54 protein-coding genes (2 of these 54 cut by a window edge) are annotated in these 56,647 nt (G+C 64.4%); 18 read left to right on the top strand and 36 right to left on the bottom strand.

Going from position 1 to position 56,647, the window contains the following annotated elements; translation table 11 throughout:
• The 4 genes from AC3A4M_RS01960 to ychF form a co-directional block, all read right to left on the bottom strand.
• Positions 1-1,499, bottom strand: the 5' portion of a protein-coding gene (locus AC3A4M_RS01960) for an ABC transporter family substrate-binding protein (RefSeq protein ID WP_498733580.1). It extends 313 nt beyond the left edge of the window; 1,499 of the gene's 1,812 nt are visible here — the first part of the coding sequence; it begins with the start codon at positions 1,497-1,499; the stop codon falls past the left edge of the window.
• A gap of 393 nt (positions 1,500-1,892) precedes the next feature.
• Positions 1,893-2,261: an iron chaperone gene (locus AC3A4M_RS01955; protein WP_498733578.1), complete on the bottom strand. Its 369-nt coding sequence runs from the start codon at positions 2,259-2,261 to the stop codon at positions 1,893-1,895.
• 167 nt (positions 2,262-2,428) lie between these two features.
• Positions 2,429-2,953 (bottom strand): hypothetical protein, encoded by a 525-nt coding sequence (locus AC3A4M_RS01950; RefSeq protein ID WP_498733576.1) that lies wholly within the window; start codon positions 2,951-2,953, stop codon positions 2,429-2,431.
• A gap of 338 nt (positions 2,954-3,291) precedes the next feature.
• Positions 3,292-4,377, bottom strand: a complete 1,086-nt coding sequence (ychF, locus tag AC3A4M_RS01945) for a redox-regulated ATPase YchF (RefSeq protein ID WP_498733574.1) — start codon at positions 4,375-4,377, stop codon at positions 3,292-3,294.
• A gap of 112 nt (positions 4,378-4,489) precedes the next feature.
• On the opposite strand from ychF, the gene AC3A4M_RS01940 reads away from it, so the two are divergent.
• Complete coding sequence (locus AC3A4M_RS01940) at positions 4,490-5,701, top strand: DNA recombination protein RmuC (protein ID WP_498733572.1); 1,212 nt, start codon at positions 4,490-4,492, stop codon at positions 5,699-5,701.
• A 32-nt stretch (positions 5,702-5,733) separates the two neighbouring features.
• Here AC3A4M_RS01940 and AC3A4M_RS01935 read toward each other — a convergent pair whose 3' ends face one another.
• Together AC3A4M_RS01935 and AC3A4M_RS01930 are read right to left on the bottom strand one after the other, a co-directional pair.
• Positions 5,734-6,819 carry a 4-hydroxy-3-methylbut-2-enyl diphosphate reductase gene (locus tag AC3A4M_RS01935; RefSeq protein WP_498733570.1) on the bottom strand — a complete coding sequence of 362 codons (1,086 nt, stop codon included), beginning with the start codon at positions 6,817-6,819 and terminating at the stop codon, positions 5,734-5,736.
• Positions 6,820-6,835: 16 nt separating this feature from the next.
• Positions 6,836-7,660: a hypothetical protein gene (locus tag AC3A4M_RS01930; RefSeq protein WP_498733568.1), complete on the bottom strand. Its 825-nt coding sequence runs from the start codon at positions 7,658-7,660 to the stop codon at positions 6,836-6,838.
• A gap of 148 nt (positions 7,661-7,808) precedes the next feature.
• Here AC3A4M_RS01930 and xseA point away from each other — a divergent pair, with 148 nt between their 5' ends.
• Together xseA and AC3A4M_RS01920 are read left to right on the top strand one after the other, a co-directional pair.
• A complete protein-coding gene (xseA, locus tag AC3A4M_RS01925; RefSeq protein ID WP_498733566.1) occupies positions 7,809-9,083 on the top strand; it encodes an exodeoxyribonuclease VII large subunit in 1,275 nt (424 codons plus the stop codon).
• 38 nt (positions 9,084-9,121) lie between these two features.
• Positions 9,122-9,388 carry an exodeoxyribonuclease VII small subunit gene (locus AC3A4M_RS01920; RefSeq protein ID WP_498733564.1) on the top strand — a complete coding sequence of 89 codons (267 nt, stop codon included), beginning with the start codon at positions 9,122-9,124 and terminating at the stop codon, positions 9,386-9,388.
• Positions 9,389-9,398: 10 nt separating this feature from the next.
• On the opposite strand, the gene AC3A4M_RS01915 is transcribed toward AC3A4M_RS01920, so the two are convergent.
• The 7 genes from AC3A4M_RS01915 to AC3A4M_RS01885 are packed head-to-tail and all read right to left on the bottom strand — an operon-like array spanning position 9,399 to position 15,551.
• The gene (locus tag AC3A4M_RS01915) at positions 9,399-10,250 is read right to left on the bottom strand and encodes a PPK2 family polyphosphate kinase (protein WP_498733562.1); all 852 of its coding nucleotides are present in this window, start codon (positions 10,248-10,250) and stop codon (positions 9,399-9,401) included.
• Positions 10,250-11,464 (bottom strand): pyridoxal phosphate-dependent aminotransferase, encoded by a 1,215-nt coding sequence (locus tag AC3A4M_RS01910; RefSeq protein ID WP_498733560.1) that lies wholly within the window; start codon positions 11,462-11,464, stop codon positions 10,250-10,252. The genes AC3A4M_RS01915 and AC3A4M_RS01910 overlap by 1 nt, the downstream gene beginning before the upstream one ends.
• Before the next feature lie 28 nt (positions 11,465-11,492).
• A complete protein-coding gene (locus AC3A4M_RS01905; protein ID WP_498734079.1) occupies positions 11,493-12,413 on the bottom strand; it encodes an ABC transporter substrate-binding protein in 921 nt (306 codons plus the stop codon).
• Positions 12,414-12,453: 40 nt separating this feature from the next.
• Complete coding sequence (locus AC3A4M_RS01900; RefSeq protein WP_498733558.1) at positions 12,454-13,173, bottom strand: ABC transporter permease; 720 nt, start codon at positions 13,171-13,173, stop codon at positions 12,454-12,456.
• A complete protein-coding gene (locus AC3A4M_RS01895; protein WP_498733556.1) occupies positions 13,160-13,915 on the bottom strand; it encodes an ABC transporter permease in 756 nt (251 codons plus the stop codon). Before AC3A4M_RS01895 ends, AC3A4M_RS01900 begins: the two co-directional genes overlap by 14 nt.
• Positions 13,915-14,982, bottom strand: coding sequence for an ABC transporter ATP-binding protein (locus AC3A4M_RS01890; RefSeq protein WP_498734078.1), 1,068 nt, complete (start codon positions 14,980-14,982; stop codon positions 13,915-13,917). Before AC3A4M_RS01890 ends, AC3A4M_RS01895 begins: the two co-directional genes overlap by 1 nt.
• 47 nt (positions 14,983-15,029) lie before the next feature.
• Positions 15,030-15,551, bottom strand: coding sequence for an NUDIX hydrolase (locus AC3A4M_RS01885; RefSeq protein ID WP_498733555.1), 522 nt, complete (start codon positions 15,549-15,551; stop codon positions 15,030-15,032).
• A gap of 204 nt (positions 15,552-15,755) precedes the next feature.
• Here AC3A4M_RS01885 and AC3A4M_RS01880 point away from each other — a divergent pair, with 204 nt between their 5' ends.
• From AC3A4M_RS01880 to AC3A4M_RS01865, 4 genes are read left to right on the top strand one after another with little or no spacing between them, the layout of a single operon-like run.
• Positions 15,756-17,471: a tetratricopeptide repeat protein gene (locus AC3A4M_RS01880; RefSeq protein ID WP_498733553.1), complete on the top strand. Its 1,716-nt coding sequence runs from the start codon at positions 15,756-15,758 to the stop codon at positions 17,469-17,471.
• A gap of 46 nt (positions 17,472-17,517) precedes the next feature.
• Positions 17,518-17,943 (top strand): hypothetical protein, encoded by a 426-nt coding sequence (locus AC3A4M_RS01875; RefSeq protein ID WP_498733551.1) that lies wholly within the window; start codon positions 17,518-17,520, stop codon positions 17,941-17,943.
• 26 nt (positions 17,944-17,969) lie between these two features.
• Positions 17,970-19,406 carry a sensor histidine kinase gene (locus AC3A4M_RS01870; RefSeq protein WP_498733549.1) on the top strand — a complete coding sequence of 479 codons (1,437 nt, stop codon included), beginning with the start codon at positions 17,970-17,972 and terminating at the stop codon, positions 19,404-19,406.
• The gene (locus tag AC3A4M_RS01865) at positions 19,403-20,071 is read left to right on the top strand and encodes a response regulator transcription factor (protein ID WP_498635623.1); all 669 of its coding nucleotides are present in this window, start codon (positions 19,403-19,405) and stop codon (positions 20,069-20,071) included. The genes AC3A4M_RS01870 and AC3A4M_RS01865 overlap by 4 nt, the downstream gene beginning before the upstream one ends.
• Here AC3A4M_RS01865 and AC3A4M_RS01860 read toward each other — a convergent pair.
• The 4 genes from AC3A4M_RS01860 to galU all read right to left on the bottom strand — a co-directional run bounded on the left by AC3A4M_RS01860 (position 20,047) and on the right by galU (position 24,019).
• Complete coding sequence (locus tag AC3A4M_RS01860) at positions 20,047-21,279, bottom strand: aminoglycoside phosphotransferase family protein (protein ID WP_498733547.1); 1,233 nt, start codon at positions 21,277-21,279, stop codon at positions 20,047-20,049. The genes AC3A4M_RS01865 and AC3A4M_RS01860 overlap by 25 nt on opposite strands.
• Positions 21,280-21,394: 115 nt before the next feature.
• Positions 21,395-22,204 (bottom strand): hypothetical protein, encoded by an 810-nt coding sequence (locus AC3A4M_RS01855; protein WP_498733545.1) that lies wholly within the window; start codon positions 22,202-22,204, stop codon positions 21,395-21,397.
• Positions 22,205-22,473: 269 nt separating this feature from the next.
• The gene (locus AC3A4M_RS01850) at positions 22,474-23,097 is read right to left on the bottom strand and encodes a GNAT family N-acetyltransferase (RefSeq protein WP_498734077.1); all 624 of its coding nucleotides are present in this window, start codon (positions 23,095-23,097) and stop codon (positions 22,474-22,476) included.
• Between the two features lie 19 nt (positions 23,098-23,116).
• Positions 23,117-24,019, bottom strand: a complete 903-nt coding sequence (gene galU, locus AC3A4M_RS01845; protein WP_498733543.1) for a UTP--glucose-1-phosphate uridylyltransferase GalU — start codon at positions 24,017-24,019, stop codon at positions 23,117-23,119.
• 104 nt (positions 24,020-24,123) lie between these two features.
• On the opposite strand from galU, the gene AC3A4M_RS01840 reads away from it, so the two are divergent.
• The 3 genes from AC3A4M_RS01840 to cpaB all read left to right on the top strand — a co-directional run bounded on the left by AC3A4M_RS01840 (position 24,124) and on the right by cpaB (position 25,922).
• On the top strand, positions 24,124-24,738 hold the full coding sequence (locus AC3A4M_RS01840) for a 5-formyltetrahydrofolate cyclo-ligase (RefSeq protein ID WP_498733541.1): 615 nt from the start codon (positions 24,124-24,126) through the stop codon (positions 24,736-24,738).
• Positions 24,739-24,818: 80 nt separating this feature from the next.
• Positions 24,819-25,100, top strand: coding sequence for an FmdB family zinc ribbon protein (locus AC3A4M_RS01835; protein ID WP_264670724.1), 282 nt, complete (start codon positions 24,819-24,821; stop codon positions 25,098-25,100).
• Between the two features lie 162 nt (positions 25,101-25,262).
• Positions 25,263-25,922 carry a Flp pilus assembly protein CpaB gene (gene cpaB, locus AC3A4M_RS01830; protein ID WP_498733539.1) on the top strand — a complete coding sequence of 220 codons (660 nt, stop codon included), beginning with the start codon at positions 25,263-25,265 and terminating at the stop codon, positions 25,920-25,922.
• Positions 25,923-25,925: 3 nt separating this feature from the next.
• Here the strand turns inward: cpaB and AC3A4M_RS01825 are convergent, their stop codons facing one another.
• The 11 genes from AC3A4M_RS01825 to groES form a co-directional block, all read right to left on the bottom strand.
• Positions 25,926-29,948, bottom strand: coding sequence for a DUF4011 domain-containing protein (locus tag AC3A4M_RS01825; protein WP_498733537.1), 4,023 nt, complete (start codon positions 29,946-29,948; stop codon positions 25,926-25,928).
• A 115-nt stretch (positions 29,949-30,063) separates the two neighbouring features.
• Positions 30,064-31,653: a glutamine-hydrolyzing GMP synthase gene (gene guaA, locus AC3A4M_RS01820; RefSeq protein WP_498731198.1), complete on the bottom strand. Its 1,590-nt coding sequence runs from the start codon at positions 31,651-31,653 to the stop codon at positions 30,064-30,066.
• 204 nt (positions 31,654-31,857) lie between these two features.
• On the bottom strand, positions 31,858-32,355 hold the full coding sequence (locus AC3A4M_RS01815) for a DUF3817 domain-containing protein (protein WP_074703308.1): 498 nt from the start codon (positions 32,353-32,355) through the stop codon (positions 31,858-31,860).
• 8 nt (positions 32,356-32,363) lie between these two features.
• A complete protein-coding gene (locus AC3A4M_RS01810) occupies positions 32,364-33,200 on the bottom strand; it encodes an SURF1 family protein (RefSeq protein WP_498733535.1) in 837 nt (278 codons plus the stop codon).
• An 80-nt stretch (positions 33,201-33,280) separates the two neighbouring features.
• Positions 33,281-33,751 carry a PTS sugar transporter subunit IIA gene (locus tag AC3A4M_RS01805; RefSeq protein WP_498733533.1) on the bottom strand — a complete coding sequence of 157 codons (471 nt, stop codon included), beginning with the start codon at positions 33,749-33,751 and terminating at the stop codon, positions 33,281-33,283.
• A gap of 38 nt (positions 33,752-33,789) precedes the next feature.
• Entirely contained in the window at positions 33,790-35,514 is a 1,725-nt protein-coding gene (locus AC3A4M_RS01800; protein WP_498733531.1) for a glycerol-3-phosphate dehydrogenase/oxidase, read from the bottom strand.
• 28 nt (positions 35,515-35,542) lie between these two features.
• Positions 35,543-36,682: a GuaB3 family IMP dehydrogenase-related protein gene (locus AC3A4M_RS01795; RefSeq protein WP_498733528.1), complete on the bottom strand. Its 1,140-nt coding sequence runs from the start codon at positions 36,680-36,682 to the stop codon at positions 35,543-35,545.
• Between the two features lie 106 nt (positions 36,683-36,788).
• The gene (locus tag AC3A4M_RS01790) at positions 36,789-37,979 is read right to left on the bottom strand and encodes a BtrH N-terminal domain-containing protein (RefSeq protein ID WP_498733526.1); all 1,191 of its coding nucleotides are present in this window, start codon (positions 37,977-37,979) and stop codon (positions 36,789-36,791) included.
• Between the two features lie 403 nt (positions 37,980-38,382).
• The gene (guaB, locus tag AC3A4M_RS01785; RefSeq protein ID WP_498733524.1) at positions 38,383-39,888 is read right to left on the bottom strand and encodes an IMP dehydrogenase; all 1,506 of its coding nucleotides are present in this window, start codon (positions 39,886-39,888) and stop codon (positions 38,383-38,385) included.
• A 282-nt stretch (positions 39,889-40,170) separates the two neighbouring features.
• Complete coding sequence (gene groL / locus AC3A4M_RS01780; RefSeq protein WP_498733522.1) at positions 40,171-41,781, bottom strand: chaperonin GroEL; 1,611 nt, start codon at positions 41,779-41,781, stop codon at positions 40,171-40,173.
• Between the two features lie 63 nt (positions 41,782-41,844).
• Positions 41,845-42,141 carry a co-chaperone GroES gene (gene groES / locus AC3A4M_RS01775; RefSeq protein WP_074701392.1) on the bottom strand — a complete coding sequence of 99 codons (297 nt, stop codon included), beginning with the start codon at positions 42,139-42,141 and terminating at the stop codon, positions 41,845-41,847.
• A 443-nt stretch (positions 42,142-42,584) separates the two neighbouring features.
• On the opposite strand from groES, the gene AC3A4M_RS01770 reads away from it, so the two are divergent.
• The 4 genes from AC3A4M_RS01770 to AC3A4M_RS01755 are packed head-to-tail and all read left to right on the top strand — an operon-like array spanning position 42,585 to position 46,376.
• Positions 42,585-43,538 carry a siderophore ABC transporter substrate-binding protein gene (locus tag AC3A4M_RS01770; protein WP_498733519.1) on the top strand — a complete coding sequence of 318 codons (954 nt, stop codon included), beginning with the start codon at positions 42,585-42,587 and terminating at the stop codon, positions 43,536-43,538.
• A gap of 51 nt (positions 43,539-43,589) precedes the next feature.
• Positions 43,590-44,621, top strand: coding sequence for an ABC transporter permease (locus AC3A4M_RS01765; protein WP_498733517.1), 1,032 nt, complete (start codon positions 43,590-43,592; stop codon positions 44,619-44,621).
• On the top strand, positions 44,614-45,621 hold the full coding sequence (locus AC3A4M_RS01760) for an iron chelate uptake ABC transporter family permease subunit (protein WP_498733515.1): 1,008 nt from the start codon (positions 44,614-44,616) through the stop codon (positions 45,619-45,621). Before AC3A4M_RS01765 ends, AC3A4M_RS01760 begins: the two co-directional genes overlap by 8 nt.
• Positions 45,618-46,376: an iron ABC transporter ATP-binding protein gene (locus AC3A4M_RS01755; protein ID WP_498733513.1), complete on the top strand. Its 759-nt coding sequence runs from the start codon at positions 45,618-45,620 to the stop codon at positions 46,374-46,376. Before AC3A4M_RS01760 ends, AC3A4M_RS01755 begins: the two co-directional genes overlap by 4 nt.
• Positions 46,377-46,414: 38 nt before the next feature.
• On the opposite strand, the gene AC3A4M_RS01750 is transcribed toward AC3A4M_RS01755, so the two are convergent.
• Positions 46,415-46,792 (bottom strand): VOC family protein, encoded by a 378-nt coding sequence (locus AC3A4M_RS01750; RefSeq protein ID WP_498733511.1) that lies wholly within the window; start codon positions 46,790-46,792, stop codon positions 46,415-46,417.
• 195 nt (positions 46,793-46,987) lie between these two features.
• On the opposite strand from AC3A4M_RS01750, the gene AC3A4M_RS01745 reads away from it, so the two are divergent.
• Both AC3A4M_RS01745 and AC3A4M_RS01740 read left to right on the top strand, forming a co-directional pair.
• Entirely contained in the window at positions 46,988-47,752 is a 765-nt protein-coding gene (locus AC3A4M_RS01745) for a Crp/Fnr family transcriptional regulator (RefSeq protein ID WP_498733509.1), read from the top strand.
• Positions 47,753-47,783: 31 nt separating this feature from the next.
• Positions 47,784-48,938, top strand: coding sequence for a sulfite oxidase (locus tag AC3A4M_RS01740; RefSeq protein WP_498733507.1), 1,155 nt, complete (start codon positions 47,784-47,786; stop codon positions 48,936-48,938).
• Between the two features lie 7 nt (positions 48,939-48,945).
• On the opposite strand, the gene AC3A4M_RS01735 is transcribed toward AC3A4M_RS01740, so the two are convergent.
• From AC3A4M_RS01735 to AC3A4M_RS01710, 6 genes are all read right to left on the bottom strand, one after another.
• Positions 48,946-49,545, bottom strand: a complete 600-nt coding sequence (locus tag AC3A4M_RS01735; protein ID WP_498733504.1) for a maleylpyruvate isomerase N-terminal domain-containing protein — start codon at positions 49,543-49,545, stop codon at positions 48,946-48,948.
• A gap of 52 nt (positions 49,546-49,597) precedes the next feature.
• Positions 49,598-50,449: a hypothetical protein gene (locus AC3A4M_RS01730; RefSeq protein ID WP_498733502.1), complete on the bottom strand. Its 852-nt coding sequence runs from the start codon at positions 50,447-50,449 to the stop codon at positions 49,598-49,600.
• Positions 50,449-50,928 carry a hypothetical protein gene (locus tag AC3A4M_RS01725; RefSeq protein ID WP_498733499.1) on the bottom strand — a complete coding sequence of 160 codons (480 nt, stop codon included), beginning with the start codon at positions 50,926-50,928 and terminating at the stop codon, positions 50,449-50,451. The genes AC3A4M_RS01730 and AC3A4M_RS01725 overlap by 1 nt, the downstream gene beginning before the upstream one ends.
• Positions 50,925-51,338: a hypothetical protein gene (locus AC3A4M_RS01720; protein WP_498733497.1), complete on the bottom strand. Its 414-nt coding sequence runs from the start codon at positions 51,336-51,338 to the stop codon at positions 50,925-50,927. The genes AC3A4M_RS01725 and AC3A4M_RS01720 overlap by 4 nt, the downstream gene beginning before the upstream one ends.
• Positions 51,339-51,415: 77 nt before the next feature.
• Positions 51,416-52,747 carry a hypothetical protein gene (locus AC3A4M_RS01715; protein ID WP_498733495.1) on the bottom strand — a complete coding sequence of 444 codons (1,332 nt, stop codon included), beginning with the start codon at positions 52,745-52,747 and terminating at the stop codon, positions 51,416-51,418.
• Between the two features lies 1 nt (position 52,748).
• A complete protein-coding gene (locus AC3A4M_RS01710; protein ID WP_498733493.1) occupies positions 52,749-53,096 on the bottom strand; it encodes a DUF6507 family protein in 348 nt (115 codons plus the stop codon).
• A 118-nt stretch (positions 53,097-53,214) separates the two neighbouring features.
• Here AC3A4M_RS01710 and AC3A4M_RS01705 point away from each other — a divergent pair, with 118 nt between their 5' ends.
• Positions 53,215-54,477: a THUMP-like domain-containing protein gene (locus tag AC3A4M_RS01705; protein ID WP_498733491.1), complete on the top strand. Its 1,263-nt coding sequence runs from the start codon at positions 53,215-53,217 to the stop codon at positions 54,475-54,477.
• 76 nt (positions 54,478-54,553) lie between these two features.
• Here the strand turns inward: AC3A4M_RS01705 and AC3A4M_RS01700 are convergent, their stop codons facing one another.
• A complete protein-coding gene (locus AC3A4M_RS01700; RefSeq protein WP_498733488.1) occupies positions 54,554-56,197 on the bottom strand; it encodes a glycoside hydrolase family 3 N-terminal domain-containing protein in 1,644 nt (547 codons plus the stop codon).
• Between the two features lie 110 nt (positions 56,198-56,307).
• Here AC3A4M_RS01700 and AC3A4M_RS01695 point away from each other — a divergent pair, with 110 nt between their 5' ends.
• Positions 56,308-56,647: the 5' end (the start) of a glutamate--cysteine ligase gene (locus AC3A4M_RS01695; protein WP_498733486.1), read on the top strand. 809 nt of this gene lie beyond the right edge of the window; 340 of the gene's 1,149 nt are visible here — the first part of the coding sequence; the start codon lies at positions 56,308-56,310; its stop codon lies off the right edge, out of view.

Here is a 56,647-nt window from a genome sequence, read left to right as displayed (position 1 = left end):
ATCCAGCCGTAGATGGACGCATCATAGGTGCCGGTTCCCAGGGCAGCACCCCAGTCAGAGGCGCCAAGACCGCCGTCGACAATTTCGAACCCTGCCTGCTCGGCGGATTCCTGAATCAGGGCAAAGGCATCCACACGGTTCGGGTTGTCCTTGTTGTACATGATCCGCACTTCGGGAGTCTCACCGTCGAGCAACTCCTTGGCGCGCTCGATATCAGCTTCCTGGTAGGCCTCCGAGCCGTTGGAGGCGGCAGACGCTTCATAGGCTTCCTGGGCAGGAACGAAGAACTGCGAGTCCAGCGGTGCAGCGTCATCCTTCAGCGGCTTCACGATGCGGTCCACGATGGTCTGCCGTGGAACAGCTTTCATGAAGGCTTCCCGGACGTTTTCGTCTGCGAAAACACCCGTGTAATTGAGGTCGATATGGTCGTAGGCCAGCTGGTCATCGACTTCCACCGTGACGCCTTCAATGGATTCGAGCAGCTCGACTGTGTCCGCGGAGGGCTGGGGTGCAATGATGTCCACCTCGCCGTTCTCCAGAGCCTGGACCTGGTCGGGGGCGGCGCCGATGAACCGGACCGTAATTTCGTTCACGTTCGGGGTGGGGCCCCAGTCATAGGACTCATTACGCACCAGGGTGATTGACTGGTCCGGCGTGATGCTGTCCACTACGAAAGGCCCGCTGGAGAGATACAGCGATTCTTCGCTGGGCAGGGACTTCGTGTCGAATCCAGTGTTATAAACATCAGCGACTGCCTGCAGCTCGGCATTCGGGTCGGCAGGGTTCTCCGCGTCACCGCGTTCCAGTCCCTGGATCAGGTCGATAAGGGCTTGCTCGTCAGCCAGACCGGCCTTTTCAGCAATGACATGCGCTGGCATGCCGATACCGCCGTCGTTCAGTCCACCGAAGACAATCTCCCAGTCGGCGTACGGCTTGGAGTAGTTCAATGTGATGGAGCGCCCGTCGTCGCCGATCTCGGGGATCTCGGTCAGAGCCAGGCCGCTCGTGTCGCCGGCATAGTCGAAGTAGGAAGTCCCTTCGGTGACTTCACCGGTTTCCGGGTCGACCGTCGCATCGTTGGCGTAGCCGGATTCGGAGACCCAGTTCAGCATGAGGTCGGCTGCATCGACGGCATTGCCGTCAGACCACTGGACGCCCTCGTTGACGGTGTATTTCACGACCAGTGGGTCATCGGAAAGCTTCTCGTACGTTCCGAATTCTTCGTTCCGGACGACGTTGAGTTCATTGTCGATGTGGTAGAAACCGCCGCGGGTCATGTAGGCGATCTTGCCGTTGATATCAACGTTGCCTGCGGCGGTGTCCGAGTTGAACGAACTGAACGCATTGGTCTCAGCGACACTAATGGTTCCACCGGTAGCCGCGGTATCGCCTGCACCTTCGGATGCGGTATTTCCGCCACCCGTCGACGCGCAGGCACTCAGTGCCATAGCCGCAACAGCAGCAACACCGATTGCTTTGGAAGTACGTCCGAAACGCATTCCGCCTCCTAGTTCCTCAGAGTGATGTGTGTGGCCGGTCCGCCGATCGGGATCCGGCAAAAGCACGGATTGGTTGCCCCTGAATGACTGCCGTAAAAGTGGCGTGCCTCACATGCATTAGAGCGTAAACCGTTACACCTACTCTTGGGTATAAAAAAGTTGCTTCACAACGGGTTGTTATCGAGATGCAATCAAACGACGGCGCAACACAACGACCTGAACGAGCCTCTTCACTCCGAGCAGAAGATCAGCTGATCCGTGTAAACTCGCGGAAGAAACGGGCTAAAAAGAGCCAGCGGCTCCGCTCTTGCCGAACCGGAACCGCTGGGTGGGACGATTTTTAGTTATTGGCTGCTAACCGGTTTGCACGCATTGCGGCAGCAAGCGGGCAAGCTACATCCACTTCACGCCCTCCTTCTCGTACTCCCGGATGCGATAGGCAATCATCCTGCTAAGCACGTCTGCGGGTACAGGTTCGCCGTACGGCAGCTGTATCGAGCCTTTGCCTGTCTTGTATCCAATGAGCTGGCCACTGAAAACAGCAAGGGTGGACGGCGTAAAGATGAAATTTGCGTGCTTTTGATGGCCGCTAAAGACGAACAGGATTGTTCCCAGGGAGTAGGCAGGGTGGCCCCATTTGAGTCCTTCGGTGGCGTTGGGAGCGCAGCTGCGGCTTATTTCCCGCAATTCCCGAAGCCGCAACTGGACGTCCTCAGGGAACGAATCAGTGTACTCGTTGACGCTCTCATGCTGTGTCGCCATAGGACTACCTTGCCATCATCGGCACAGACTCAGGTGGTAAAGCGGAACTCCTCTACATCCTCGCGGTGAGAAACCTCCGTTTGCCGACGCGATGAGGTCTAGATTCTCGGCGTGCGGTACGCCGTCATAATCACACCCAACGTGCGTGCGTTGCTGCCGCACCGCGATCAACCGATCATGTAGGCGAATCCACGCCCCTCCGAGGCCGCAGCATCGGCGAAGTCTCTAGCCCGATGCAGGAACTGGGTCGCGTAGGCCAGCTCGGACTCCAGCGACTGACTGGACGAGCAGAACCCGCCCAGGCCCGCTTCGATGTCGCGGTCGCCGATCGTCTCAAGATCCCGGGCAACGGGTTCGACCTCGTGAGGCGGGAGTGCGCGCACCCACGGCCGCCATGTGAAACCACCGTCGGTGTTGGCCACCTGCCCTTCGAACATTCGGTAGGCCGCTCTGGCTCCAGCACCCGAAGAGCGCCGAACAGTCAGCCGCTGCAGGTGCGGCCATGCCTTGTCGAGGTAGAGAAAGCCACGCTCAGGCAAGGATTGCCGGGAGTCTGTGACACCGTGAGTGAAACCCGGCTCAAGGCCCAACGCGTCCGCGAGCGGGTCGGAGCGGATCACCCTGTGTGTGTCAGCGAGTGCCTTCTCGGCCTGATCGCTGTCGAATGCGTATGCGTAGTATCTGATTCCCATATGACGATTCTGAGACAGCAGTACGCCGCGACGGCCAATATCCTGTCGTCTGTGGATAACGAGGCAGCGGACCGAGAGTCGTCCGATATGAAACGGGAACTGAACCGCGCTCCGCCACAGCAAAAACGTCTTGGCGACAAATATCGACGCCGTACAGGGAATACCCGGCCCAAACACGACCGGCCAACCTCAACGAGGCAGATATCGCAGATACGCGGTGCCTTGTCGAAGATTCTGTATTCAGGAGGCCCAGGTCGATCGATCCGCACTCCAGTGTGCGGTTTGCCCAGCCCGGCGAAGGCTCCTGCAGTTACGGCAAGAGCTACCGCCAGGCCGAGTTATACATTGAACCTAAATTCAACGACGTCGCCATCGGACATGACGTATTCCTTGCCTTCGATCCTGACCTTGCCGCGTGCCTTGGCCTCTGCCATCGAACCGGCATCTACGAGGTCAGCGAAGGAGACCACTTCAGCTTTGATGAAGCCGCGCTGGAAATCGGAGTGGATAACACCTGCTGCCTGCGGAGCGGTATCGCCCTGGTTGATCGTCCAGGCGCGTGCTTCCTTCGGCCCGGCCGTCAGGTAAGTCTGGAGGCCCAGCGTATGGAATCCGACCCTTGCCAGCTGGTCCAGGCCGGATTCGTCCTGGCCGTTCATCTCCAGCATCTCGCGGGCTTCTTCCGGCTCCAGCTCCACCAGGTCCGATTCCAGCTTCGCGTCAAGGAACACGCAGTCCGCCGGAGCCACCAGTTCGCGCAACTCCGCCTGGCGCTCGGCGCTGCCCAAAATCGTGTCATCGACATTGAAGACATAGATAAAGGGCTTGGCCGTCAACAGGCTCAGCTCCCGCAGGTTTTCGACGTCGAGCTTGTCGCTCTCGACAGAAGCGAAGATTGTGTCCCCGCGCTCAAGCACCTTCCGGGCTGCCTCCATGGCGGCCAGTTCGGCGGCGTCGCGCTTCTTGATCTTCACTTCTTTTTCAACCCGGGGCAGCGCCTTTTCCAGCGTCTGCAGATCCGCCAGGATCAGTTCGGTGTTGATGGTTTCCAGATCGGAGCGCGGGTCCACCTTGCCTTCAACATGGACCACATCGGGGTCGTCGAACACACGGATGACCTGAGCGATGGCCTGGGCTTCACGGATATTGGCTAGGAACTGGTTGCCCAGCCCTTCACCTTCGGAGGCGCCCCGGACGATCCCGGCGATATCGACAAAAGACACGGTCGCCGGCAGGATGCGCTGGGAGCCGAAGATCTCGGCGAGCTTATCCAACCGGGAATCCGGCAGGGGCACCACGCCGACATTCGGCTCGATGGTCGCGAACGGATAATTCGCCGCCAGAACCTGATTGCGGGTCAGTGCGTTGAAGAGAGTTGATTTGCCGACGTTGGGCAGTCCGACGATGCCAATAGTAAGAGCCACGGTATCCAAGGATACCGGTGAGGTACCCGGCTCAGCGATTCGGCTGGAACGGTGGCGCAATCGACGCCCAGGCTTCGCCTAAATTGTCATAGCCGGCTGGCATGGTTGACCTATGGATGCGTTTCAGATTGTGCTCACATTGCTCATGCTGGTTATTGGGGCAGCGGCCGGGGCCGCGGGAACTGCGGTGGCCTACCGCCGCAGGGTCGCAGTGCTGGCGGAAGAAATTGACGACGCCGGTGCCCGGCTTGGCAACGCAACGGCCCGTTTGGCGGCGGCCGAGGCGGAAAGCCGGTTGCTGGCCCAGCAGAACCGGCAGCTCACCGCCAGCAGCGAGCAGGACAACTCTGTCCTTCGTGCCCTGGTCCCAGTCGGGGAAAAACTGAAGACGGTCCAGCAGCAGGTTAATGTGCTCGAGCGGGACCGCGTCGAGCAATTCGGCCAGCTGGCCGAACAACTTCGCGCTGCACAACTCAACGATGAGCAGTTGCTGCGTTCCACGCAGACCCTGACTGCGGCATTGCAGTCCAACTCCGCCCGCGGGCAGTGGGGAGAGGTCCAGCTCCGCCGGGTGGTGGAGGCCGCCGGCATGTTGGCCCACGTGGACTTTAGCGAGCAGGTCCATCTGGTGGGGGCCGAGCGTACCCTTCGACCTGACATGCTGATCCATTTGCCCGGCTCCAAATGCCTCGTGGTGGATGCCAAGGTGCCACTGCGGGCATATTTGGAAGCCCAGGAACTTCCGTCTTTCGGCTCCGCGGAGGAACGCGAAAAGCGGGCGGGCCTGCTGACTACACATGCCAAGGCCGTCAAGGCACACGTTGACGCCCTCGCAAACAAGAAATACTGGGACGGAGTAGACGCCTCCCCCGAACTCGTCCTGTGCTTCCTGCCCGCCGAGTCCGTTCTTTCAGCTGCCTTGCACAGTGAACCCGGCCTGTTGGATTACGCCTTCTCCCGCAATGTTGCCCTGGTCTCCCCCGTCTCCCTGCTGGCCACACTGAAGTCGGTTGCCTTCACCTGGCGCCAGGAAGTCCTCACCGAGAACGCCCGGGAGATCTTCGAGCTTTCGCGTCAGCTCTACGATCGGCTGGGCACCCTTGGCGAGCATGTGTCGAAGCTCGGCTCATCGCTGAAAGGATCGGTGGAAAAGTACAACGCTTTCGTTGGAACCCTGGAGTCCAGGGTCCTGCCGACAGCGCGGAAGATCAGTGCGTTTGATCCGTCCTCGCTGAAGGAAGCACCCGCGCCCCAAGCCTTGGAGAGCACACCACGGCTGTTGGCCGCGCCGGAACTCATCGCCGACCAGGAGCGCAGCGCCTAGCCATAGACGCGCCGGTGCCCCGCCCGCCACGTCTAGTGTGCGGGCCGGGCGCCCCTGCCGCCGAGGCCGCGTGAAACGTCGCCCTTTTCCTTCAGAGTGGCGCGCAGTTCCTTGGGCAGCGAGAACAGGATGTCCTCTTCTGCAGTGACCACTTCCTCAACATCGGCATAACCGTAGTCAGCAAGCAGGCTCAGGACTTCGCGCACGAGGACCTCCGGCACGGAGGCTCCTGAGGTCACACCGACGGTGGAGATGCCTTCAAACCAAGACTCGTCGACCTGGTTCGCGAAGTCGACGCGGTAGGAAGCCTTGGCGCCGTATTCCAGAGCCACCTCCACCAGGCGCACGGAGTTGGAGGAATTCGCAGACCCCACCACGATGACCAGTTCCGCCTGCGGGGCGATCTTCTTGATCGCAGCCTGCCGGTTCGAGGTTGCATAGCAAATGTCGTCGCTGGGCGGATCCTGCAGAGTCGGGAAGCGCTCCTTGAGCAGGTTGACGGTCAGCATTGTCTCGTCCACGCTCAGCGTGGTCTGCGACAGCCAGATCACCTTGTTCGGATCACGGACCTGAACCTTGTCGACATCTTCAGGACCGTTCACGATCTGGATATGCTCAGGAGCCTCCCCAGCGGTTCCCTCGACCTCCTCGTGGCCCTCATGTCCGATGAGCAGAATGTCGAAATCGTCCTTCGCGAAACGAACGGCCTCGCGGTGCACTTTCGTCACCAAGGGGCATGTAGCGTCGATCGTCTGCAGCCCGCGCTCGTCGGCAGACTGCACGACGGCCGGCGAAACACCGTGGGCGGAGAAGATAACTAGTGCACCCTCGGGCACCTCGTCCGTCTCTTCGACGAAGATCGCGCCCTTTTCTTCCAATGTGCTGACCACGTGGAGGTTGTGCACAATCTGCTTACGCACGTAAACCGGTGGGCCGTAATGCTCGAGCGCCTTTTCGACGGCGATGACGGCGCGGTCCACTCCGGCGCAGTACCCGCGCGGGGCAGCAAGCAGGACCTTGCGGCGACCTTCGACCGGTGCGGCGGAGGCAATGTCTTCGGGGCTGCGGCGCCTGCGCGGAATAGTGGGCATCGGAACGGAGACAGCAGTGCTACTCATACCTCCATGCTAGCCGTTAGGCCCTTCGACCCGAGAGTTGGCGGGCTGTTACACCAATCACCGCGGCCGCCAATCCCGCCCCCGCGAGCACGACGGCCCAGGGCTGGAATGACGTTGCCGCGAGTTCGACGAACCGGGCGGTGAAGGCATCGGCAACAGGGCCGGCGGCATCGTGTTGCGCCGCCATATCCGGGGCCGCCTCCGCTGCCAGCCAGAACCCGACGCCGAGAATGACGGCGCCAATACCAAGCCAGGCGAGGGCAGTCGACGCCCTCCGCGCTACCAACAGGGTTAGCAACAGGCCGGCCAACGCTCCTGCCGCGATCCAGCGCCACTCGTTGGCAACACGCTGTACAAGGTCGACGGATTGCTGCTGATCTGCCTGGCCGATATCGACGATGAGCTCCTCTTGCACGGGAATCTCTGTGCCCAAGGTGTCCGCTACCCGCTGAATCGCCAAGGCCACTATTGGAGCGATATCAAGCCGGAGCGCCCCTTCATCCGGGCCTTCTGCCTCCAGCGTCAGAGTATGGGACTTCGCCAAAGCTTCATTCCACGCCTGCGGGAACTCTTCCAGTCCGGTGACGGCTCCGGCCGCCCTGGCGATAATCGGATCAACCAACTCCTGGAGCCCCGGCGGCAACTGGCTTTGATTGCGCACCTCTTCGGCAATCGCCGCCGCCAAGGCGCTGCGGAACTGGGCGTCCTGCCCCATAGGTGCCGCCAATTCGACGAAGCCTTGCTGGTTCGTCAGGTTCTGGCTGCTCCACGCCGCCGGCACCGCGACGGCTGTCATCACCAATGTGACCAGGCCCAGGACCAAGGCAAGGACGGAACGCATCCGCAGGCTCCTCTCCGCCGGCTTCCCGAGAGGCGCAGGATGCCTCTTGGGATAAGTAGAACAGAATCAATAATGTCTGCGATAGCTGATAAGAATGTAAGGATCGCTGTACAGTAGCTGCGCCAAGCATCGCCGAGAGGGACACTACGTGAACCAGAACCCGGGGCCACCCGCCGGTGGCCAGTTGGATGCCCCGGCCAAACCATCCACGCTGCCTGCCACCGCCCTGGAGACCTCGGCGGAGAATCCCTGGCCATTGCGGCTGCTTTCGCAAAAGCTCAAGAGCCACATTGACCGTGTCCCGCCCACCTGGATCGAAGGCCAGGTGATTGAGCTCAACAGGCGGAACAATGTAACGTACCTCACCCTGCGGGATACGGAAGCGGAAGCATCGTTCAGCCTCGTGGCCTGGGGCAGTGTCATGGCCCGGCTGGAGTTTCCCCTTGAGCCGGGATCGCGTGTCGTGGCGCAGTTGAAGCCGGACCTGTACGTGAAGACCGGCCGGCTCTCGATGCAGACCCGCGATATCCGCCCTGTGGGGCTGGGCGATCTGTTGGCGCGGCTCGAACGGCTTCGCCAGGCCCTCGCCGCCGAGGGACTCTTCGCGCTCGAACGAAAGAAACCGCTTCCCATGCTGCCGCACCGCATCGGGCTGATTACCGGCCGGGATTCGGATGCTATGAAGGACGTTATCCGCAACGCTTCCCTGCGCTGGCCCGCCGTGGCCTTCGAAGTCCGGGAAGTCGCCGTCCAGGGTGTTAATGCGGTAAGCCAGATCCAACGCGCACTGCTGGAACTGGACGCCCGCGAGGACGTCGACGTCATCGTCATTGCCCGCGGCGGCGGATCCCTTGAAGACCTGCTGCCCTTCAGCAGCGAGGATCTGATCCGCGCGGTTTCGGCGGCCCGTACGCCGGTGGTCAGCGCCATCGGACACGAAGCGGATCGTCCCCTGCTGGACGAAGTGGCGGATCTGCGTGCTTCCACTCCCACTGATGCCGCAAAGCGCATTGTTCCCGACGTCAATGAGGAGCTCGCCAGAATAGCCCAGGCACGGCAGATGCTGGACCGCAGGGTGGACCAGCTGATCCGGGTCGAGAGCGAGCGGCTGACCGCAATCCGTTCCCGTCCCGTGCTGGCCAATCCAGCCAGCATGGTGGAAGCCCGGCACGAAGACCTGCAGCGACTGACCACACGCGCCTATAACTGCATCTCGGCCGCCGTACACCGGGACTCGGACCGGATCGCCCATCTCAGGGCACAGGTTCGTTCCCTCTCGCCGCAAAACACCCTGGACCGTGGCTACGCCGTCGTACAGCTTCCGGATGGCAGCGTCCTGCGCGACAGCTCTGACGCCGCAGCTGGAACGCGGCTGCGCGTGCGTGTTGCCGTCGGCGAACTGTCGGCCGACGTCGCTCCGTAATACTGAACAACACCATCAATCCGAAAGCGGGAACCAGCGTGGATGCCAAGAATTCCGTCGAAAATGCCGATGTCGCATCGCTGAGCTACGAGCAGGCTCGGGAGGAGCTCGTCTCCGTCGTGAGCCAGCTCGAAACCGGCGGAGCCAGTCTCGAACAGTCGTTGGCCTTGTGGGAACGCGGCGAAGCTCTGGCGGCCCGGTGCGAAGCGTGGCTGGAAGGGGCCAGGCAGCGCCTCGACGCAGCCAGGGCCAACGCGGCAGACGGATCCGCGACGACGGGAATGGCGGAACCAGGCAGGGACTGACCATCGCGGGTCAGCTCTCCGACAGGCGCTTTCTCTCTGCCGCCACGTCGAAATCCGCGCTGGGCCACTGGGGATTGATGTCTCCGAGTACATCGATCAGCAACTGTTGGACCGCGATCCGGGCGTACCATTTCTTGTCCGCCGGGACCACATACCAGGGCGCGGTATCTGTGCTAGTACGTTCCAGGGCGATCTGGTAAGCCTGCTGGTACTGGTCCCAGAATGAGCGGTCATCGACGTCGCCGGGGTTGTACTTCCAGTGCTTATCCGGCCGGTCCAGCCGTTCCTGCAGCCGGCCCTTCTGCTCCTCTTTGCTGATATGCAGCATGACTTTGATGATGCGGGTCCCACCCGCGGCGACCTTGGCCTCAAAGTCCCTGATGAGGCTGTAGCGCTGTTCAATCTCGTCGGCCGGAGAAAGCTTGCGCACCCGTTGGACCAGCACATCCTCGTAGTGCGAGCGGTCAAAGACCCCGATGATCCCGGGCGCGGGTAGCTCTTTTTCGATCCGCCACAGGAAGCCCTTGGACTGTTCTTCCGCCGTCGGTGCCTTGAACGCCTTGTGGTGGATGCCTTGTGGATCGGCTGCGCCGATGACATGGCGGACGATGCCGCCCTTGCCGCCGGTGTCCATGGCCTGCAGGACCAGCAGCACGCTGTCGCGGGCGCCGAAGCGGCTCTGTGCGAAGAGCTTCTCCTGCAGTTCCGTGAGCTGTTCGTCCTCCCTGTCGAGCAGTTCCTTGCCCGCATCTTTGTCGCCGGTAAACCCCGGGGTCGATCCGGCGTCGACCTGGCGCAGGTCGAAGCCCTTCTGGACGCGCAGCAGGGCGGTCGGACTCTGGCTGAAAGCAGTTGTCTCCATTACGGTTTGTACGTACTCAGGAATTCGGCGATCCGGTTCACGGCTTCCTCGAGGATGCCGACATTGGGCAGGGTCACTAGCCGGAAATGGTCCGGTTTGTGCCAGTTGAAAGCGCTCCCGTGGGAGACGAGGATCTTTTGCTGCTTGAGCAGATCCAGCGCGAACTTCTCGTCGTCCTTGATCGGGTACACGTCCGGATCCAGCTTGGGAAACAGGTAGAGAGCTCCCCTGGCCTGCTGGGTGCTGACGCCGGGAATGGCATTGAGCATCTCATAGGCCTTGTCCCGCTGTTCCAGCAACCGGCCCCCGGGCAGGATCAGATCGTTGATGCTTTGGTATCCCCCGAGCGCTGTCTGGATGGCATGCTGTGCGGGAACGTTCGCGCACAACCGCATGTTGGTCAACAGGTTGATACCTTCGATATAGTCCGTAGCCAAGTGTTTCGGCCCGGAGATGGCCATCCACCCGCTGCGGAATCCGCACACGCGGTAGGCCTTGGACAGCCCGCTGAAGGTCATGACCAGCACGTCGTCGGCCAGCAAAGCTGTATTTACATGCTGGGCATCCTCATAAAGGATCTTCTCGTAGATCTCGTCCGAGAACACCACCAGATTGTGCTTCCGTGCCAGTTCGAGCATGCCCTCGAGAACTTGTTTCGGGTACACGGCGCCGGTGGGGTTGTTCGGGTTGATGATCACGATGCCCTTGGTGTTGGGCGTGATTTTCCGTTCCAGATCCTCCAGATCCGGCAGCCATCCTTCTTCCTCCACGCACAGGTAGTGGATGGGATGGCCGCCGGCCAGGCTCACGGAGGCAGTCCAGAGGGGATAGTCCGGCGCGGGGATCAGGACCTCGTCGCCGTTATTGAGCAATGCCTGCAGGCTCATGGTGATCAGTTCGCTGACTCCGTTGCCCAGATAGACATCGTCAACGCCGATGTCTTGGATGCCCCGGGTCTGGTAGTACTGCGACACCGCGGTCCTGGCCGAGAAGATCCCGCGGGAATCACTGTAGCCCTGGGCATCGGGCAGGTTCCGGATCATGTCCACGAGGATGGCATCCGGCGCTTCGAATCCGAAGGGCGCCGGATTGCCGATGTTCAGCTTCAGGATCCGGTGGCCCTCGGACTCCATGCGGTGGGCGTGCTCAAGCAGCGGACCGCGGATATCGTAAAGGACGTTATGAAGCTTGTTGGACTGCTTGAACTGGGCCATTTAAGCATCTTCGCATATTGGACGGGGTTTACTTGGTCAGCCCGTTTTCGCTCAGCCAGTCAGCAGCCGCGTCGGCCGGATTGCGCTTTTCGTCCCCGCTGACCTGTCGGTTGAGGTCAACCAGGTCTTCCGTGGTCAGCGCGGCCGAAACGTCGTTCAGCACTTCTGCTGCTTCCTCGCTGACCTTGTCCTGGTTAACCAGGGGAAGCACCTGCTGGGCGATGAAGTTGTTCTTCGGGTCCTCCAGCACCACCAGGTCGTTATCCTCGATCGACGGAGTGGTCGTGTAGATGTCGGCGATCTGGATCTGGTCGTTGATCAGCGCCTGCAGAGTGGCCGGGCCGCCGCCGTCGTTAATCGGTTCGAAGGATTTCGGCTCGCAGCCGTAATTCTCCTTCAGCCCGGGCAGTCCGTATTCCCGCTCGGCGAATTCAGGATTGGCGCCGATCACCAGTTCGTCACACACGGGCCCCAAGTCTGCGATGCTCTCGAGCTGGTACTTTTCGGCGGTTGCTTTGGTGACCACCATGGCGTCCTTGCTTTCGGCTGACGCCGGTTCCAGGACGCCCAGCCCCTCCGGCAGGGCGGCGGGCAGGGCATCCATGATCTCTCCGGCGGAAGCGGCCGTTGCCTCCGGATCCAGGAACAGCAGCAGGTTTCCGCTGTAGTCCGGAATGATGTCAACGGATCCTTCTTCGACCGCCTTGACATACACCTCGCGGGAGCCGATGCCGGGCTTGGTGGTGACGTCGAACCCTGCAGCTGTGAGCGCGCCGGCATAGATCTCGGCGACGATCTGGCTTTCAGGGAAGTTGGCGGATCCGACCACCAGCGAACCGGTTGCGCCTGAAGAAGCGGCCGTATCGGATGCCCCCTCCAAGGGATTGGAATTGGCGCCGCATGCCGTCAGCGTGACGGTCAAGGCGGTCACAGCTGCCGCCGCCAACATTGCCCGGCGTGAGGATGTCTGGATCTTCAAGGCTTCTCCTTTACTGGCCGGCACCCGGGGCGCCAACATTCTTCGTTCCCTGCCCCGGCGAGGCCGGGGAAGACTTCAAACCTGGTGAGACCGCGTACTTTTGCACCATCGAGAGGATCAAATCGACAATCAGCGCCAGCACCGCAATCAGAATAGCGCCCGCAAACAGCCGGACGGGGTCGCTGACGGCTAATCCATCGATCAGATACCGGCCCAGCCCGCCCAGATTGATATAGGCAACGACGGCGACAGTCGAGATGACCTGCAGGACCGCGGCCCGGATACCGCCGAGCATGACCGGCAGCGCGTTGGGCAGTTCCACCCGCAGCAGAACCTGCCACTCGGTCATGCCGAGACCGCGGGCTGCGTCCAGCAGCTGCCGGTCCACCGCGGCGATGCCCGAGTAGGTGCCGGCCAGCAACGGCGGGACAGTCAGGATGACGAGCGCGTAAATGGGCGGCATCAGGCCCAAGCCCATCAGGATGACAAACAGCGTCAGCAGGCCCAGCGTGGGCAGTGCCCGCAGTGCGCTGGCCACTGAGACCACGGCGACCTTGCCCCTACCGGTATGCCCCACGTACATGCCCGCCGGAATGGCGATCGCCGCGGCGATCAGCAGCGTCAGGACCGTATACCAGAGGTGTTCCCCCAGCCGGGCCGGAATTCCGGCGGGGCCGGCCCATTGCGCGGGGTCCGCGAACCACAGACCAACCTGGTCAAAGAGATTCATGCAGCACCGCCGTTTCAGCCGCATCCGGTCGGCGCGCGGCACCGGTGCTGTCCCTGCTGCCGGAGTCGTCCCGGCCTGACGTCGCCGGGACCTGTTTGCGTCCGGCCCTGCGGTGCCGGTTCCAGGGCGTGAGCAGGTGCTCCAGGCCCACGAGGACAAAGTCCATCAGCAGCGCCAGGACCAGCGTCATCACGATCCCGACGACGATCTCGGTCAGGAAGTGGCGCAGCAGCCCGTCAGTGAAGAGCACGCCGAGATTGCGGATGCCGATCAGGGCGCCCACGCTGGCCAGCGAAATATTGCTGACCGACACCACGCGCAGGCCGGCAAACAGGACGGGCACGGCCAGCGGCAGGTCCACGGCGAAGAACCGGCGGAACGGCCGGTATCCCATGGCCACGGCGGCTTGCCGGACGCCGTCGTCAATCGACTCCAGTGCGTCCACGACGGAGCGCACCAACAGGGCGACGGCGTAGACGGTCAGGGCGACAATCAGATTGGCCGTGTCCAGAATCCTGGTGCCCAGGATGACCGGAAGAATGACGAACAGGGCCAGGGACGGAATGGTGTAGAGCACCGAACTGGCCGACAGGATGACGCTGCGGACCGCCGGAATGCGCCAGGCCAGGTAGCCGAGGGGTATCGATATCAGCAAGCCCAGCACCAGCGGCAGCACCGACTGGTAGAGATGGTGCCCGGAAAGCTCCAGCACAAAGGGCAGATTGGCCAGGAACCAGTCCATCAGCCGCGGCGCTCCGCGTCCAGCCGCTGCAGTACCTCGCCCGCGTCAACCAGCCCTGCTACCTTGCCCGCGGCGTCCACTGCCACGCCTTGGCCGGAGGGAGAGGACAGCGCAGCATCCAGCGCCTGCCGGAGCGAACTGCCTACGGTGAACAAGGAGCCGCCGGTGACCATGGCCGCGGATGCGCGCTGTCCGGGCGGCTGCCACCCGAGGGGAGCACCGCCGTCGTCGGTTATCAGCAGCCAACCGTCGGCCGGCGCAGACGCCAACGTCCCAGCCGTCGCGGTGACCGCAGGCTGCAGCGGCAAGTTCCGGGCGGAGGCAAACGAGAGCGAGCGGAATCCGCGGTCCCGGCCGACGAACCCGGCAACGAAATCATCCACCGGCGCGCGCAAGAGCTCCTCCGGCGGCGCGTACTGCGCCAGGCGGCCGCCGGTGGCGAAGACCGCCACCTTGTCCCCGATAACCGTGGCCTCGTCGATGTCGTGGGTGACAAACACGATCGTTTTCGCCAGTTCCTGCTGCAACCGCAGCAACTCCTGCTGCAGTTCCGCGCGCACCACCGGATCCACTGCGCTGAAGGGCTCGTCCATCAGCAGGATCGGCGGATCCGCGGCGAGCGCACGTGCCACCCCCACCCGCTGCTGCTGGCCACCGGAGAGCTGCGCCGGGTAACGCTTGCCCAGCGCCGGAGAAAGACCGACGACGGCGAGCAGCTCCTCGGCGCGGATTCTCGCCTGCCGCCGCGGGACACCATTAAGGCGGGGAACGGTGGCGATGTTGTCCAGCACGCTACGGTGCGGCAACAGACCCGAGGACTGCAGCACGTAGCCCATTGAACGCCGCAGCGCAGCAGCGGGCTGCTCCGAGACGTCCTGCCCGTCCACCAGGACGGTTCCCTCAGTGGGCTCCACCATGCGGTTGATCATCCGCAGGGACGTGGTCTTGCCGCAGCCGGACGGACCGACAAACACGGTGATGGCACCCCGGTCGATCTCCAGGTTCAGGTCATGCACCGCCGGCTGCCCCGAAGCATAGCTCTTCGACACGTTGCGGAACTGGACCATGGGCGAGCTGCCGGGGCTGGCCAGCGGGGCCATCGACTGTGCTTCGGTCATCGTGTCTCGCTCTCTGTCCTGGTCGGGGAACCGATTTGCGGTACCGCCTCGGGACTGCTGACGGCCCGGCTAACGGCGGCAGGTTCCGCAGCCGGTTCCGCAAAATAGAGGTTCAGGCCGACGTCCACCAGGTCCACGCGGTCGAGTGCCGGCACCTCGTCCAAGGGGACCCACTTTGCCTGGTCCGTGGACCCCTGGAGCTCGTGCGTTAAATCACCGCCCGTCACCGTAGCAGCGTAGACAATGCGCAGAGCGTGCAGCGGCACATTCCCGCCGTGCAGCCGCCGATCTGCCGGGATGAACTTACTGTCGACGCCGAGCAGGCGGCCCAGTTCCACGGTGTAGCCGGTTTCTTCGGTGATTTCCCGCAAGGCCGCCGTGGGAGCATCTTCCCCCGCTTCAAGCCCTCCGCCGGGCAACGTCCAGCGCGGGGTTCCGGATCCGGTCCAGCGTGCCAGCAGCACGGCATTCTCCTGAACGATCACGCCGTAGGCGCCGATGCGGGTATCGAAGGACATGCCTTTCAGTCTATGCGGGCTTCATCCTGCGCCCCAGAAGCGCCGGGCCGGGTTTGGCGATGAACCCGCAGCTATACTTTCGGCAACGTATCTTTAGCGACCCGAGCGTTGCGTCCGGGGCCAGCGGGGACTACAACTGAATGCATGGGGATCAGGCCAGCAAGGCATCGCGCGGACCCCGTCCCGCCGGATTGGAGCGTGGCTATGCCCGCCATCGAGCGGCGGCTTCTGGAAGTCCTCGCTGCCGCCGGGCCGGACCCTGCCGCAACGCCGGCGAATCCCCGTGACTGCCTCGACCGAGCCTATGAAGCGGCCTACGCAGAGGACCACTACGGGGCGGTTACCTTGGCACGCCTGGGCCTTGAGCAGGCTACCGAATCCGACACCGACACCGTGCTGGCGTTGTATTCGGTCCTGATAGCCGTTGCCCAGATCCAAGACCAGGCTTGGGACGCCGAGTACTATCTGGCGCAACGGGTGGACCGGCTGCGCCGTGCCGGACGCGATGTCCAAGCCTCCGTCGAGGCAGACCTCGGGACGGTCCTCTTCCGCGAAGCGACCGCCGCGGAACTGCCCGTGCTGGAAGCGGCGTTGGAGCAGCTTGAGGCGACCAAGGCCCCCGTTGGCGTCCTGGCCGACGTCAAACTGGCCATCGCCGTCGCGCATTCGCAAAAAGGGGTCCGGTCCACGGCGATCGCCCTGCTTGAGGACGCGGTGGAGGGCTATTCCGCCGGCGAGCGCACCGACAGTCTCGCCGGGGCGCTGATGTATCTGGCGCACACCTACCTGCAGATGGACCAGCCCGGGCAGGCCGTCGCCGCGGCAGACCGGTTGCTCGCCATTCCGGCCAACCGTGCCCTGGCGGCCTCGATGTGGCTGCTGAAAGCCAACCTCGCCAACACCGGGGAGCACGACGACGAAGCCATCGAGTATGCCCTGACGGCCCTTGAGCTCTACGCTGCCTGCGGCGTCCGCAAGGGTGCCATTTCCGCCGCGGTCGTCGTGGCACAGCTGTGTGCTGCCGCCGGGGACGCGGAGAGTTCGGTACTGGCCTGGCGCGCGGCCGTGCAGCAGGCCGAACGCGGCGAAGTCCAGGAGGAACTGACGCTGCGCCTGGCGCTGGGCAACCAACTGCTGGAGGCGGAGGAGTATGAACTCGCTGCCCAGGTGCTGGGCAAGCTGCTCCAGCGCCAGCGGCTGACCGATGCCCCGCACTCGGACAAGGCCCGCACCCTGATGAGCCTGGGACATGCACACCGCCACGCCGAACGCACGGCCGATACCCTGGACTGCTGGCGCGAGGCAGTAGCCGAGTTCACCGGCGGCGGAGAGTACGGCGAGGCTGCACGGTCGCTGCTGGCCATCGGCACCTTGCTGTCGCGGGAAGACCATGACGCGGACGCGATCGTCTGTTTTGAGGCGGCCGTTGCCGCCGCCCGCAAATCTTCCGACGACGCAGCAGCCCTGCCACAGGCTCTCCACGCTCTCGGCCACGCGATGTGCGAAGCCGGCGACCAGGATGGCATCGCCCAGCTGGACGAGGCGATCCGGCTGGCGCGGGACTACGGGGCGCACTGGTACGAGGCGGACTACAGCGACACCAGGGCACGCGGGCTTTGGGCCCTCGACCATGGGCCGGCTGCCGTCTCCGCTGCCCTGCAGGCCGCGGACCTGTACTCCGCGGCGGACGACGCAGCTTCGGCCGGCAACTCCGAGCTTTTCGCCGCGCACGTCCTGGCGGAGCTTGACCGTCCCGCGGACGCGGTGCCGATGTTCCGGATGGTGCTGGCCCAGCCCGAGGTCAGCCGGATGCTCCGGGTGGCTGCCAACCTCGGGCTGTCATCCGCCCTGGACTCGCTCGGGCGCAAGGATGAAGCCGAGGAGGCACGCCGCGCGGCGGAAGAGGCAGCCGACAACTGACGCCGCTTCTCATATTCGTCTCATCTTGCGTCGGAATACTTGAAGCATGCAGCGCGCGACCATCCGTTATGTGCTCACGGCCGTTGCCATCGTGCTCGGCATGGGGCTGGCAGGCTATGCCGTGGCGAGCACTCTCCGCAGCCCGGACCCCTCCGACCTGGGACCGTCGATAGTATTCACGCCCTCCCCTTCGGCCTCCACGGCGCCGGCGGAATCGCCGGGTACCGGCTCCGGAGACGCTTCGGCAGAACCCGATCCCGATGCCGGACGGACTTCGAAGCCGGAACCAGAACCAGAACCAGAACCGGCACCTGATCCGGCACCGGCCCCGGCTCCTGCCCCCGGGCCACCGCCCGCGCCCGCACCTGCTCCTGCTCCTGACCCCGTCCCGGTACCGCCCGCACCACCGGTTGATTACGACGACGGCGACGACGATTTCGATGATGACGACGGCGATGACGATGACGACTAAAATCAACCTGATGATGACCGGGACGGATGTTTAGGCGCCTGGACGGCCTGTCCGTCCGCACCCGTGTCCTCGCGGCCGTACTCGCACTTTCCGCGTTGGGCCTCGCGGTAGCCGGCGCCGTGCTCTTTGGCCTCCAGCGCGGGCAGATCAATCAACGCATCGATGACTCGCTGAGACGGTCCGTCGAAGAGTTCGATACCTTGGCCGACATCGGCATCGACCCCGAAACGGGACAGGAATTCACCCGCGGCAGCCAGCTGGTCCGGACCGTGATGGCGCGCACGGCACCGGCGGAGAACGAAGGCATGGTTGGCATCGTTAATGGACAGGTTGCGCTGACCGCCAACAACTCGGTCCAGCTGCGGCTGGAAAACGATCGCGAACTCATCGACAAGGTCGTGGCCCAGCCGGAGACTCAGCGGATCATCCTCACCTCCATCCAAACCGAGCAGACCACTTACCGGGCCGTGACCGTACCTGTCCAGCTCTCGTCGGATCCCACCCACAGCATATTCTTGCTGGCCTTCGACTACGATGCGGAACTCGAGGAGCTCGGCGACAACTTCCGGACCTACACGCTGATCAGCCTGGCCGCGCTTGTACTCATTTCCGGCGTGGGCTGGCTGGTGGCCGGAAGGTTACTGGCACCTATCCGACTGGTGCGGGAAACCGCCCAGAAGATCACCGAAACCGATCTGTCCCGCCGCATCCCGGTCAGCGGGCACGATGACCTCTCCGAGCTTTCGCAGACCTTCAACGAGATGCTGGACCGGCTCCAGGGCTCAATGACAGCCCAGCGCCAACTGCTCGACGACGTCGGACACGAGCTGCGTACGCCGATCACCATTGTCCAGGGGCACCTGGAACTGCAGGACTCACGCGATCCGGAAGATGTTGACTCCGTCCGCGCTATTGCCCTCGACGAACTGGACCGCATGCGGCTGCTGGTTGATGACCTTGTTACGCTCGCGGGCGCCGAACGCCCCGAATTCGTCAAACCCCGCCCGCTGGAGGTCGGGCAGTTGACGGATGATGTGCTGGACAAAGCCCGCACACTGGGCGACCGGCGGTGGGTTGTCGACTCCCGCGCCGAACATATGTGGAGCCTTGATCCGAAACGCATGACCCAGGCCTGGCTGCAACTGGCTGCGAATGCCGTCAAGTTTTCCCGGACAGGTTCGACCATTGCCGTCGGATCCCGTGCCGTCCCCGGCGAACTGCGCCTTTGGATCCGCGACGAGGGCACGGGGATCGCCCCCGAGGACCAGAGCCGGATCTTCGAGCGCTTCGCCCGCGGCGCCAACGGGACCAGGGCGGAAGGATCCGGACTGGGATTGACCATCGTCAACGCCATCGCCCATGCCCACGGCGGGACCGTTGAACTGGCCAGCGCGCCCGGACACGGTTCCACTTTCACTATCGTTATCCAAGAACGCGAGCCCGAGCAGGAGGATCCAGTATGAGCCAGATTCTGGTTATCGAAGACGAGGACAGGATCAGTTCGTTTGTCGCCAAGGGCCTGAAGTCGGCCGGCTACGTACCTACTGTTGCAGCCACGGGCCGTGAGGGCTACCATCTGGCCATGACGGGTGATTTCGAGTTGATCGTGCTGGATCTCGGTCTGCCGGACCAGGATGGTTTTACGGTGCTCCGCCGGATCCGCGAGGCCAGGAACGACACTCCGGTCATTATCCTGACCGCACGCAGCTCGGTCGACGACACCGTGGCGGGCCTCGAAAACGGTGCCGATGACTACATGGCCAAGCCCTTCCGCTTTGAAGAGCTGCTCGCCCGGGTGCGCTTACGGCTGCGGACGGAAGCACCGACGTCGGATATGAGCACTCTCAGCAGCGGAAACCTGCAGCTCGATCTGCGCACCCGTCGTGCCACCATTGACGGCAAAGAGATCGACCTGTCGGCCCGCGAATTCGCTTTGGCTGAAGCCTTCCTGCGCAACCCCGGCCAGGTCCTCAGCCGCGAGCAGCTCCTCTCACGCGTCTGGGGCTACGATTTCGATCCCGGCTCCAATGTGGTCGACGTCTATGTGCGCTACCTGCGCAACAAGCTTGGGGCCGAGCGCTTCGCCACCGTACGGGGCATGGGTTACCGGCTGGCTGCGGACAGCTGAACCGCTTCGGCCGCAAGCCGCTCCGCGATGGCCAGGCGCTCCAGTGCGTCCTGCTGCCAGCCTTCACCCTGGCCAAAGGTCTTGGCGCCGGCTACCAAGGACAAAGCCACTCCGGCGGAGCGGGCTCTCAGCCCTGCCGGATCAACAGCTTTGTCAAAGGCGGCCAGGTAGCGCTCCGTTGCCTGCGGTACGTGGATGTATCCCTCATGAACAGCCGGCAGTACCGCCAGATGGCCGATGAAGCAGGCGAGATCATCGATCCGGTAGCCTGGCCCCAGCGAGTCCACGTCCAGCACGCCCGTGACCGTGCCGCCGTCGATCAGCAGATTCGCTTCGTAAAAGTCGCCGTGCGTTGGTACCAACGGACCAGGCTTCGTCGCCGCCAGCACCTTCGAGATCTTCTCCTCCAGGCGGAAAATCCGTTCCTGCTCCAGCGGAAGAGCGGCCGCGGCCGCCCGCGCGTAGTCTGCCGCGCGTTCGGCCCATGCCGGGCGGCGCGAAAGCTTCATCACCCCGGCGGGCAACCGGTCCAGAAGCTCCAGCAGGGTGTCGGGGGCTAGTTGCGACGCACCGTCATTCATCAGCGCTTGGGCCAGCGGCGTACCCTGGACCTCACGCAGCAGCACAACGCCGATAGCCGGGCCGGGTATCAGCTCCGGCGATGGCAGCCCGGCCTCCGTGAGCAGCCGATGGCGCCGCAACAGCGCGTCGGCCTTGTCTGGGCGTACAACTTTAATGAACACGCGCGATGCTCCCTGCGAGGCTTCCAGCACAGCCCGGCGGAGCGGACGGTAGTTGATCATCCGCAGATCGACGTCTCCGCCGCCGAAGGCGGCGCGTGCCATGGCGGCGGAATCACAGGCTGTTGCCAACCCGGTTAACACCGGATCCGCGGGATACAGCCAAGCGGTCAACGCAATGTTTCCGTCATCCAGCCGCACCACGGGAACGCCGCTATCCGGAACCATCGAAGTGCTGACGCAGACGTACTCGGTGCGAACAGTCCCGTCAGGGATCCGCACGTCCACGCTGTAGATCCCGGTCGCTCCGGCGCCCGGCCGATGTTGCAGCTTGGCCAGTTTCCATCCTTGGATGCTCGCGCCGAGGGTGCCGACCGCGAGTTCCAGCGGCTGTTGCATCTTCATGCTCTCCAGCAGGTCGATGCCATCGGTCTCGGCCCGCATCAGGTCGCGGCTCGGAGCGTTCATACTCCTTTTCATATCATCCCGCTGCAGGAACGGCTCCCTCCGGCCGGAGAAAGGCAGAAGGCCCGCCCCTTGCCGGAGCGGACCCTCTGATCGCCAGTTGCCAGTGCTGCGGACTTCACGCCCGGCGCCGCTGCAGCACTGCGTCCAGATTGATCTTGCCCGGCTGGGGCGCCGCTTCCTTGGCAGCCGGAGAGGTACCGTCCTTCGCGGCGACCGGCAGGTCGGTCTTCGGAGCCACGGCGGCCTGTTTGATCGGCGTCTTCGCCGTCGGCTTTTTCACTTCCGGGGCCGGCAGCGGTGCGGGGGCCGGCCGTTCCGCTTTGGCCGATGCAACATAGGTGGGCTTCGGCACTTCTACGGGCTGCCAGGTGGGACCGGATCCAGGCGCGGAATTCGCTGCGCTTTTTGATTCAGCTTCGGCCGCAACTTTGAGTGCCTCCGCGCGGAGTTCCTCCGGCGTCAGGCGCCGTGCTTCGGGCGCGGCAACCGGTTCCTGCTTTTCCGAACCGGACGCTGCTGCGGCGTCTGCTTCGGCCGCCGCGTCGAAAAGCACCGTTTCCCGCTGCGGAAGTGGTGAGAGATGGTGGACCGGCGGATTCATCGCTTCTTCAAAGGCCCTGTTCACGCGGGCGGCTGCACGGCGGCGCCGGTCACGGCGCACCAGCCCGCGCAGCATAAGAACGACGGCGGCGACAGCCAGCAGTGCGACCCCCGGGACACTGCCCGAGACCACGCCGAAGAGGGCCAGTCCCCCGCCGACGACGAAAGTCAGCAATGCGCCGGCTCCCACCAGGGCCAGAGCAGTACGGCCGTAGCGGATGTTCAAGGGCGCGGGCGCACGTTGCTCCCGGACAGCGCCCTCCGGGCCAACGCGCTCAGGCCCGGAGGCGGCGCGGGCTGTTCCGGAATGGGCGTTATTTTCCATGATGATCCCCTGAGCTGCACTGCCTGTGGCCGTGACGGGTCCTGAGTCGAATGATATTCCCTGGCCCGGAAGTGCCTCGGCCAGCGTTGCGGTTCCAAGAAAGCGAAGTAAGTACGGTCCTACCCAGACAAGCCAAAGCCCCACGATCACTACGAAGATCACTGAGCTTTGAATGTCCACAATCAAAACCGTAGAAGCTAAAACATGCCGGATGCGGTATTAGTCACGGTGTGTCGGCGAAAGTCACCGGAAATTGATAAACCAGCAGGTCAGCACGAACGTCCGCTACTTTCGAGCCAGCCCGGAAGAAGTCCGTCCGGAACTTCCTCCGCAGTCAGCGCGAATGACCTGTGATCGGCCCATGAACCATTGATGTGGAGGTAGCGAGGGCGCAGTCCTTCGTCCCGGAAGCCTAGTTTTTCCACTACCCGCAAGCTGGCGGAATTCTCCGGACGGATGTTGATTTCCATCCGGTGTAGCCCCAGGGCGCGAAAGCAGTGGTCCGTGGCCATTGCTACCGCCGTTGGCGCGATGCCACGACCGGCCGAAGCCTGGTCCACCCAGTATCCGAGCGTAGCCATCATGGCCGATCCCCAGACGATGCTGGACACCGTCAGCTGCCCGACGATCACCGGTGCCGGCCGGTCCGGCTGGACCTCGGTGATGATCCACGGCAGCGCTGTTGCCAGCTTCGCCTGCCGGTTCAGCGATCGAACCATCTCGGCAAACTGCGGCAAGGAGCCGTTGGGATCCGGATTGGAGGCTTCCCAAGGGGCGAGCCACGCCGCGTTCTGCTGGCGCAACTGCAGCCACTCGCGCTTGTCCCGACGGGAGATCGGGCGCAGCGCCAAATTACCGCATTCAACTCTGACGGGCCAGATGGCCGAACTCAGCACCGCCGCCAGCCTGGTCTCAGCCCTGTGCGCCTTCGGTGAATTCCTTCAGCCAGGAGCGCAGGTCCTCACCGATGTCGGCGCGTTCCGAGGCGATGGTCACTACAGCCTTCAGGTAGCTCAGCTTGTCACCCGTGTCGTACCGCCGTCCGCGGAAGATCACACCGTAGACGCCCCCGCCTTCGCCTTCACGGGACGCGAGCGTCTCCAGCGCATCGGTCAGCTGGATTTCGCCGCCCCGTCCGGGACCGGTCTCTTCCAGCACGTCGAAGACCGACGGGTGCAGTACATACCGACCGATGATGGCCAGGTTCGAGGGAGCCTCTTCCGGCGACGGCTTTTCAACCAGCCGGTTGACCTGCACGCAGTCGATGCCGTCCATCTCGCTGACGTCGGCACAGCCGTAGGCACTGATCTGCGCGGGCTCGACCTCCATCAGTGCGACAACGGATCCACCGGTCTTCTCCTGGACGTCGATCATCCGGCGCAGCAGCTCATCGTTTTCGTCGATCAGGTCATCGCCGAGCAGCACGGCAAACGGCTCGTCGCCTACGTGCTGGCGGCTGCGCAGCACGGCATGCCCCAGTCCCTTGGGATCGCCTTGGCGCACGTAGTGGATATCAGCCAGGTTCGACGCCTCGCGTACCAAGGCCAGCTTGTCGAGGTCACCCTTTTCCTCGAGGACGAACTCGATGTTGGGCACCCGGTCGAAGTGGTCTTCCAGCGGTCGCTTATTCCGTCCGGTAATCATCAGGATGTCCGTGATGTCCGCGCGGACCGCTTCCTCAACCACATACTGGATGGCCGGTTTGTCCACTACCGGCAGCATCTCTTTGGGCATGGCTTTGGTTGCGGGCAGGAAACGGGTGCCGAGACCGGCGGCCGGAATGACTGCCTTGCGTACGGTGCGATGAGACTTCATGGAAATAAGATTACCCATCCGCGGCGTCAAAATATGAATTAGCATGACAGCTGCCGCCTCAGTGCATTCGACGGCGGCAACGACCCCTTCGAACAAGGATTGCCGTGACACCTCTGGATAAAGACTCCGCCCGTGCACATTTCCGCAAGCTGCGGCAGGATCTGCCGGAGACCGACCGGCGCGCGGCTGCCGAACAGCTGGCCAACCATGTCATGGCGGGACTTGAAGCGGCCGGAGCGGAACGCGGCAGCACCGTTGCCGGCTATCTCTCAACGGGCGCGGAGCCCTCCACCGAACTGCTGCTGCCTGCTCTGACCCGGGCCGGCTATCGCGTGGTCGTCCCGGTCTGCGAGCCGGAGTACCAGCTCAGCTGGGTGCAGTGGTACGACGGCGTGGAGCTGGTCCGCAGTCCACGGGCCTGGGTCTACGAGCCGGTCGGGGAACGGTTGCCCTCAGCCATCATGGCCGATGTTCCGCTGATCCTGGTACCCGGCCTGGCGGTTGACGCCGATGGCAACCGGATAGGCCAGGGCGGCGGTTACTACGACCGGTTCCTGGCAGGGGTCGCCCGGCTGCCCGAGCAGCCGAAGGAAGTCGGGGTCTTTTACCCTCACGAGGTCGTCGCTCCCGGCAGCTTCGAGGTCACTGAACTGGACGCCCCGCTGGACGGAGCTGTGACGGCAGAGGGCTGGATATGGTTCGGCCCCGGGACAGTGTAGAATTAGCACTCGGAACTATCGAGTGCCAGCCCAGCGGGTGGCCCCGGATGTGTTCCCCGGGAATTTTCAGGAGGATTCAAGTGCCCACGTACGCCTATGCCTGCAAAGATTGCAGCCACGCTTTCGAGATCCAGCAGTCCTTCAGCGACAACTCGCTGAGCGTTTGCCCTGAGTGCAGCGGCAACCTGCGCAAAAAGTTCAACAGTGTCGGCGTCGTTTTCAAGGGTTCCGGCTTCTACCGGACCGATTCACGCGATACCAAGAGCACCAGCACGGTTCCGGCCGCCGGCAAGTCCGAAAGCCCGGCGTCGGCACCGGCAGCAGCACCCGCACCGGCCGCTGCCGCCCCCGCTGCCAGCTAGCAAGCTCCCTTAGCACTACGCCACCCGGGGATGCCACGGCTCCCCGGGTGTTCTGCGTCCGGTGACGTTCCTTTCCTCCACAACAGGAACTACCGCTGCCCCCGTGCACAATCTGCCGCAAGCCCCTGCTCCGCTGGCTCCCGGCGTCCTTACTGTTGCCCTATGCAGCATTCACCCCGGGCGACCCTCCCGCTCCTTGTCCGGCGACTGGTCAGGCGCCATTACCGTTTGATCGCAGCCGCGCTGCTTTGTGCAGCCGCCGGACTCACCGTCCACGAGCTCACTCCGGCCCCGCTTGAGACCGTCCCCGTGGTCACAGCAGCCGCGGACCTGCCTGCGGGAACCATCCTGGCCGAATCGGATCTGGTGACCGGCAGACTTCCCGCCTCGGCCGTGCCCTCCGGATCAGCTGCTTCGGTCCACGACCTGGCGGGAAAACGGCTGGCCACGGCGATGCGGGCCGGTTCCCCTGTCCTGGATACCTCCATCGTCGGCCCCGGCCTCCTGGCCGGCAGCCCGCCGGGCACCGTCGCGGTTCCGGTCAGGCCCGCTGACCAATCGACAGTGCAATTGCTCAGCCCCGGGCAACGGGTGGATATCGTGCTCAGCACCGGCAACGGTTATGAAGAACCGGCAGCCTCGGAAGTACTGGCAAGCGACGTACCCGTGCTGTGGAAGGCCGGGAACACCACCGACAGTTCCGGACTGCTGGGCCGCCAGGAAAGCGAAGGCCTCGTGGTGGTGGCAGCATCACCGACCGAGGCCACGGCACTGGCAAGCGCGTCGAGCCGGGGCAAGGTCTTCCTGGTACTTGTGGGTTAGGCGTCAGCCCCAGTGGGGCGGGCGCTGTTCCTTCAGCCAGGCGTCCCGGTCCTCACGGTTGTCGCCCCAGGCACTCGGATCGTCCTCTTTGGCCCGGTCCGGGATGGCGCTGCCGCGAAGCGCCGCCGCAGCAGCCTTCCGTGTTTGCGGTTGCTGGTCCTGGGGTTCCGCCTGGGTTGCGGCGCCTTCCGTGGCGTCGGCGGAACTGTCCGTTCCGCCTGACTGCCGGTCCGCGGAACGTTCCCCAGGCTTGTCGTCCTTGGCCACGTGCCTCCCCGTTCCTTCGTGATCCGGATCCTGTAGTCCCAAGTATCCTCCGATCAGCTGCGCGCACTTCTCCGGGTCGGCAAAAACTTCGATGGTCCACAGCGTCAGCGGACGCCAACCGAGCCGCTCCAGCAGCTGTGGCCGCAGCCGGCTGCGCTCGCGCACACTCATCTTCCGGTACTGCGGTGTGCCGTCCGACTCCAACGCCACCGGCAGGGTCGGATGGTGGTCTCCGGGCAGCTGCAAGGGGTCTGCCGCCGCGACAATGTCCAGGATTCCCCGGTAGTGGTCCTGCACCTGCGCGCCCCGGCTGCGGATCCGCTCGACCAGATCCGCGACGAGCGGATCATCAATCCCGGCAGTGGCAGCCGATACGGTTACCCTGCCTGTGCCGAGCTTGCGGTTGATCAGTTCATAGAAATCGATGGCCCCATGGCTCAGCCGTTCGGGGTCAAGGTCTTCAGGGCGGAAACATGTGAGCACCCGCAGCGAACGCCGCGCCCGCGTCATAGCCATGGCGAACCTGCTCCGGCCATCCGGCTCCGACAAGGGACCAAAGTTATGCACTGCCCGGCCATGCGGCGTGCGCCCGTAACCAAGGGAAAAGACGATGTCGTCTCGGACCAGCCCGGAGGACCGCTCCACGGGAACCACGCGGAAGGAATCCTCCGCCCGCTTGAAGAACTCCGAAGCCGCAGGATAATTGGGCATTTGCAGACGGATCGCCTCGGCCACGCGTGCCGCATGGCGGACGGTGGAGGTGATCACGGCCAGCGAACGCTGGGGCCGGTGGCGTGCGTGTTCAAAGACCAGATCCACAACCCGGTTGATTTCCGCCGGGACGCTTTCAACGCCCTCGTGGCCGGCACCGGGCAGGCCTGTTCCGTCCGGCAGGTATTCCACCACGAGTCCGTCACCGCCGGTGATTTCGCAGGCGGACGGGAGCCGGGTGAGGGCGCCGTCGTAAAATTCCTTGCTCAACGACTGCGCCAGTTCCATATCGACCGCGCGGTACAAGGTGGTCAACGGCAGTACCGGCAGGACGCGCGCCAGCGCGTGGTAGCTGCTGATCACAGGATCCGCCTCGGTGCCGGGCGCCAGGTCACGCTTCCGGTCCACATTGACTTCAAACGGTTCCGCCGTGCCCAACTGGCCGTCGCCGAAGGCGATGACCTGCTCCGCCCGCGCCATGGCTCCGATCGCGGACTGCAGGCTGGTGGCTTCGGCGTCGAGAATAATGACGGCGTCGAATCGTTTCTCGGCCGGCAGTACCATCGGCAGAACCAGCGGAGAGGCCGCCCAGACAGGCATCAACGACGACACCAGCTGGCCCGACTGCTCGCTCAAGGACCGCAGGGTCGGTTCGGACGTCTTGAGCATCTCCCGCAGCCGCTCCGCCGCCTTGGCCTGGCTCTTGATGGCGTGCCGCCAGTTCTGGGCCAGCTCCCACCGCAGACGTGCCGCGCCGGACGCGATATGGGCGTTATCGGCCAGCCGGTAGACCGCTTCCAGCTTGCGCAGGTTGTCGCCGTCGGACATGGCCAGGTAGTCGTCGCCGCTGATCATGGCTTCCAAGGCCGACTGCCACCAGGCAAGGTCCAGTTCGGCGCCGACATTCTCGGTAGCCACTTCACGCTCGGCCAGATCATCCAGCAGTTCGCCCAGGCCGTGCTCGCGCATCTGTTCCAGCAGCAGGGTCCGCTCCGGCAGGTTCACCAGCGTCTCGCGGTCGGCCGCCAGTGCTTCCAGCCGCTCCACCAATGCGTCCTGGTCCAGGTCGGCCAGCAGCACGCCGTCCGCCGGTTCCACCAGGAGCCCGGAAAGCTTCTGCAGCTTCTTGTGGATGCCGAGGTAGAAACTGTTCAGCTCCGCCAGGCCGGACGGCACCGACGGGTGACGCTGCGTGGTGGCGTATTCGGCCCACTTGCTGCGCTGCTGCTGCACGTCTGCCAGCGACTCGTGCAGGTCCGAAATGTGAACACCGGGACGCACATATTCCTTGGCCACCCGCCGCAGCCGGGACCGGGTCATGGAGCTCATTTCGATGCCGCGCTCGCGCCGCCAGCCGGAAGAGGCCGTTGCGGAAATCAGATCCGTGACCGGCCGGTCGAAAATGTCCGGCGTGAACTTGTCCAGGCTGCCGCGCACGGCGACCAGCAACAGGAGCTGCTGCCCCCATTCGCGGAAGCTGGTGCCCAGGGAAATCTGGGAATGCTCCGCCACCCGGTTCATCTGCTCGCGCAGCTTGGGGATGTCGCGCGCAAGGTCAACAGAGAGCTGGTGGGCATCTTCGGTTTCCTTGCGGTTGAGCAGCTTGGCGCCGAACCACGGGCTGTTGGTCGAGGACTTGCTGAAACTGCCCAGTTCCGCCGCGCGGCGCAGCCGCCCGGTCAGTTCCGCCCGGTCTGCGATGCTGTCCAGCACGGAGCGCTTGAGCCGGACGGTGGTGGCCGGGGCGGGATCCAGCGAGGTGAGCTTGGCCAGCGACTGCATGGCCTGGTACGGCGAGCAGTTCCAGCGCTTGCGGACGTTGTGCAGCGACTGCACATGGTCCATCAGCTGGTGGCGGTGGTCACTGAGCGTGGTGTGCAGTTTTTCCAGCTGCGGCGCCGTGGCCTGCTCATTGCGCATGATGGCCCGGACCAGCTGGTCCTTAAGCTGCTGGCTGGTGATGTTGGCGTTCAGCTGCAGCACCAGGGAGCCGAGCTTGAGCTCGTCGAGCTGCTTAGCGAACTGGTTCAGCGTGGTGCGCCGCTCCGCGACCACCAGGACGGATTTGCCTTCGAAGGCCAGCGTCGCCGCGGCGTTGATGGCGCTCTGGGTCTGGCCTGTCCCCGGCGGGGCGGAGACGACCACCGAGTGGCCGCTCTGGACCAGATCCAGGACGTGCTGCTGGGCCGGATCCGCGTCAAGCACCAGGAACTCGTCCTGCGGTGCGCGCTCGTCCAGCGGCGGCAGGTCCACCTCGGGCACGGGCACGTGGTAGCCGGTTTCCGGATCCAGATCTGCCGCCATCATGGCGTTCAGCAGCGGGTGCGCGGAATCCAGGGCGGAGGTATCGGCACTGTTCGCCACATCGGCGAAGGTGGAGACCAGCAGGTGATGCTCGATGGTCATGCTGCGCACGTCCTGGGTCAGCGACCGCAGCCGCTCCAGCACCGGATGCGGGTCGAACCGTGCGGTGCTGTACGCCAGCCGAGCCACGCCTTCGGGGTCGATGTCGACGCCCTGCTCGGCTACAAGGTGCCTCACCAGTGCCGGGTTGAGCCTGGCCTGGTCCGTGAGCTGAAGTTCGTAGTCATCCTGGCTGGGCCGGACCGTCAGCGCCACCGGGGTGAGCATGATCGGGGCGTTCAGTGTCTCGGACCGTCCTACCTCGGGAACACGCCAGGAGGCAGTGCCCGCCGCCAGATAGCCGACGTCGATGCCGCGCTCCGTGCCGAGCTCGAAGATTTTGGAACGCAGGCTGCGGGCGGTCTTCATCGCCGCCGAATACTGGGCGTGATCCCGCAGCAAGGTGGACAGCCGGGTGCGCCGGCCGGTCAGCAACTGGGCAAGACCGGACGGATGGGCATGGGTGAGGTCGATGCTGTTCGTCGAGGACGGCGCGAAGTACAGCAGGGTATCTGTTCCCGCGTGCTGGCCCAGCTGTTTCAGCCAGTGCGTCAGAATATCCTCGGCAGCCTCGTCAGTGCGATCGCGCGACACGGCTACTCTCTTTTCTTCACTCTCGGGCACAAGCCTTGACCAAATTGGCATGTGTCTCAAACTATCGGATAGGACATGGCAAACGGGTGACCGCAACGCTCCCCGGCAGAATTTGCCGGGGAGTTCACAGCTTTACCTGCTGCGAGGCTGCGGCCACCCGTCCGGGTTACTCCCACTCAATGGTTCCCGGCGGCTTGCTGGTGACATCGAGAACCACGCGGTTCACGCCGTCGACCTCGTTGGTGATGCGGTTCGAGATACGCGCCAACAGGTCATAGGGCAGCCGGGACCAGTCAGCGGTCATGGCGTCCTCGCTGGAGACGGGGCGGAGCACGATCGGGTGGCCATAGGTGCGGCCGTCGCCCTGGACTCCGACGCTGCGCACGTCGGCCAGCAGCACCACGGGCATCTGCCAGACTTCGTTATCCAGGCCGGCAGCAGTCAGCTCAGCGCGGGCGATCGCATCCGCCTTGCGCAGCAGCTCCAGGCGCTCGGCCGTGATGTCGCCGACGATGCGAATGCCCAGCCCGGGGCCGGGAAACGGCTGGCGGCCGACGATCTCGGCCGGCAGGCCCAGCTGCGCGCCAACGGAACGGACTTCGTCCTTAAACAGGGTGCGCAGCGGCTCCACCAGTTCGAACTGCAGGTCCTCGGGCAGGCCGCCGACGTTGTGGTGGCTCTTGATGTTGGCAGCACCCTCGCCGCCGCCGGACTCGACGACGTCCGGGTACAACGTGCCCTGGACCAGGAACTTGATGCTTTCGCCCTCGGCCGCGGCTTCGGCGATGATGGCGCGCTCGGCCTCTTCGAAGGCGCGGATGAACTCGCGGCCGATGATTTTGCGCTTGGTTTCCGGATCGCTGACACCGGCCAGCGCACTCAGGAAGCGTTCCTGCTCGTTGGCCACGTACAGGTTCACGCCGGTGGCGGCGACGAAGTCCCGCTCCACTTGTTCGGCTTCGCCTTCGCGCAGCAGACCGTGGTCCACGAACACACAGGTCAGCTGGTCCCCCACGGCGCGCTGCACCAGGGCGGCGGCCACGGCGGAGTCCACGCCGCCGGAGAGTCCGCAGATCACGCGCGAGGTGCCGACCTGCTCGCGGATACGCTCGACCTGTTCTTCGAGGATGTTGCCGGTGGTCCAGTTCGGCTCCACCTTGGCGCCCTTGAACAGGAAGTTCTCCAGAACCTGCTGGCCGTGGGCGGAGTGCTTGACCTCCGGGTGCCACTGCACGCCGTACAGCGCCTTCTCCTCGTTGGCGAAGGCGGCTACCGGGGCGCCGGCCGTGCTGGCGAGGACCTCGAAGCCGTCCGGAGCTTCGTGCACCGAGTCGCCGTGGCTCATCCAGGTGTTCTGCGTTTCCGGCACACCTTCGAGAATGGAGCGCGCCTGGCCCACCGTGGTGGTGTCCGTGGCCCCGTATTCGCGGAGTCCGGTCTGGGCGACCTTGCCGCCGAGGGCGTTGGCCATGGCCTGGAAACCGTAGCAGATGCCGAGAACCGGGACGCCGGCTTCGAACAGGTCGGCGCCGACGCGTGGTGCGCCGTCGGCGTAAACGCTGGACGGCCCGCCGGAGAGGATGATGGCGGCCGGGTTCTTGGCCAGCAGCTGCTCTGTGGTGTGGGTGTGCGGAACGATTTCGGAATACACGTTGGCCTCGCGTACGCGGCGGGCGATCAGCTGCGCATACTGGGCCCCGTAGTCAACGACAAGTACGGGCCGGTGGTCCGTGGCGGCGGGGGCTGGATTAGTCACCCACTAAGGATAGTCGCCGCGCGCGGCTGCTTGCACATTGGCCTGGCGGCGGCGCCGTCGGCGTACTGTTCCGGCTGTTCGGGATGCTCCGTCCGCGCAGGGCGTCCCGGCTGTTAACGCCAGCGGACGACGGCGGGTGGGTACCCGCCGTCGTCCGCTTAGGTTTGATGCGTTGAGGTTTAGCCGTTGGGTTTGCTTGCTGGCTTAGTAGCGCTTGGCGGCTTCGGGATGCTCGGCCAGGTCTTCTTCCACCTGCCGGTGGACACGCTTTTCCAGCAGGATCGAGAGGAACGGGATGACACCGCCCAGCGCGATCAGGATGAACCGGGTGAACGGCCAGCGCATCAGGGACCACAGGCGGAAGTCGGCGATCAGGTACAGCACGTACAGCCAGCCGTGGGCAATCAGGACGGCGATGGAGAGGTTGACGCCTTCCACCACCGAAGGTTCCGCCTGCGCCAAGCCGAGTGCAAAGGTCTCCCCGGTGAGCGTATTGGTGGCTCCGGCGAAGAGAAACAGGTTGAAGCCATAGCGCAGGATCATCTCCGCGCAGAGCAGCAGCAGCATGACGCCGGTGATGTAGGAAGTGACCTTGTAGAACGTCAGCGCCGAGCGGATCTGCGCGTGCGTGCCGCCGTAGCGCCGCTTGGCCGGACGGGCCTTGGCGGGAGCCTGCGGGGCATCCGGGTTCGGCTGGTTCACGTTATCTGTCACTTGCTTACCTCGTTGTTTTTATCGGTGCCGCCCTGAAGGCCGGCCAGATAGCGGGCCTCTTCGGCGGCGAATTCTTCGTCCTCGAGCGTCCGGCGGTAGTCGTCAGCGACAAGCCGCCACCAAAGGAAGATGGCGAAGCCGGCGAAGACTACCCACTCCACCGCGTAGAAGATGTTCATCCAGTTGACCGGCGTCTCCTGCGGCTGCGGGCCCACGACAACCGGCTCCATGGCGGTGCCGGCAGTGGCCGTGTCCAGATCCTCGCCCGCCACCGTAAAGTCCGTGCCGACCACAAAACCTGCATACGCCGGGGCGTTCCAGAGGTTGATCAGTTCCGCCACGGACAGGGTGGCCACTTCCCCCGCAGGGGTCTGCCCAGGCACCGGCGCTTCGGTCGGCAGCAGGCGTCCGACGACGGTCGCCTCACCTTCCGGTGCCGTCGTCGCGTCCGCCGGATCCGCCACCCAACCGCGGACTACGGGGATGAAAACGTCTTCGTCGTTCTGTTCGGGAGCACCGTCAACGGTAAACCTTGTGACTACCCAGTACCCTTCCTCGCCGTCCTGCAGCCGGGTCTGCACCAGCACCTGGTCCGCCGGACGGAACCGGCCGTCGAGGCTGACCATCTGGTCCGCCTGTGAGGCATGCATCGGGCTGCCGGGCTCAAAGACCTCGGTCAGCGGCTGGACGGTTTCAGTCTGGCCGGGAGGCGGCGGGGCCTCGCTTTGGGATGCAGAAAACTGCCACTGGCTCAAGAGTACAAAGACTGTCGAAACGACCAGTGCCAGCACTAACGCCGCGATCCAGCGGGGTTTGAGGGCAGTTTTCAGCACCTATTAACCCTACTTCGTGCCTCTGTAGAAAACGAATCTGCCTGCGCGTCCCGAAAGGCTTCCCCAGGAGCGGCGGTGTCTCAGGAATCGGAGAAGTCGATGGTGGAGTTGATCAGCTCGGCAATGACGCCCGGGTCATGGGCCCTGCGGAGCGACTCACGGAAGTTTTCTTTCATCAGGGACCGCGCCAGCGTGGCCAGCACCTCCAGGTGCTCCGAAAACGAGGCGGCCGGTGTTGCCATCAGCAGCACGAGGTTGGCCGGTCCGTCCACGGCACCGAAATCGAGGCTGTGGCCGAACTTCGTCACGCCCACGGCGATGGACGTGTGCTGCACGAACTCGCTGCGTGCGTGCGGCAGGCCCACGCCGCCGGGCAGGCCCGTGGCCAGCTGGTGTTCCCGGGCGTTGACCTGTGCCAGGAAACCGTCCAGATCCGAGATGCGGCCGGCTGCATGCAGTGTTCCGGCCAGCTGCGCGGCGGCGTCCTGCTTATCCACCGCCACCAGGTCCAGCAGCACCAGGGCCGGCGTGGTGAGATCGAGTTCAGGCATGCGCGTCAGTGCCTCCGTCCGTGTCCACAGCCGCCGCCTCAGCTGAGCGGAACAATGTCGTCCACACCCATGCGCGCACTGTCGGCGGAGATATCGTCAGGCTGTTCCTGGCTCAGCCGCTCGGCTTCCACCCGGGCAAGGTAGTGCTTGACTTCCCGCGCTTCCTGCGCATCGCTCCAGTTCAGCAGTGGCGCCATCAGGGCCGCTACCACGGGGGCGGCCGAGACACCGCGGTCCCAGGCTTCAATGGAGATCCGGGTACGCCGGGTGAGCACGTCGTCGATATGGCGGGCGCCCTCATGTGTGGTGGCGTAGACGATTTCGGCCTGCAGATAGTCATCCGCGCCCGGCAGCGGCTCGGCCAGTTCGGGGCTGCCGGTGATGATGTCCAGCACTTCATCCGTCATGGAGCCGTAGCGGTTGAGCAGGTGCTCCACCCGTGCCACATGGATTCCCGCACGGTCGGCCATGCGGCTGCGCTTGTTCCACTTTGCCTTGAAACCGGAGGCGCCGAGCAGCGGAACAATCTCCGTGCAGCTCGGCGGCACGCGTTCGTCCAGGGCACGTGCGGCTTCGTCCACCGCGTCCCTGGCCATGACCCGGTAGGTGGTGTACTTGCCGCCCGCCACCACTACCAGCCCGGGAACCGGATGCGCGACCACGTGTTCGCGCGAGAGCTTGGCCGTGTCGTCGTTCTCGCCGGCCAGCAGGGGCCGCAGCCCGGCATAAACGCCCTCCACATCCTCGCGGGTCAGCGGGCGGCTGAGCACCTGGTTCACGTGCTCGAGCAGATAGTCGATGTCCTTGGACGACGCCGCAGGGTGGGCCTTGTCCAGGTCCCAGCTGGTATCCGTGGTGCCGATGATCCAATGCCGGCCCCACGGGATGACGAACAGCACGGATTTTTCGGTCCGCAGGATCAGCCCCACGGTGGACTGGAAGCGGTCCCGGGGCACCACCAGGTGGATGCCCTTCGAGGCCCGCACTTTCAGCTGGCCGCGCTCGGTAACCATGGCCTGGGTTTCGTCGGTCCAGATCCCGGTGGCGTTGACCACCTGTTTGGCCCGGATGTCGAACTCGGTGCCGTCCTCCTGGTTGCGGACGCGCGCGCCGACCACGCGTTCGCCCTCGCGCAGGAAGTTGATGACCTTCAGCCGGTTGGCTGCATACGCCCCGTACTCCGCCGCCGTCCGTACGAGGTTGACTACCAGCCGCGCGTCGTCGACCTGGGCGTCGTAGTAGCGGATGGATCCAACGAAGGCGTCCTTCTTCAGGCTCGGCGCCGCCCGCAAGGTGCCGTGCCGCGACAGGTGCTTGTGGAACGGCACTCCGCGGCCGTGGCCGCTGGCCACCGACAGCGCGTCATAAAGCGCGACGCCGGCGCCCACGTAGGGACGCTCGACGAACCGTTTGGTCAGCGGATAGAGGAAAGGCACCGGGCGGACCAGGTGCGGCGCGATGCGCTGCAGCAGCAGGCCGCGTTCCTGGAGGGCCTCACGGACCAGGGCAAAGTCCAGCATCTCCAGGTAGCGAAGCCCGCCGTGGATGAGCTTGGAGGACCGGGAGGACGTGCCGGAGGACCAGTCCCGGGCCTCCACAATGCCGACGTCGAGGCCGCGGGTCACGGCGTCCAGCGCAGCGCCGGCGCCGACCACTCCCCCGCCGACAATCAGTATGTCCAGCTCCTGGTCGTGGTCCTGCGTGGCCCGCAGGGCGGCCAGGGCCTCCTCACGGCTTTCAGGACTCATGGCTCCGGAACTCATACTCAGTCAGCCTCCAGGCATCGGCGGATCACTCGTTTGATATGTACGGCGAGAGGACTACCTCGCACCGCTGGAACTCCTTCAGGTCCGAGTAGCCGGTAGTGGCCATGGACCGGCGCAGCGCGCCCACCAGGTTGGATGTGCCGTTGGTGTGGTGTGAGGGCCCGTAGAGCACCTCGGCCAGCGGGCCGACCGTGCCGATCCTGACGCGGTCACCGCGCGGCAGCTCGTGGTGGTGGGCTTCTTGGCCCCAATGCCAGCCGCGGCCTGGAGCCTCCTCGGCTCGGGCCAGGGCGGCGCCGAGCATGACGGCATCCGCGCCCATGGCGATGGCCTTGACGATGTCCCCGCTGGTGCCCAGTCCGCCGTCGGCAATCACGTGGACATAGCGGCCGCCGGACTCGTCCATGTAGTCGCGGCGTGCCGCGGCCACGTCGGAGATCGCCGAGGCGAGGGGCGAATGGATGCCCAGCGCGCGCCGCGTCGTCGTTGTTGCGCCGCCGCCGAAGCCGACCAGCACGCCGGCAGCACCGGTGCGCATCAGGTGCAGGGCGGGGGTGTAGCCCGCGGCGCCGCCGACGATCACGGGAACGTCCAGCTCGTAGATGAACTGCTTGAGGTTCAGCGGCTCGTGCTCGCGCGAAACGTGCTCGGCAGAAACCGTGGTGCCGCGGATCACGAAAATGTCCACGCCGGCGGCCAGCACGGTTTTGTAGAACTCCTGGGTGCGCTGCGGCGTCAGGGAGCCGGCCACCGTCACCCCGGCTTCGCGGATTTCGGCCAGGCGCGAGGTGATCAGGTCGGCCTGGATCGGAGCCTCGTAGATTTCCTGCATCCGCTTGGTGGCGCCGGGGCTGAAGTTTTCTTCGCTCAGAGCGGTGATCTCATCGAGCATCGGCTCCGGGTCTTCGTAACGGGTCCACAAACCCTCGAGGTTAAGCACGCCCAGGCCGCCAAGCCTGCCGACCGCAATCGCCGTGGCCGGCGACATGACCGAGTCCATCGGGGCGGCGATCACCGGCATGTCGAACTGGTAGGCATCGATCTGCCAGCTGACGGAGACATCCTGGGGGTCACGCGTGCGCCTCGAGGGAACAATCGCTACATCATCCAGGGAGTAGGCTCTGCGCCCACGCTTGCCACGGCCAATCTCAATCTCGTAAGTCACGGCTCTAGGTTATCCCACCACGGCGCGCAGACCGGGCCGGGGCGCGGACTGTGGACAACCCGGGTCCGTCCACAGTCCGGCGCTGGCCGGCCCTCCACCGGACGGCCTACCCGGACAGGGACGTTGCCGCGGCATCCTCCGCCGCCTGGATGTCCTCCATCCGGTCCGCCAGAGCGGCGAAGTGCACGGTCCGTTCTTCGGCAGGACACTGCGGATCGACGGCGTCGGCCAGCTGCTGCCACCGCTCGCCGGCGGCCGCGTACAACTGCGCCGGCTGCTGCAGCCGGTCCAGGCCGTCCAGCGCTGCCGCCTCGGCCAGGAACTGCGCGTAGAGCGGCCGCAGCGCCGCCTGCCCTCCCCAGGCGGTTCCCGCCAGGCACTCCTTGATCCGTTCCAGCCCGAACCGCAGCCGCTGCTCGTCGGCGAACATCGCGGGCCAGCCTTTCTTGGTCCTGGTATCGCGCAGCCGGGCGGTCCAGGTCTGCATCCCGGCCAGCCCGAAATTCTTCGCGACATGTGCGGGGATTCCGGCCGGCGGTACCGTTCCGAGCAGTACGCCGGCGGTTTCCGCCACCGAATCCAGTACGCTCCGGCGCAGCTGATCCACGGTGGTCTCGCCGGGATCGACCACGGAGGCCTGCCAGTGCTTGTCCTTCTTGCGTTTGCCGCGTGCGCCCGCCAGTTCGGCCGCCGTTACCCCACGCAGCTGCCGGCCGCCGTCGTCAATCAGGTACGCGCCGTTGGCCTTGCCGGCCACCGCCACATCCACGGAATCGCTGTGCTCCAGCGCATCCGAGTGGTACCAGGGCAAGGCACCCTGGGTAACTTTGACGACGACGGCGCGGCCGGCTTCCAGCGCGGCGTCCAGATTGTCCTGGGCTGCTTTGGTGCTGGTGGTCGACTTCTCCTCCACAAGCGCGCCGCTGCGGTTGATCAGGTTGCCCGTGTAGGGGCCGGGATGGAAGCGAGTGACGATCGTCGCCGTCGTGATTTGTTCGTATTCGAAGGTGAACAACATGAAACCGATGCCGCCGGCCAGCCCGGAGAGCATTGCTTCGGTAAAGGGTGTGCCGGTGGCCGGATTTTCGACCCCGGCCTGGGCCAGAACGCGCTGCCACAGCCCTGCGTCGCGCTGCGCCAGCGGCGCGCCGGGCGGGTAACCGGGCAGCAGGCCCGGCAGGGGCGGCTCTGCCGGCAGATCCTTGAGCAACTGCAGGCGGGCTGTCGTGTAACTCTCACCCGTCTTCTGCATGCGTTCGCGGACCCGGGACTTGAAGTGCTTTTGCTCGACCATCATGTCTCTTTCTGCACGCGCCGACGTCCGGCCCCACGCACCGCTGACGTCAACACGTCACAAAAGGAGTGTCCACGTGGTCGCTCACCCGGAGGCTCAACCTCCTTTGCTCCCGCGGTTCCCGGCCGCGTGGGTGCCGGTGAAGGGAGTTAGGCGATGGGCGTCGCCGATCACAGCCTAGTAGGACCGCCGCAGACGCACAACAGACACAGTGCGGACGGCACAACCGGCGATACACCATGGCGCAGAAGGAGCGCGAAACGCATGCGATAACCGGATGCCCCCAACGACGGCGAAGGCCCGGGCTTGGGTGCCCGGGCCTTCGTCTGACGCTACTGGCGATGGCGCCACCGGTTGCTGAAGACCGGCCGCTGCGCAGTGCGACTACCGCTTGTACTGCTGTTGGCTACCGCTTGTAGTTCGGTGCCTCGGCCGTAATCATGATGTCGTGCGGGTGGGACTCCTTGAGCCCGGCCCCGGTGATACGGACGAACTTGCCCTTTTCCTTGAGTTCGGCGATGGTACGGGCGCCGGTGTAGAACATCGTCTGGCGCAGACCGCCGACCAGCTGGTGCGCGACGGCGGAGAGCGGGCCGCGGTACGGCACCTGTCCTTCGATGCCTTCGGGGATGAGTTTCTCGTCGTCCGGCACGTCGGCCTGGAAGTAGCGGTCCTTCGAGTAGGACGTGTTCTTGCCGCGGGTCTGCATGGCGCCCAGCGAACCCATGCCGCGGTAGGCCTTGAACTGCTTGCCGTTGACGAAGACCAAGTCGCCCGGGCTTTCGGCAGCACCGGCGAGCAGCGACCCCAGCATCACGGTATCGGCGCCGGCCACCAGGGCCTTGCCGATATCGCCCGAGTACTGCAGACCGCCGTCGGCGATTAGCGGCACGCCGGCCGGAATAGCTGCCTTGGCGGACTCGTAGATCGCGGTCACCTGCGGCACGCCGACGCCGGCCACCACGCGGGTGGTGCAGATGGAGCCCGGGCCCACGCCCACCTTGATGGCATCGGCACCGGCGTCGATCAGGGCCTGGGCACCCTCGCGGGTAGCGGCCTGTCCGCCGATAATGTCCACATGAGCCGCGGCCGGATCCTTCTTTAGCCGAGCGATCATGTCCAGCACACCGCTGCTGTGGCCGTTGGCCGTATCGACCACGAGGAGGTCGGCGCCGGCGTCGATCATGGCCATGCCTCGTTCGTAACCGTCGCCGAAGAAGCCGATAGCGGCGCCGACGCGCAGGCGGCCCTCATCGTCCTTGGTGGCCAGCGGGTACTGCTCGGCCTTGTCGAAGTCCTTGACCGTAATCAGGCCCTGAAGCATTCCGGCGTCGTCGACCAGCGGCAGCTTCTCGATCCGGTTCTTGCCCAGCAGTTCGATCACGTCGGGCCGGCTGATGCCGACCTTGCCGGTGATCAGCGGCATCGCGGTCATCACCTCGTGCACCTTGGTGGTCGGGTAGTCCGCACGCGGCACAAAGCGGGTATCGCGGTTGGTGCAGATACCAAGCAGCTTCCCGTCCGTGTCCACCACGGGCAGTCCGGACACGCGGTAGTTGAAGCAGAGCTCGTCCAATTCGGCCAGCGTCGCATCCGGGGAGATGGTCACCGGATTGGTGATCATGCCGGATTCGCTGCGCTTGACCCGGTCCACGTGCTCGGCCTGGTCCTGGATGGAGAGGTTGCGGTGGATTACCCCAAGACCGCCCTGGCGCGCCATCGCGATGGCCATCCGGGACTCGGTCACGGTATCCATGGCCGCCGAGAGCAGCGGGGTCTGGACCGTAATGCGCTTGGACAACCGGGAGCTGGTGTCAGCCTCGGAAGGGATGACATCTGTCGGGCCGGGCAGCAGCAGCACGTCGTCGTAGGTCAAGCCCTCGAAAGCGAACGGGTTAAATTCTTCAGTCACTGTGCGGCCTTTCGGAGATACACCGGAATGGGGAGCGGCCAATGTCGCGGGGGTTACCGGTACAGAGGTGGATAGTTACATCCTAAAACCATTTGCCACCCGGCTCTATTTCGTTCCCGCACGCATGTGGTGGAACTAACTCACGGCGTCCAAGCCTTCGGGTCGGTCAGCCTGTGAATAATGTCCAACCCTCACGGCTTAAATGCGAAGGGGACCCGGCCAGTGTGAACTGTCCGGATCCCCTTCTGCGGCTACTGGGACCGAAGCGCGGGGGCTGCGGTCTTAGTGGCTGTGGCCTGCGTGGGCGTCCTCGTCCTCGGCCGGCTTGTCGACGACCAGAGTTTCGGTTGTCAGGACCAGCGCGGCAATGGATGCCGCGTTGACCAGCGCCGAACGGGTGACCTTGACCGGGTCGATGACGCCGGCAGCAACCAGGTCCTCGTACTTCCCGGTGGCGGCGTTGAAGCCGTTGTTGACCTCAAGCTCGCCCACCTTGGACACGACGACAAAGCCTTCGTATCCGGCGTTCTCGGCGATCCAGCGCAGCGGCTGGACCAGCGCGCGGCGGACAAGTCCGACGGCGGTGGCTGCGTCGCCTTCGAGAGCCAGAACGTTGGGATCGGTGTCCAGGGCCTGGGCTGCGTGGACCAGTGCGGAACCGCCGCCGGCCACGATGCCCTCTTCCAGGGCAGCACGCGTGGAGGACACTGCGTCCTCGATACGGTGCTTCTTTTCCTTCATCTCAACTTCGGTGGCTGCGCCGACCTTGATAACGCCGATGCCGCCGGCCAGCTTGGCCAGACGTTCCTGCAGCTTCTCACGGTCCCAATCGGAATCGGTGCGCTCGATCTCGGCGCGGATCTGCGCGACGCGGTCTGCAACATCGGATTCGGAGCCGGCACCGTCAACGATGGTGGTGGCGTCCTTGGTCACGGTGATGCGGCGTGCCGAACCCAGAACTTCCAGGCCGACCTGGTCCAGCTTCAGACCGAGGTCCGGAGAAACAACCTGGGCGCCGGTCAGGGTAGCAATGTCCTGCAGCATGGCCTTGCGGCGGTCGCCGAAGCCCGGAGCCTTGACGGCAACAACATTCAGGGTGCCGCGGATCTTGTTGACCACGAGGGTGGACAGGGCTTCGCCGTCGATGTCTTCGGCGATGATGAACAGCGGCTTGCCGGCCTGCAGCGCCTTCTCCAGCAGCGGCAGGAATTCCTGCACCGTGGAGATCTTTCCCTGGTTGATCAGGATCATGGCGTCTTCCAGGACAGCTTCCTGGCGTTCGGCGTCGGTGACGAAGTACGGCGACAGGTAGCCCTTGTCGAACTGCATGCCTTCGGTGAGGACCAGTTCGGTCTGCAGACCGGAGGCCTCCTCGATGGTGATGACGCCGTCCTTGCCGACCTGCTCGAAAGCCTTGGCCAGCAGCTCGCCGACCTCGGGGCTCTGGGCCGAGATGGTTGCCACTTCGGCAACCTTGCCCTCGACCTCGCGGGCGTTCTCCAGCAGACGTGCCGAGACTGCCTCGACAGCAACCTCGATGCCGCGCTTGAGGGCGCCGGGGGCTGCGCCTGCGGCTACATTGCGCAGGCCTTCCTTGACCAGGGCCTGGGCCAGGACGGTCGCCGTGGTGGTTCCGTCACCGGCGACGTCATTGGTCTTGGTGGCGACTTCCTTGGCCAGCTGCGCACCCAGGTTCTCGTAGGGATCCTCGAGTTCGACCTCGCGGGCGATGGTCACGCCGTCGTTGGTGATAGTGGGGGCGCCCCACTTCTTGTCCAGCACGACGTTACGTCCGCGCGGGCCCAGAGTCACCTTGACGGTGTTGGCCAGCTTGTCGACGCCGGCTTCCAGAGCTTTGCGGGCGGCATCGTCAAACTTCAACTGCTTTGCCATTTATTAATTCTCCTTATTGGACCAAAAACCCCGGCCAGTTGCCTGGCCGGGGTCATCGGAAAACTACTTGACGACGATCGCCAGCACGTCGCGGGCGGAGAGTACGAGGTACTCCTGGCCGCTGTGCTTGACTTCGGTTCCGCCGTACTTGGAGTAGATAACGACGTCGCCCTCGGCTACATCGACCGGGACGCGGTTTCCGTTGTCATCAACGCGGCCGGGGCCTACTGCGACAACTTCACCTTCCTGCGGCTTTTCCTTGGCGGTGTCCGGGATGACCAGGCCGGAAGCCGTGGTCTGCTCTGCTTCGAGCGGGCGGACAACAATACGATCCTCAAGAGGCTTAATAGAGACCGACACTCGGCTCTCTCCTTTGCATGAGCTACGAATAGGTTCTTTGGCCAAGGACTTTTCTGCCGTCGTCGCGGTGCCGGCAGGAGGTTCCTTGAATAATTAGCACCCGCACGGGGAGAGTGCTAATAAGACTCTATGTGCCGGATTAGCACTCGGTCAAGGTGAGTGCCAAAAGCGTCGCAACGCCCCCTTGCGCGAGCCCCGCCATCAGCTCGTGCCACCGGCCCCGCTACCGGTTCCAGCGCCAGCCGGAGTGCACCCGGACGGCATCGTCCGCCGTCGTTGTTTGGTGCCGTTGTTGCTTGAGGACATTTTTCTGCAGGAAAGTTGCCTAAGGCTAACCTAACCCGATACGGTTCGAAGGCGCGCAAGAATTAGCCAATCATTTTGTGATCTATTGCGGCGGGTACCGGGAGGTGCCCGAGCACCCGAATTTCCTGGAGCCATTTATGAATAAGTCAGTGAAGTCCCGCCTCCTGGCAGTCTCGGCCGTTGCCTCGCTGCTGGCGCTGAGCGCCTGCGGCCAGGACGCCGGGGCAGCCGACGCCGGCGCCAACGCGGAGACGATTACGGCTGAGCATGCGCAGGGCTCCACCGAGGTTCCGGCCAACCCGGAAACCGTCTACAGCTTTGACCTTGGCGCGATGGACAGCCTGGATTCCCTCGGCGTAGAGGTTGACGGCGCTCCGACCGCGCAGTACCCGGCGTCGCTGGCCAAGTACGGCGAGGATGCCGTCACCAAGATCGGTTCCATGAAGGAACCGGATTTCGAAGCGATCAGCGAAGGCGCTCCGGATCTGATCATCATTTCGGGCCGCACCGCCGGTGCCTACGAGGAACTGAGCAAGATCGCCCCGACCATCGACCTCAGCGTTGATGCCGCCGCACCGGTGGAGAGCTTCAAGGAAGTTTCCACCACGCTCGGCGAGATCTTCGGCAAGGAAGCCGAGGTCGAGAAGCAGCTGGCCGCGATCGATACCAAGATCGAGGAGACCAAGGCGGCCGCTGCCGATGCCGGCACCGGCCTGGTGGTGATGACCAGCGGCGGCGAACTCACCGCCTATGGCGCCGGTTCGCGCTTCGGCATCGTCCACGATGTCCTGGGCGTGGAGACCGCTGCCGACGTCAAGTCCGAAGGCTCCCACGGCGAGGCCATCTCCTTCGAGTACATCGCCGAGAAGAACCCGGCCCATCTCTTCGTGATCGACCGCGATGCGGCCGTCGGCGAGGCTGCAGGCAAGGCCGCCGCCGCGGTCCTGGACAACGAACTGGTCGCCGGCACCGACGCCGCCAAGAACGACAACATCACCTACCTGGATTCCGCTTCCTGGTACCTGGTGGGCTACGGCCTGAACAACGTCGACTCCATGGTCGGCGCCGTACAGGCCGCACTGGTCAAGTAGTCAATGCCGTTGCGGGCCGACGCATCCGGCCCGCAACGGAAGACACCTACCATGGCTTCCTCGACGATGACCCGCTCCACCCCGGCAGTCTCCGGCCGGGTAGCTCCGGCACGCCCGCGCGGTTCCGGCGGCCAGTTGGCGGTGGCCGGTGCCGCCGTTATCGCCCTCGCGATTGCCAGCATGTTTGTTGGGGTCAGCGACGTTTCGCTGCCCGCGCTGCTCGCGGGCGACCAGACGGCGTGGGATATTTTCTGGATCAGCCGGGTGCCGCGGACCATCTCCGTCATCCTGGCCGGCATGGCCATGAGCGTTGCGGGCCTGATCATGCAGCTGATGGCGCGCAACAAATTCGTCGAACCCTCCACCGTGGGCACGGTTGAATCCGCGTCGCTGGGCATCCTCGTGGTCACGGTGGCCGTCCCCGGCGCCTCCCTGCTGGCAAAGATGTCCACGGCCACCGTTTTCGCGGCCGCCGGTACCGCGCTCTTCCTGCTGGTACTGCGCCGGATACCGCTGCGCAACACGCTGCTGGTTCCCTTGGTGGGCATCATGCTGGGCGGCGTGATTGCGGCCATCACCACCTTCTTCGCCTATCGCTACGACCTGCTGCAGACGCTCAACAGCTGGATGATCGGCGACTTCTCCGGCGTGCTGCGCGGCCGCTACGAACTGCTCTGGATCGTCGCCGTGCTGACTTTGGTCGGCTACCTCTGCGCGGACCGCTTCACCATGGCTGGCATGGGCCAGGAGTTCTCCACCAACCTCGGGCTGAACTACAACCGTGTGATGACCCTGGGCCTGATCATTGTCTCGCTGATCAGCGCCGTCGTCGTCGTCAATATCGGGTCGATTCCGTTCCTCGGGCTGATCGTGCCGAACCTGGTGTCCATTATTTTTGGCGACAATGTCCGCCGGGCCGTGCCCTGGGTGGCCGTTTTTGGTGCGGGGTTTGTCCTGGTCTGCGACATCATCGGCCGGACCATCCGCTTCCCCTACGAAATCCCCGTCGGCGTCATCGTCTCGGCGATCGGCAGCGCCATGTTCCTGTACCTGCTCCTTCGAAAGCGTGAACGCCGTGGTTAGCACCGGCCTCCCCACGGCTCTGACCCAGCATCAGCGCCGGCCCATCAAGGGCATCTCCCCGAAGACGTGGATCATCGCCCTGTCGGTGCTGGCCGCGGTGCTGGTGGCGGCCTTCATGCTGATCGACCTGCGTGGGAACATCGGCTACATCCTCCCCCGCAGGGCGATTAAAGTGGGCTCGATGATCCTGGTGGCCTACGCCGTCGGTGTCTCGACCGTGCTGTTCCAGACCGTCACCTCCAACCGGATCCTCACGCCGTCGATCATGGGTTTTGACGCCCTCTACATGCTGATCCAGACCGGGCTGACGTTCGCCATCGGCGGCCAGGCGCTGCTGACTATGGGCGCCCCGGCCCGCTTTGTCATCGAAGTGGCCCTCATGGTGGCGTTCTCCTTCCTGCTCTACCGCTGGCTGTTCACCGGCGGGGGCAAGAGCCTGCACCTGATGCTGCTGGTGGGCATCGTCTTCGGCACGATGTTCCGCGGCATCTCCTCCCTGCTGCAGCGGCTGATCGATCCGAGCGAGTTCATCATCCTGCAGGACCTCTTCTTCGCCAGCTTCAACAACGTGGACGGGCTGCTGCTGCTCGTTTCCGCGCTGGCCGTCGCCGCCGTCAGCACGCTCGCCTGGCGCATGCGCCACCAGCTGGACGTGCTCTCGCTGGGCCGCGAAACCGCGATCAACCTCGGCGTGGACCACAAGCGGTCCGTCATCTCGGTCTTGATCATCTGCTCGGTCCTGGTGGCTGTGTCCACCGCGTTGGTTGGTCCGATCACGTTCTTCGGCCTGCTGGTTGCCAGCCTGGCCTACCAGCTGTGCTCGCACTTCCGGCACACCTCCGTGCTGGCCATCGCCGTCCTGCTCGGCATCATCGCCCTGGTGGGCGGCCAACTGGTGCTGGAGCAGGTCTTCGCCTTCGACACGGCGCTGAGTATCGTCATTGAATTTGTGGGCGGCATCGTCTTCATCGCCCTGCTGCTGAAAGGCAAAGTCAAATGATCCACGTCTCCGGCGTCTCCAAGCGTTACGGCACCCAGACCGTCGTCGACGACGTCAGCTGCTACATCAAGGACGGCGGCATCACCTCGATCATCGGCCCCAACGGCGCCGGGAAATCCACCCTGCTGTCCATGATCAGCCGGCTGCTGGACATGGACGCCGGCTCCGTCACCATCGATGGTCTCGACGTCAACGACACCCCTGGCCGGCAACTTGCGCGGAAAATGGCCATCCTGCGGCAGGACAACCAGCTCACGGTCCGGCTGACGGTGCGCGATCTGGTGGGTTTCGGACGCTTCCCGCACCATGGCGGGCGGCCCCGCATCGAGGACAAGGCATACATTGACCAGGCGCTGGAGTATTTGGATCTGGGCGCCCTGGCGGACAAGTTCGTGGACGAGCTCTCCGGCGGCCAGCGCCAGCGCGCGTTCATTGCCATGGTGCTCGCGCAGGACACCGACTACCTGCTGCTCGATGAGCCGCTGAACAACCTGGACATGAAGCACGCGGTGGAGATGATGCGCCTGCTCCGCCGTTTGACGGACGAGCTAGGCAAGACGGTGGTCCTGGTCATCCACGACATCAACTTCGCCTCCTGTTATTCGGACAACATTGTGGCCATGCGCGATGGCCGGCTGGTGCATCAGGGCGCGCCCGCGCAGATCATGCAGCCGGAGGTGCTGCGCGATGTTTACGATATCGACATCCGTATCGAGGAGATCGAGGGCAACCGGATCGGCGTCTACTTCGCCTAAGTCACCCAGTGCTAAGGACAGCGTCCGCCGTCGTTATTTCAGGCTTTGAGCACTGACAGGACGTTTCCTGCCGGGTCTTTGAACCAGGCGATGTCCGGACCGTTGCCGCGCATGATCCCCTTGGCGTCCGTGGGAAGATCAGCGCGGTCATAGATATCCGTCTTCACCCCGGCCCGGTTGAGCTCGTCCACGGCGGCTTTGACATCGTCCACGACGAAGTTCAGGACGGTGAAGGAAGCAGGCTCGTGATTCTCTTTGGGGTAGATCATGACGGTGGCTCCGCCGGGAATGGTCACGTCCAGCGTGCCCATGTCCCCGTCCTGGACAGAAAGGCCGAGGGTCTGGCCATAGAAGTTTTTCGCTGCAGCTGTGTCATTGACGCTGAAGCTGCTGACCGCTTGCTTGGCAGTGAACACGGTGTTCTCCCTTGAGGACGGATAATTGGACATTACCCAGCTTGGCACCGCGGCGGCGGGTTTGCCATACCACTGGCGGCGCGTTTCTGCCCGGCGCCTTTCGGCCACGTGGTGCCCCTCGATCTTCTCTCTGAAGGCTCCTACCATGGAACAAGGAGACGCCGCGGGCTGTCTCCCCTTGACACGGAGGACAGCATGGTCAGGTTGGAATCGGCCACTGCGGATGCTGCCACGGCCCGGGCCATAGCTGATTCCCGCCTGCGCCCGCTCCCGCCCCAACTGCTCGAAGAACTGCTGACCGGAGGTTCGCTGGCAACGGTGAGTGCCGGGGCGGTAATCCATCATGCCGGCGACACCGCCGCACACTTCGAGCTCGTGGTCGCCGGGCTGGCAAAGATCTTCGTGACTGCCCCGGATGGCAAAACGGCCACGGTCCGGTACTGCCGGAGCGGATCGCTGATCGGTGTGGTCTCGTTGTTCAGCGACGACTTCAGCATGCCGGCAACGGTGCTTGCGCTCACGGACATGAAACTGCTGCAGTTCTCTCCGGCAATGGTCCGACAAGCGACGGCGCGCGACAGCCGCGTGGCCGTGGCCCTCATCCGTGAGCTCAGCGACCGGGTGCTTCATTTCATCGCGGAAATTCCGGGAGCTGCCTTCACCTCCGTCCGCCAACGGGTGGCACGGCATCTGCTGGATCTTGCCGGTCCCGACGGTCCGTCCGGCCAGCTGTCCCCTTCCTCGCACGAAAGCGGAAGCCTTGGAGCGGGAAACCGCCAGTTCGCCGTGACGACCAGCCAGCGGGAGCTTGCCGAGGCCGTAGGATCCGCCCGGGAAGTTGTCGTACGGATTCTCCGCGAACTTCGTGAAAGCGGGACAGCCAGTACTGAACGGGACCGAATCGTGATTCTCGAACCGGAAAGGCTCATCGAACTGAGCAAATGGAACCCAGGTTACTGACATGCGGACAGAAGAAGCGCACCATCAAAGCATGACGACAACAACAGGTCCGGTGCACGCAGCGGAACCCACGGCCAGCAGCACGCCACGGCCGCACGTTGCGGAACCCACCACCGGCGATTTCAGCCGGGAAGAGGTGCTGCTGGCCTCCCGCAACCATGCAATGCCGTTGGAGCTGCTGCGCTGGGACCGGACGCCGGCAGGCATGCACTTTCTGGTCATGCACTGGGATGTTCCGATGGTCGATCCGGTGGCCTGGCGCCTGAAGATCGGTGGAGCGGTCGCCGAGCCAGTAGAGTTCTCGCTGGCTGATTTGCGTGCCCGGGACAGGATGTCCTTGGGGGTCACCCTTGAATGCGCAGGCAACGGCCGGAGCTTGTTGCAACCGCGCCCGGTATCACAGCCTTGGGTCCATGGGGGTGTTAGCACGGCTGAGTGGACGGGCACCCCGCTCGTAGACCTGATGGACGAAGCCGGGCTGCGGCCGGACGCAGTGGAGCTGGTTTTCAGCGGACTGGACCGCGGATTTCAGGGCGGAGTGGCACACGCGTATGAACGCAGTCTGCCCGTACGCACCGCCGTCTCCGGTGATGTCCTGCTCGCCTACGAAATGAACGGCCAGCCGCTCCCGCCGCAGCACGGCTTTCCCCTTCGTCTGGTGGTTCCCTGCTGGTACGGCATGGCGAGCGTGAAGTGGCTGCACCGCATCGACGCCGTCCCCCAGGCTTTCGAGGGGTTCCAGCAGCGTTTTGCCTACCGTTTGCAGCAGGACGCCGATGATCCGGGCGAACCGGTCACGCGGATACGTGTCCGCTCGCTCATGGCTCCCCCGGGCATTCCCGACTTCATGTCCCGTCGGCCCATTGTTCCCGCCGGCGCGACCAAACTCGTGGGCCGGGCCTGGTCCGGCTACGGCCTCATCAAGGCTGTCCAGGTGGGCGTCGATGGGCGGTGGCTACCGGCGCAGCTGGACGAGCAGGATGGCAGGCACGCTTGGCGGGGCTGGTCCTGCTTCTGGCAGGCCGAAGAGGGCGATCATGAATTGATCTGCCGTGCCGAAGACGACGCAGGGAACATCCAGCCGCTGGAACCGGAGTGGAACTACCAGGGCATGGCCAACAACGCGGTCCAGCGGTTGCAGGTCACCGTGCTGCCATCGATTTCCGACGGAACGGCATTGCCTTAGCCTTCTTTCACACGACGGAAAAACCGGGTGGCAGAGTCGTCCGGCCGGTCAATGCCAGCAACAACAGGCTGCCCTCGCCCCGCGCGGCGGCAATTTCCACCGCCACCTTCATCGCCGCCTTCTCCACTTCAGAAGGCAACGACGCCGGAACGCCGCAGGCGGCAGCCAGATCCAGGCTGTGTACCGCCAGCTCGAAAATCCTGGTCGGGAGGTAGTCGCTGAACCGCATCCCGCCTGCTATCGTCTCGATGACGCGGTCCGAGACAAGCGGCACCACATTCTCCAGCTGCGCCAGCAGCCGGTCCACGGTCTCAAGGGGCTTCGCTCCCAGATCCTCCCCGGCCGCCACCGCCCTGGCGGTAATGTCAGGCGACGAGGTGAAGTCCAGCCCGGAGTAGTATTCGGCGGTGGATCCGACGTCGATATTTTGAGCCGGCCGCTCCAGATAGGTCAGGACCGTAATCAGCGCGCGGCTGGTATGTCCGGCCAGCGTCCGCACGTTCCAGTCGCCCAGCCCCGGCCCGTCCCAGGCACGGTCCGGGATCCCGGCGAGCACCTCGCGAAAGTGCCGTGCCGCCTCTAGGTATGTTGCCGCTCCCTGAATCATGGCCTCATCATGCCATCCTGAGGGAGCCTCCGGGCATCCGGAGACTGGAATCCTACGCTCCCATGCCGTTCACCGTCTGCTGGGGAGCAGTCACCGCCTGGTGGATGAAACGCACCAAGGTATCCCAAACGACGGCGGACGGCTCAGGTTCCAAGGTGATGTCGCCGGCCTTGGTTCCTACTCGGTAATGCCCGGCGGATCCGGCGTTCAACCAGCTGTGGCCGGACTGCGACCCGGAACGCCGGATATTCCACGCGGTCCAGGGTTGGTGCCACATCCGAAACCAGGCTCCATCGGCATCGGCCGGGGCAGGTTCCGCTGCCGAGGCAAGCCGGGCACTAAACTGCTTCGGCTCCAAGGAGCGCAGATCGCCGTGCGTTGTCCAGGCGGGCCCGATTGAACACCACGAGGCTATGGCCATCGGCAGCTGCGCAACCGTGACGAGATCAAGCGCCAGCTGGTTGGGACCGATGCCCACACTCTCCGCGGTGAACGGAGAGGGGCCGGCCGCTAGTATCGCCAGTCCGCCTCCTGCCCAGATCTGCATGCCGGTATTCATCTCTTCTCGCTGCGCCGCAATGGATAGACCGAATTCGAACTCACGCCAGGGCGTTGCAAACGCCTTTCCCGAGGAAGTCAGCTGCCCCTTCTCGTCGGCGTAACCAGAAGCGGACAGCTCGGCGATCTCGTACGTCTTACCGCCCCGCTGGAACCGGCCGACAGCCCCGCTATCCGCAATGGATTCAAACAGCTGAACCGTGCTGGTGCCCAGAACAGGCCCCCCGGAACGGTACGGCTGGGCAGAAGCGACACGGGACAGATCTTCGAGTTGGGAACCCGACCGTGCTGATGCGAACTCATCAAGACGAGGCTCGCGGGGAGCAATACTGTCCAGGGTCTCCACTACGCTGTCACTCCTTCGCGATCGGTTCCCCGAAATTCGAGACCACCCATCATGTGGTCGAACAATGGCTCCATGCCAACCAGTTGCTCGACGGTGTAGCTCGCGGTCAGCTCCACGGCGTCACCAGCCACCAGCCACAGCCACCGGTCCACACAGATTGTCTGGTCGTTGGCCTGGTACACGAACTTCTGCTTGCGTCCGAGCAGGTCTTGTTTGAGCGCCTCCTCATTGGCGATGACATGGACGTCGTCCCAAAGCTTCATCGTCGAGGCCAAGGCGGCAGTGGCCATCCTGGTCAAAGTCACTGCGTCTGCAGGTTCAACCCGCGCCACCAGATTCGGCCGGAAAACACCGTGGGGAACCGGCGGATGTGCCAGCACTAGAGCAGCCTGCGGTTCCTGAAGCCGCTCCCAATTGCTCAGACGCGGCAATGAAAACCTCTCAATGCCTTCCCAGACCCACTCGCTTCCACCACTCATGGCTGTTCCTCACGTTTCAGGGACGTGCCGCCATCGTCGGACGGACGCAGATACTTCAGGGAATATGCATCCTCACCGCGTTTGATCCTGTCATCCAGCTGCTTGATCCAGGTTGGTTGCATAAACCGAGGCATCCAGAAACAGCCCACGAGCCCAATGACCAGGCAGGCAGTGTTGAGCAGGGACAAGATTCCGGGAAGGACCGGAAGGTCCCAGGACAGCCACCAATCACCGAAGGGCAACGTCGCCATCCAGGCACCTATGTATGTTGCTGCCAGACCGCCTTGCCCCGGCAGGAAGCCGTCCACCACCAACAGCACCGGCCACTTATTGGTGTACATCCCGAGGCCGCACACCAGTAGGAAAAGCCCGAGCGGCAATAAGAACAGAAGTAGCGCAGGTGAAAACACAGGTGCCTAACTATTTTTTGAAGGACAGGGGCGAGGAGTCCGGTACTTCCACCGTACCGTTCCGGAGAGTGACCAGATTAGCCGAAAACGGCATTCCAACCATCGGAAACCAGGTCTTTGGCACCGTCGTAGAGTTCTACGGCTCCGTCCGCTGCCTGATCCTTGATGCTCTTTCCACCTAGCCAATCCGGAAGTTCGACATCTGACGCGTAGGAGACGAACATGCCGACGCCGAATCCCACAACGGTTCCGACCGGCCCGCCAATCGCCGTTCCCACGGCCGCTCCTGCCAGCCCGGCTCCCAGGTCCACAGTTGTCTTTGCCGCGGTCTTGACCGTTCCGACCTCGTTAGCCCGGAACTCACGATCGCTCTCCGACATCGAGGGATTTTCCTGCAGCAGGTTGTTGTATCCCTTCGCTCGCTCATCCGCAAAAGTCACGCCGGCCATGACGACGCCAAGAGCCAGTCCACCTGCCTTGATCCCTTTAAGCTCGTTCGGCAACTGGCTGAACCTTGGTCGTTCAGAAGCGGAAAGATCAGGCTTCCAATTGCTCCGGTTTGCATCAACTTTCGTGCTGTACCAGTCGAAACGATCGTAGAACTTCTTGTTGACTTCCGGACGCCAATCCATTTTGGTTCCATAGGTCGTCCGCCAGTACCGCTCCTGCTTGGTGCGCCCGTAGTCCGGATGCTCCGGATCATGAACACTGATTTCACGCCCATCGATGCGCAGGAATCTGTTGCCCGCTCTTTCCGCTGCGGTCAACGTGCCCGGGTCGATTGGGGTGAAGCGGTAGTCCTGCCACGGAACCGGCACCGTCCGGTAGGCCCCTACCTCAACGGATTTGAAGGTGTACAGACTGCCGTAGTTGCCCGCGGCTGCCGGAATCAGCGCGAAGTTCGGCCCGGCCAGAGCCCCCATGTCGGACTTCGGGCCGCCGTTAATGGCTATAATGGCAGAGACACAGGCTGTCTCCAGTTCCTGATACCGGTAAACCAGGTCCTGGATCCGAAAGTCCAACTGCGCCTCGGCCAACGGCAGAACCTCCGAGTCAGGGTCCGACGGATCCACGCGGGGCGGGTCGTTCCGGAACTCCTGGACATCCACCAACAGTGCTCGTCGGGTCTCCAACAGCCCCTCCACGCCGGAAGAAAAGGTTTCCAATGCGTTCTTGGCGTCCTCGGCGGCTGTCTTGACCGCCTCCCCGTGCGGAGTGATGTTCCGGAATACCGTCAGGACATCATTTTGCTCGGGTGCTTCGTAATGGCGCTCCAGGAACGACCACGTTGTGGCAACGCTTCCCACAGCGGTGTCGACAGCCGCCCCTTGTTTCGCGATGGCTCCGGCTGCCGCGTTAATAGCGGACGGGGCAGGCCAGTCCTGCAATGGGCTCGTATCCAGTGCCATGCTACTTTTTCGCGTCCTCGACGCTAATGTCCGGCAAATCCGTGACCCGTTTCCGACTGTTCTCCGCCATGGCCTCATCACCGATAACGTAGGCGTTGACGGCTCCCCGCACCCCGCCTGCCGCGTTCTCGATCCGCGTGGTGGCGGCCTCGAATTGAATGGCCAGCACGTTATTCCAAAGATCGATCAGGGCACTGCCGATCTGGCGGCTCTTGCAGGCCTCGACGGCGTTATCGACCTCGTCGCTGAGGTTGGACCTCTTGGTTGCAATGTCCTCCGCCTCGATCTCGACATTGGTCAGGATGCCCTGGCACGCTGCCGTGTTGATGTCGTATCCATTCAATGCCATGAAATCTCTCCGTCGGTGCTTCTCCCGCTGATAGACGTTAGCGGACCTGTTGTCTTGCCGCGATGGGGAGAACTACCCGTGTCCGACCGACGGCACGCGCTGGTCTAGGCTTGAAAGCATGGCATCCGAGACCTCCGCCGAGAATATTGCTCCCATCCTCACGCCGGAAGGCTGGGAGTTGCTGAACTCCCTGGAGCCGTATTCGGAAGCGGACAGCCTCAAGACCAGCACGGCCCTGCGCAAGGCCGGCCACTCCCCGGAACTGGTCGCGGCCGCGCTGACCCAGTCCAAACTGCGGGCCAAGGCCGCCACCAAGTTCGGCCCTTTCGCCGAGCAGATGCTGTTCACCAAGGCGGGCCTGGAACAGGCAACCCGGCTCAACATCGCGGCGCTGCATGCCCAGCGGTTCGTCCAGGCCGGCGTCGAGCACGTCGCGGACCTTGGCTGCGGGATCGGCGCGGACGCGCTCGCGCTGGCCACGCTGGAACGGAAGGTCACCGCCGTCGAACGTGATGAAACCACCGCCGCGGTGGCCACCATTAACCTCATGCCCTGGCCCAATGCCACCGTCGTTAACGCCGATGCGGAGCAGGTGGACCTGAACGGCGTCGACGGCGTCTGGCTGGATCCTGCAAGAAGAACGACGACGACGTCCGGCACCACGCGCTTGTTCGATCCCGAAGCCTTCTCACCGCCGCTGTCCTTCGTCGAAAAACTGGCTGACCAGGGCCTTCCGGTCGGCGTCAAGATGGGCCCTGGCATTCCGCATGACGCGCTGCCGGCGGACTGCGAGGCCCAGTGGGTTTCGGTGGATGGCGACGTGACGGAGGCGACGTTGTGGTTCAATAGCCTGGCCCGCCCGGGTGTCCGGCGGGCCGCCCTGGTCATCTCAAACGGCGGTTCGGCTGAGCTCACCAGTGACATCGGCTACGTGCCCGCGGAGCAGGATGTGTCGGTTGGGCCGGCCGAGGGCTACCTGTATGAACCGGACGGCGCCGTGATCCGGGCGGGGCTGGCGGCTGACGTGGCACGGCAGCTCGGCGGGCATCTGCTCGATGAGCACATCGCCTACATCTGCGCGCCGGACCTGCTGGAGACTCCGTTCGCCCGTGCCTACAAGGTGCTGGAGGTCCGCCCGTACAACGTCAAGAAGCTCAAGGCGTGGGTGAAGGCCAGCAGAATCGGCACCTTGGAAATCAAGAAGCGCGGCACCTCGGTCACGCCGGAAGAACTGCGCAAGACCCTGCTCACGGGTTCCGGCAAGGGACCCAACAAGGCCACGCTGGTGCTGACCCGCATGGGCGAGGAGCGCGTGGCCATCGTCGTCGAGCCCATCCCGCCAGCCGGCCACCGCAGCCGAAGCCGCAGCGCCCGGCCGTAAACTCCGAGTTTCGCCTTGCGCACGGCCGTAACCTGCGGCCAGTGCTATCCGCAGCTGCTGTTAGCTGCGGCCGGTGCTATCCGCAGCCAGTGCCGGTTTCGTATTCGCCGACATCCACCGGCAGGGTCCCGGGGGCGCCGGTCTCACCCGTGAGGTAATCCAGCAGCGCTTCGAACGCTGCCGGGGTGTCTCCGTAGAGCGCGGCCTTTACCTCGGCCGAGGACAGTTCCAGGCCCCACGGCGCATCCAGCGAAACAACAATGTCCCCGGTTCCGCTCTCGGGCCCGGCCAGCAGGGTGACCGTGGGCCCCGAGCCTACCGTCAGCCCGCGCGCCTCGGCGGCAGCCGCCAGCCGCTGGTTGGCCGCCGGGTCTGCGCCCTGGATGGTCAGCGAGCCGTCCAACTGGTCCTCGCGTGAGCACTGTCCGGTCAGAACGGTCAGCGCGGCGGCCGAGGCTTCCTGCGAGTCCTGCGCGTGGGTACCGATTTCCGCCAGCGACGGTGTTTGCGCGATGGACTTCTGCCACAGCTGCATGGTGGCTACCCGGGTAGCGGCTTCATCCAGCCGCTCCTCGGCCAGCGTGCCGTCCTCCACCGCGGCAAGAATCGCGGCGTGCGCGGCATACGGATCCGTAGGCATCAGCAGCAGATCGGCGCCGGCGGCGAGCGCCATCGGAGCAGCCTGGCCGCCCGGGTACTGGTTCTCCACCGCGCCCATGTTCAGCGCATCCGTGATGATGACGCCTTCAAACCCCAGGTCCCGCAGCGCCTGGTAGCTCGGTGCCGACAACGACGACGGAACACCCGGTTCCAGCGCGGGGACGGCAATGTGGCCCATCATCATCACCGGTGCCCCGGCGTCGATCGCCGCTTTGAAGGGCTTCCAGTCCCGTGCCTGCAATTCCGCCACGGAGGCGTCCTGTACCGGCAGGGCCAGATGCGAGTCGGTGGTTACGGAGCCATGCCCCGGGAAGTGCTTCACGCTGGGCATGACCCCGGCCTTTTCGAAGCCCTCCAGCAGCGCCGGGGCCTGCGCCGAGGCCCGCTCCGGATTGCTGCCCAGGGACCGGGCGCCGATGGTCGGATCCGCCGGTCCGATCGTCAGGTCCAGCCCCGGCGCGTGGTCCATAGTGAAGCCGAGCGCGGCCAGTTCGGTGGCCATCGCCGCCATGGAGTCCCGCGAGACAGCCTCATCCGCCGCGGCACCGTAGGTCATCGGTGTGGGCCACTCGGTCAGCGGCGCGCCCAGCCGGGCCACCATCCCGCCTTCCTGGTCCACGGAGATGATTCCCGGCCAGTCCCGCGCGTTGAACATTGCGTCCTGCAGCGACTTGTTGATCTGCGCCATGGCCGCCACGTCCACCGTGCCCTCTGCGGTTAGCGGGACGTTGTCGCCCATAATGATGCTGCCGCCCAGATGCAGTTCCTCAATGGCCGCCAACTGCGGTGCCGGATCCGTTCCGGAGTAGAAGGACACCATGACCTGCCCGGCCTTTTCCTCAAGGCTCATCGCCTCGACGGCGGCAGCGGCGTCGTCGTAATGATCCTGGTTCGGCCCCCAGGACAGCGCGGGCGCTTCGGTGGGCGCGGCAACGGACGACGGCGGCGCGGAACTGCCGCCTTCGGGTGCGGGGCCAGGGGCGGTACAGGAGGAAATGAGGAGTGCGGACGTGGCCGCCAACACACCCAGCGCCAGACGCCGGGAACCGAACTTTTTCACGTCTTTGACGGTACCACTGCCGTAGAATCTGACTTGGGTTCTCTGCCGCAAGCCGCGTGACGGGAGCACAGCCGGGCGCACCCGGCAAGCCGCGCAGATCAGGAGTCAGTTTGAATATCGAGTTCGCACCGTCCGCCCAGTCCACCCTCGGTGTCGAGTGGGAACTGGCGCTGGTGGACGGCCGGAGCGGCGAGCTGGTGTCCGCGGCCGCCGAGGTGCTGCGCAACGTCGCGGCCAGCCATCCCGAGCTCAAGGACGACGACGAGCACCCCCACATCAAGCAGGAGCTGCTGCTGAACACGGTGGAACTGGTGACGGGCATCTGCACATCGGTGGAGCAGGCCAAGGGCGAACTTAGCGATGCCCTGACCGCGGTGCGCGATGTGACGGATCCGATGGGCGTGGAGCTGTTCTGCGCCGGCAGCCACCCCTTTGCCGCGCCGCGGTCCC

The sequence above is a fragment of the Arthrobacter sp. Soil_C_60 genome (genome assembly GCF_057656375.1).
This window is presented reverse-complemented; position numbering and strand designations above follow the sequence as displayed.

Excerpts from the sequence above, each read along its gene's own strand:
- AC3A4M_RS01955 (WP_498733578.1), bottom strand. The coding sequence starts at position 2,261 with ATGGCGACACAGCATGAGAGCGTCAACGAGTACACTGATTCGTTCCCT.
- AC3A4M_RS01950 (WP_498733576.1), bottom strand. The coding sequence starts at position 2,953 with ATGGGAATCAGATACTACGCATACGCATTCGACAGCGATCAGGCCGAG.
- AC3A4M_RS01940 (WP_498733572.1), top strand. The coding sequence starts at position 4,490 with ATGGATGCGTTTCAGATTGTGCTCACATTGCTCATGCTGGTTATTGGG.
- AC3A4M_RS01935 (WP_498733570.1), bottom strand. The coding sequence starts at position 6,819 with ATGAGTAGCACTGCTGTCTCCGTTCCGATGCCCACTATTCCGCGCAGG.
- AC3A4M_RS01930 (WP_498733568.1), bottom strand. The coding sequence starts at position 7,660 with ATGCGTTCCGTCCTTGCCTTGGTCCTGGGCCTGGTCACATTGGTGATG.
- AC3A4M_RS01915 (WP_498733562.1), bottom strand. The coding sequence starts at position 10,250 with ATGGAGACAACTGCTTTCAGCCAGAGTCCGACCGCCCTGCTGCGCGTC.
- AC3A4M_RS01910 (WP_498733560.1), bottom strand. The coding sequence starts at position 11,464 with ATGGCCCAGTTCAAGCAGTCCAACAAGCTTCATAACGTCCTTTACGAT.
- AC3A4M_RS01905 (WP_498734079.1), bottom strand. The coding sequence starts at position 12,413 with ATGTTGGCGGCGGCAGCTGTGACCGCCTTGACCGTCACGCTGACGGCA.
- AC3A4M_RS01900 (WP_498733558.1), bottom strand. The coding sequence starts at position 13,173 with ATGAATCTCTTTGACCAGGTTGGTCTGTGGTTCGCGGACCCCGCGCAA.
- AC3A4M_RS01895 (WP_498733556.1), bottom strand. The coding sequence starts at position 13,915 with ATGGACTGGTTCCTGGCCAATCTGCCCTTTGTGCTGGAGCTTTCCGGG.
- AC3A4M_RS01890 (WP_498734078.1), bottom strand. The coding sequence starts at position 14,982 with ATGGTCCAGTTCCGCAACGTGTCGAAGAGCTATGCTTCGGGGCAGCCG.
- AC3A4M_RS01885 (WP_498733555.1), bottom strand. The coding sequence starts at position 15,551 with ATGTCCTTCGATACCCGCATCGGCGCCTACGGCGTGATCGTTCAGGAG.
- AC3A4M_RS01880 (WP_498733553.1), top strand. The coding sequence starts at position 15,756 with ATGCCCGCCATCGAGCGGCGGCTTCTGGAAGTCCTCGCTGCCGCCGGG.
- AC3A4M_RS01875 (WP_498733551.1), top strand. The coding sequence starts at position 17,518 with ATGCAGCGCGCGACCATCCGTTATGTGCTCACGGCCGTTGCCATCGTG.
- AC3A4M_RS01870 (WP_498733549.1), top strand. The coding sequence starts at position 17,970 with ATGTTTAGGCGCCTGGACGGCCTGTCCGTCCGCACCCGTGTCCTCGCG.
- AC3A4M_RS01865 (WP_498635623.1), top strand. The coding sequence starts at position 19,403 with ATGAGCCAGATTCTGGTTATCGAAGACGAGGACAGGATCAGTTCGTTT.
- AC3A4M_RS01860 (WP_498733547.1), bottom strand. The coding sequence starts at position 21,279 with ATGAACGCTCCGAGCCGCGACCTGATGCGGGCCGAGACCGATGGCATC.
- AC3A4M_RS01855 (WP_498733545.1), bottom strand. The coding sequence starts at position 22,204 with ATGGAAAATAACGCCCATTCCGGAACAGCCCGCGCCGCCTCCGGGCCT.
- galU (WP_498733543.1), bottom strand. The coding sequence starts at position 24,019 with ATGAAGTCTCATCGCACCGTACGCAAGGCAGTCATTCCGGCCGCCGGT.
- cpaB (WP_498733539.1), top strand. The coding sequence starts at position 25,263 with ATGCAGCATTCACCCCGGGCGACCCTCCCGCTCCTTGTCCGGCGACTG.
- AC3A4M_RS01825 (WP_498733537.1), bottom strand. The coding sequence starts at position 29,948 with ATGCCAATTTGGTCAAGGCTTGTGCCCGAGAGTGAAGAAAAGAGAGTA.
- AC3A4M_RS01805 (WP_498733533.1), bottom strand. The coding sequence starts at position 33,751 with ATGCCTGAACTCGATCTCACCACGCCGGCCCTGGTGCTGCTGGACCTG.
- AC3A4M_RS01800 (WP_498733531.1), bottom strand. The coding sequence starts at position 35,514 with ATGAGTTCCGGAGCCATGAGTCCTGAAAGCCGTGAGGAGGCCCTGGCC.
- AC3A4M_RS01790 (WP_498733526.1), bottom strand. The coding sequence starts at position 37,979 with ATGATGGTCGAGCAAAAGCACTTCAAGTCCCGGGTCCGCGAACGCATG.
- groL (WP_498733522.1), bottom strand. The coding sequence starts at position 41,781 with ATGGCAAAGCAGTTGAAGTTTGACGATGCCGCCCGCAAAGCTCTGGAA.
- AC3A4M_RS01770 (WP_498733519.1), top strand. The coding sequence starts at position 42,585 with ATGAATAAGTCAGTGAAGTCCCGCCTCCTGGCAGTCTCGGCCGTTGCC.
- AC3A4M_RS01765 (WP_498733517.1), top strand. The coding sequence starts at position 43,590 with ATGGCTTCCTCGACGATGACCCGCTCCACCCCGGCAGTCTCCGGCCGG.
- AC3A4M_RS01755 (WP_498733513.1), top strand. The coding sequence starts at position 45,618 with ATGATCCACGTCTCCGGCGTCTCCAAGCGTTACGGCACCCAGACCGTC.
- AC3A4M_RS01745 (WP_498733509.1), top strand. The coding sequence starts at position 46,988 with ATGGTCAGGTTGGAATCGGCCACTGCGGATGCTGCCACGGCCCGGGCC.
- AC3A4M_RS01740 (WP_498733507.1), top strand. The coding sequence starts at position 47,784 with ATGACGACAACAACAGGTCCGGTGCACGCAGCGGAACCCACGGCCAGC.
- AC3A4M_RS01735 (WP_498733504.1), bottom strand. The coding sequence starts at position 49,545 with ATGATTCAGGGAGCGGCAACATACCTAGAGGCGGCACGGCACTTTCGC.
- AC3A4M_RS01725 (WP_498733499.1), bottom strand. The coding sequence starts at position 50,928 with ATGAGTGGTGGAAGCGAGTGGGTCTGGGAAGGCATTGAGAGGTTTTCA.
- AC3A4M_RS01715 (WP_498733495.1), bottom strand. The coding sequence starts at position 52,747 with ATGGCACTGGATACGAGCCCATTGCAGGACTGGCCTGCCCCGTCCGCT.
- AC3A4M_RS01710 (WP_498733493.1), bottom strand. The coding sequence starts at position 53,096 with ATGGCATTGAATGGATACGACATCAACACGGCAGCGTGCCAGGGCATC.
- AC3A4M_RS01705 (WP_498733491.1), top strand. The coding sequence starts at position 53,215 with ATGGCATCCGAGACCTCCGCCGAGAATATTGCTCCCATCCTCACGCCG.